Raw genomic sequence first — 57,671 nt, 5'->3', positions numbered from 1 at the left:
AAATGCGCGGCCTCCAGGAACACGTGCCGGGTGGTCTCGGTGACCCGGGTGGCGTGGCCGCCCATCAGCCCGGCCAGCGCCACCGGCCGATCGGCATCGGTGATCAGCAGGAACGCCGGATCCAGCACGGCCTCGCGGCCATCGAGCAGGGTCAGGGTCTCGCCGCCGCGCGCGTGGCGCACGCCGATCGGGCCCTGCAAGGTGTCCAGGTCGAAGGCATGCATCGGCTGGCCCAGTTCCAGCATCACGTACTGGGTGATGTCCACCAGCAGCGACAGCGGACGCACGCCGCTGCGGCGCAGGCGCTCGGCCATCCACAGCGGCGTCTTCGCCGCCGGATCCAGGTCCTCGACCACGCGGCCGCAATAACGCGGCGCATCGGCGCCCGCATCCAGCGTCACCGCCAGCGTGCGCTCGCTGCTCACCGCCGCCGGCGTCACCGCCAGCGGCAGCACGTCGCTGCCGCAGGCCGCGGCCACGTCGTAGGCGATGCCGCGCACGCCGAAGCAGTCGGCTCGGTTGGGCGTGAGCTTGATCTCGATGCTCGCGTCGGGCAGGCCCAGGTACTCGATCAGCGCCTGGCCGATCGGCGCATCGTCGGGCAGTTCGAACAGGCCGGACGCGTCGCTGTCCAGCCCCAGTTCCTTGGCCGAGCACAGCATGCCGTTGGACGCGACGCCGCGCAGCTTGGCCGGCTTGATCGCGATGCCGCCGACCTGCGCACCGACCAGCGCCAGCGGCGCGACCAGACCCGCGCGCGCATTGGGCGCGCCGCAAACGATCTGCAGCAATTCGCCCTGCCCGGCATCGACCAGGCACACCTGCAGCCGGTCGGCCTCGGGATGCGGCGCAGCCTCGACGATCCGCGCCACCACCACCTGCTGCAGGCCGTCGCCAAGCGGCACGACCTCCTCGACCTCCAGGCCGATGGCGGTCAGGGTCGCGGTGAGCTGCTCACGCGTGGCCTGGGTCGGAACGTGGCTGCGCAGCCAGTTTTCGCTGAATTTCATGGAAGGGCCGGGAATCGGGAATGGAGAATGGGGAATCGAAGACGCGGTCTACTAGGAACGGAAACGGAGAGGGGAAACGAGCCTTTGCGTTGCTTTGCCCATTCCCGATTCCCGTTTCCCGACTCCCAGCCTCAAGCAAACTGCCGCAGGAACCGCACGTCGTTCTCGAAGAAGGCGCGCAGGTCGTTGACGCCGTAGCGCAGCATCGCGAAGCGCTCCACCCCCATGCCGAAGGCGAAGCCGGTGTAGCGCTCCGGGTCGATGCCGACGTTGCGCAGCACGTTCGGGTGCACCATGCCGCAGCCGAGCACTTCCAGCCAGCGGGTACTGCCGTCGGGCTGCTGCCAGGCGATGTCGACCTCGGCGCCGGGCTCGACGAAGGGGAAGTAGCTGGGACGGAAGCGCATCTGGAAATCGCGCTCGAAGAACGCGCGCACGAACTCGGCCAGGGTGCCCTTGAGGTCGGCGAAGGTCGCGTGCTCGTCGACCAGCAGGCCTTCGACCTGATGGAACATCGGCGAATGGGTCTGGTCGCTGTCGCTGCGGTAGACCTTGCCGGCGGCGATCATGCGCAGCGGCGGCGCATGCTCCCCCATGTAGCGCACCTGCACGCCCGAGGTGTGGGTGCGCAGCAGGCGGCCGTCGCCGAAATAGAAGGTGTCGTGCATCGCCCGCGCCGGGTGGTGCGGCGGGAAATTCAACGCCTCGAAATTGTGCCAGTCGTCCTCGATCTCGGGGCCGTCGGACAGCTCGTAGCCCAGCCGCGCGAAGATCTCGGTGATGCGCTCCAGGGTACGGGTGACCGGATGCAGCCCGCCGCGTTCGCCGCGCCGGCCCGGCAGGGTCACGTCGATGCGCTCGGCGGCCAGGCGCGCGTCCAGCGCCGCGGTCTCCAGCAGCGTGCGGCGCTCGGCCAGCGCGGCGGACACCGTGTCGCGCGCGCGGTTGATCGCCTCGCCGGCCAGCTTGCGCTGCTCCGGCGCCAGCGCGCCGAGCTGCTTGAGCTGGGCGGTGATGCTGCCGCTCTTGCCGAGCAGCGCGACCCGCAGTTGCTCCAGCGCCTCCGGACTCTGCGCCGCGGCGATGTCCGCCAGCGCCTGCCCGCTCAGGGAATCGATCTCACTCATTGCACTCGCGCCTCACTGCTCCGGCCGAACCCGTGGCCACCGTGTCCCGCCGATGCGGAACCTCCCTACCCGGCAGGCGCCCCGTCGCCGGGGTGCCCAAAAACGCAAAAGGGGAAGGACTTGCGCCCTTCCCCTGCATGCCTGCGATGGCTCCCGCCGAACCCCGCGCTTGTACGCGCGGGTTCCTGCAGGGATTCGCAAACTTATGCCGCCAGCGCGCCCTTCGCCTTCTCCGCCAGGGCGGCAAAGCCCTGCGCGTCGTGCACGGCGATGTCCGCCAGCACCTTGCGGTCGAGGGTGATGCCGGCCTTGAGCAGGCCGTTCATGAAGCGGCTGTAGCTCATGCCGTTGATGCGGGCCGCCGCATTGATGCGGGTGATCCACAGCGAACGGAAATTGCGCTTCTTCTGCTTGCGGCCGATGTAGGCGTACTGCTGCGCCTTGATCACCGCCTGCTTGGCGACGCGGAAGACCTTGCGACGGGCGTTGTAGTAGCCCTTGGCGAGGTTCAGAACTTTCTTGTGACGACGGCGCGCCTGGACGCCACGCTTGACTCGAGCCATGGTTCAGTCCTCAGAGGTAGGGAAGCATACGGTCCAGACGGCCTGCGTCCTCGGCACGGACGTGGTTCGTCTGCCGCAGGTTGCGCTTCCGCTTGGTCGCTTTCTTGGTGAGGATGTGGCTACGGTTGGCGTGGCCGGCCTTGTACTTGCCGGAGGCGGTCTTGCGGAAACGCTTGGCCGCCGCCCGGTTGGTCTTGATCTTGGGCATTGCAATGTCCTTGATGGTGTTTTGTCACTGGTCAGGGCGGTGGCTGCGCCACACTTTCCGTCCGTGCCCTTACCTGCTTGTAAGCCCTTGATCCACTGAGGATCCGGGCGGGTCCTATTGCCGCGCGAGCGGCAAACCCGATGAACTGGGCCGCGCATTATGCCAGGGCTTGGAATGCCTTGCAAATCATGCGGTTCGGGAGGGCGCGCACTGGCGCGCCGGGAATCGAGAATGGGGACTAGGGAATCGAAAACGGCGCGCACGGCGTCGCCACGCAGCCTGCGCCGGGGCAAAATGCGGGGATGACCATGTCGGTGGGCGCCGTTGGCACTCAGGCGGCCGCGCGCCCGCACTGGGCGGGGCGCGATCCTGGACTGGGTCAGCGCTTCTTCGGCGCGATCATCATCACCATCTGCCGGCCTTCCAGGCGCGGACGCGATTCGATGACGATGTCTTCGCCCAGATCGGCCTCGATCCGCGCGGCCATTTCACGACCGAGCTCCTGATGGCTCATCTCGCGACCGCGGAAACGGATGTTGACCTTGACCTTGTCGCCTTCCTCGATGAAGCGGCGCATGTTGCGCAGCTTGATCTGGTAATCGCCTTCGTCGGTGACCGGACGGAACTTGATTTCCTTGATCTCGACCTGCTTGGTCTTCTTCTTGGCTTCGTTGGCCTTCTTCTGCTGCTCGAACTTGAACTTGCCGAAGTCCATGATCTTGCAGACCGGCGGATCGGCCTGCGGCTGGATCTCGACCAGATCGAGTCCATCCTCTTCGGCCAGCGCCAGCGCTTCGTCGCGGGTCAACACGCCGACCATCTCGCCGTCCGCGCCGATCACGCGCACGCGCGGCACGCGGATCTCTTGGTTCTTGCGGTTCTGTTTGTTGTCAGGGGTACTGATGTTGCAATCTCCCAGGGGAATCGGACTGGCGCGGACGGAGGCTCCGTCCGCACCAGGGTGGTGTCACGCCAACTGCTCGGCGCGCAGCCGTTCGGCGAAGGCGGCGACCGACATGGTGCCCAGATCCTCCCCCGATCGCGTACGGACCGCAATCGCGCCGTTTTCCGTCTCGCGGTCGCCCGCGACCAACAGGTACGGCACCCGCTGCAGCGTGTGTTCGCGAATCTTATAACCGATTTTTTCGTTCCGCAAATCGGCCTCGATGCGGAAGCCTTGATTTGCAAGGAGTTTCCGCACGTTGTCTACATAGTCTGCCTGCGCGTCCGTGATGTTCATGACCACGGCCTGCACCGGCGCCAGCCAGGCCGGGAACATGCCGGCGTGATGCTCGATCAGGATACCGATGAACCGCTCCATCGACCCGACGATGGCCCGGTGCAGCATGACCGGATGCTTCTTCTGGCTATGCTCGTCCACGTACTCGGCGCCGAGGCGGCCGGGCATCATGAAATCCACCTGCATGGTGCCGAGCTGCCAGGTGCGGCCGATCGCGTCCTTCAGGTGGTACTCGATCTTCGGGCCGTAGAAGGCGCCCTCGCCCGGCAGTTCCTGCCACTCCACCCCGCAGGCACCGAGCGCGGCGCGTAGCGCGGCCTCGGCCTTGTCCCAGGTGGCGTCGTCGCCGAGGCGCTTTTCCGGGCGCAGGGCGATCTTGATCTGGATGTCGTCGAAACCGAAGTCGCCGTATACCTTCAGCGCCTGCTGGTGGAAGGCGGTGACCTCGGCCTCGATCTGCTGCTCGGTGCAGAAGATGTGGCCGTCGTCCTGAGTGAAGCCGCGCACGCGCAGGATGCCGTGCAGCGCGCCGGAGGGCTCGTTGCGATGGCAGGCGCCGAACTCGCCGTAGCGGATCGGCAGGTCGCGGTAGCTGTGCAGGCCCTGGTTGAACACCTGCACGTGGCCGGGGCAGTTCATCGGCTTGACCGCGTAGGTGCGCTTCTCCGACTCGGTGAAGAACATGTTGTCCTGGTAGTTGTCCCAGTGGCCGGACTTTTGCCACAGCGACACGTCCAGGATCTGCGGGCAGCGCACCTCGCCGTAGCCGCTGTCGCGGTAGACCTTGCGCATGTACTGCTCGACCACCTGCCAGATCGACCAGCCCTTGGGGTGCCAGAACACCAGGCCCGGGCCCTCTTCCTGCAGGTGGAACAGGTCCTGCTGCTTGCCGATCTTGCGATGGTCGCGCTTGTCGGCCTCCTCCATGCGCAGGATGTAGGCCTCGAGCTGCTTCTTGTCGGCCCAGGCGGTGCCGTAGATGCGCTGCAGTTGCTCGTTCTTGGCGTCGCCGCGCCAGTAGGCGCCGGAGATGCGGGTCAGCTTGAAGGCCTTGAGGAAGCGCGTGTTCGGCACGTGCGGGCCGCGGCACATGTCCACGTATTCCTGGTGGTAGTACAGGCCCATCGCGGTGACGTCGTCGGGCATGTCCTCGATCAGGCGCAGCTTGTAGTCCTCGCCGCGCTGCTTGAACAGCTCGATGACCTCGGCGCGCGGGGTGACCTTCTTGATCACGTCGTAGTCCTGCGCGATCAGCTCCTGCATGCGCTTCTCGATCGCCGCCATGTCCTCGGGGGTGAACGGGCGCTCGCTGTAGATGTCGTAGTAGAAGCCTTCGGCGATGACCGGACCGATCACCATCTTGACCTCGGGATACAGCTGCTTGACCGCGTGGCCGACCAGGTGCGCGCAGGAGTGGCGGATGATCTCCACGCCCTCGGCGTCCTTGGCGGTGATCAGGCGCAGGCTGGCGTCGTGGTCGATGAGGTCGCAGGCGTCGACCAGGCGGCCATCGACCTGACCGGCGATGGTCGCCTTGGCCAGGCCGGGGCCGATGGACTGGGCCACGTCCATGGGGCTGACGGGGTGTTCGAATTCGCGGCGGCTGCCGTCGGGGAGCGTGATCGTGATCATGGGAGTCGGCGGAAAGGGAAACGGGGGGATGACGTCCGCGCCACCTCGGCGGCAGGCCAGCCTGGGCGCGGGACAGAAAGAAGGCGCCACAAGGGCGCCTGCTCGGACAGCCTTGGGCGGGAACTCAAGCGAGGGCGGTGGTAGTGCTCATGTCGCACGCTCGGCCGGCGTCGCCGCGGGCCACCCATGTCCGGATCAGGTCGATAGACAAGAATGGTAAACCAGCTTTTACCAAAATGGTAATTGCGGCCGTTTACCAAAACGGTCATTCCTGGTGCGCGCCCGAGGTCTTCGCTGCGCCGCAGCAAGAGCTCCAGCGGGTGCCATGGCATGCTTCGCCGACGTTTTCCCCGCACCCGGACGCGCCGTCATCAAAGGCAAGGCCACATCGCTGGACATCGCCTACCTGGCAGGCGTGTCGCAACCCACGGTCTCGCGCGCGCTGCGCGGCAGTCCCGCGGTCAACGAGCAGACCCGGCGCAAGATCCTGGCGATCGCGCGCGAGCTGAACTACAAGGTCGACAAGCACGCCTCCAGCCTGCGCCTGCGCAACGCCGGCACCCTGGCGCTGCTGTTCTTCGAAGACCCGACCACCGACGACTCGCTGATCAACCCGTTCTTCCACTCGATGCTGGGCTCGATCACCCGCGCCTGCGCCCGCCATGGCTACGACCTGCTGGTGTCGTTCCAGCAGTTGTCGGACAACTGGCGCGCAGACTATGGCGATAGCCAGAAGGCGGACGGGCTGATCCTGCTCGGCTATGGCGACTACCTGCAGGCGCAGCAACGGCTGCAGCACCTGGTCGACCAGGGCACGCACTTCGTGCGTTGGGGCGCGGTGCTGCCCGGGCAGCCGGGGGTGTCGATCGGCAGCGACAACTTCCAGGGCGGGCACGACATCACCGCGCACCTGCTGGCGCAGGGCCGCCGCCGCATCGCCTTCCTCGGCGACGCTTCCAACCATTACCCCGAATTCCTGGAACGCTACCGCGGCCATCTACAGGCGCTGCGCGCGGCCGGCGCCGACGCCACGCCGGCGCTGCAGGTCGATGCGATCACCACCGAGCAATCCGGCTACGAGGCCGCCCTGGCCCTGCTCGGCCGCGGCGAGCGCTTCGATGCACTGTTCGCCGCCAGCGACCTGATCGCCATCGGCGCACTGAAGGCCTTGCGCGAGCATGGCCTGCGCGTGCCCGAGGACGTGGCCCTGGCCGGCTTCGACGATATCCCGGTCGCCGCCAGCGTCGATCCGGCGCTGTCGACGGTGCAGCAGGACACCAAGCTGGCCGGTGCGGTACTGGTGGACACCCTGCTGGCGCAGATCGCCGGGCAGCCGGTGAGCAGCCGCACCCTGCCGGTGACGCTGGCGCTGCGCGGCTCGTCGCTGCTGCGCAACTGAGCCCTGCTCGGGCGCCGACGCGCCGACGGCCGGCGCTGACGCCGACCGGCAGCACCGCGTTTACGGCGTCGGCGCGACGCCGTCCTTGGCCGCCATCAGCCAGCGCAGCCGCGCGCGCAGGTCCGGGCGCACGATCGGCGCATCGGACAGGAACACGCGCACGCCATGTGCCGGCACCTCGGCGCGCAGCGCATCGGTCACCTCGGTGGCGCTGCCGTCGAAGCCGTCGTGCCAGGTGCCGGGCTGCAGATAGCGGCGCACTTCCAGCGTGCGCGGCGCGTCGCTCTTGTTCAGCAGCACCAGCGCGGTCTGAGTGCTGCCCGCATGCTGGAACACCCGGTAGAACACCGCCTCGTCGCCGGACAGCTGCAGGTTGAGCTGCAGGCCGCGCTGCAACGCCGGGCTACGCTGGCGCAGCGTGGCGATGCGCCGTAGCGGCGCGAAGATCGGACTGCTCGGCGCCGCGTTCACCCGCGCCTGGCCGAAGTAGTTGCGGTTGCCGGCATGCTCGGCGCGGCCGCGCATGAAGCCGGTCTCCGAGCCGTAGTAGATCACCGGGATGCCGCGCGCGGTGAACAGCCAGTTGTGCGCGTCGATGAAGCCGGCGTCGCTGGCGTCCAGCCGCGCCATGTCGTGGTTGTCGTAGAAGGTCATCAGCTCGTACGGATTGGCGTACGGGCCGCGTTCCAGGTACAGCGCCGGCTGCAGCGTTTCGTAGCCGCGCTGGGCGTGGCCGAAGGTCGCTGACAGTGCCTGCTTGAGCGGGAAATCCAGCACGCTGACGCCGGCGTTGCTGGCCCAGGTATGGCCGGCGATCTTGTGCGCGTTGTAGTCGAAGTCCTCGCCGAACATGAACATGCCCGGGCGCTGCGCGCGGATGCGGCGCACGAACTCGTGCCAGAAGCTGTCCGGCATCCAACCGATGGTGTCGATCCGGAACGCATCGGCGCCCTGCCCCAGCCACTGCGAATAGGCGCCGACCAGGTACTCCATCACCGCCGGGTTGCGCTCGTTGAAATCGGACAACTGCGCCAGGTTGCCGCCGGTGTTGTAGAACGCGTGCAGCGGGTTGTGCGCCGGGTCCAGCTTGGACGGCGGCAGATTCTGGTGATCGGCGATGAGCTTGCCGTCGCGGTCGAACACCTGGCCGAACATCGGCTGCCGCTTGGGCATGGTCCAGGCCGGCGAGCCGTGATTGCCGACGATGTCCAGCACCACCTTCAACTGCTGCGCGTGCATCGCCTGGGTGAAGCCGGCGAAATCCAGACCGGGGCTCGGCAGATGCTCGTCGAGCTTGTAGAAATTGACGCCCCAGTAGCCGTGGTAACCGGTCTTGCCACGGTCGCTCAGCGAGCTGCCCCAGGTGATCGGCTTGCCGCCGGTGAAGGCCTCGTCCGGGTTGTCGACGATCGGGGTGATCCACACCGCGCCGAAGCCCAGGTCGCGGATGTAGCCGGCGTTGTCGACCACGCCCTTGAAGTCGCCGCCGAGGTAGCCGATGTTGTCGCTCTCGCCCGGCGGCGCCGGGATCGGAATGTCGAAGGTGCGATGCGCACCGCCCTGGTCACGATGATCGTTGCCGGGATCGCCGTTGACGAAGCGATCGGTGACCACGAAGTACACCGCCTCGCTGGCGAACGGCTCCAGCGTGCCGTAGAACTCCTCCTGTGCAGGCGCCTGGGCCTGCGCCGACCCAGCGCAGGCACCCAGCAGGGCCAGCGCCAACAGCGACATCCGATCGATCATGCGTTCGCTCCCGAATCCGACGGCACCCACAGCACGCACAGCGCCGCCACCAGCAGGCTGCCGCCGCCGATCGCCAGCGCGTACAGCGGCCTGCCGCCGAGCCAGTGCGTGAGCACGAAGCCCAGCACGCTGACCGCGACCAACTGCGGGATCACGATGAAGAAATTGAAGATGCCCATGTACACGCCCATCTTCGCCGCCGGCACGCTGTCCGACAGCAAGGCGTAGGGCAACGACAGGATCGAGGCCCAGGCGAAGCCCACCCCGACCATCGACAGCAACAGCCACTGCGGATCGCGGATCCACAGGAACGACAGCAGGCCGGCCGCGCCCAGGCACAGATTCAGCAGATGACTCACGCGCAGCCCGCAGGCGCGCACCAGCAGCGGAATGGCGATCGCGGCCAGTGCGGCGAAGCCGTTGTAGGCGGCGAACAGCACACCGACCCAGTTGGCGCCCTCGTTGTAGGCGGCCGAGGTGACGTCCTGGGTGCCGTAGTGGGTCTGGGTGACCGCAGCGGTGGTGTTGATCCACATCGCGAACAACGCGAACCAGGAGAAGAACTGCACTCCGGCCAGGCGCCGCATCGCCCGCGGCATGGTCTGCAGGTCGCAGACGATCGCCGCCAGCATGTGTCCGCGACGCAGGCGCGGCGCCACGCCCTGCAGCACGCCGTAAGCGATGCACAGGCCGGCCAGCACGTACAGCATGCGGTCGCCGCGGCACCAGGCGATGGCAACCGCGCCGGCAATGCCTACCGCGCACCACAGCGCAGCGGCGCCATCGACACGGCGCGGTTGCGCCGCTGCGTCCGCGGTGACGACGTCGCTGCCGTGCAGATCTTCGGGCGGATACTCGCGGGTGCGCAGCACGGTCCAGCCGATGGACAAGAACAGCACCGCGCCGCCGACATAGAACGCGTAGCGCACCGTCGCCGGCACCTCCCCGGGGCCGGCGGTGTTGCTGACGCCCCAGTGCGCCAGCAGCCACGGCAGCATGCTCGCCACCACCGCGCCGACACCGATGAAGAAGCTCTGCATCGCATAGCCCGTGGCGCGCTGGCGCGTCGGCAACTGGTCGCCGACGAAGGCGCGGAACGGCTCCATCGAGATGTTGATCGAGGCGTCCAGCACCCATAGCGTCCCGGCCGCCACCCACAGCGCCGGCGAGTTCGGCATCACCAGCAGGGCCAACGTGGTGAACAGCGCGCCGACCATGAAGTACGGGCGGCGCCGGCCGAAGCGGTTCCAGGTGCGGTCGGACAGGTAACCGACGATCGGCTGCACGATCAGGCCGGTCAGCGGCGCGGCGATCCACAGTCCGGGCACCTGGTCCATGTCCGCGCCGAGGGTCTGGAAGATGCGGCTGGCATTGGCGTTCTGCAGCGCGAAGCCGAACTGGATGCCGAGGAAGCCGAAGCACATGTTCCAGATCTGCCAGAACGACAGCGCCGGCTTGGCGCGTGGCACGGTGCTCATGGTCGCTCCTCGATCGGGCCGGCCGGCGCGATCAGCAGCGTGGCGACATCGGCGGCATTGACCACGCCATCGGCGCCGCCCTGGCCACCGGTGTAGCGCGCGAAGTGCTGCAATGCGCTCATGTTTGCCGCCGGCAGCAGCCGCGCGACGCAACGTTGCCCGGCCTGCAGCGCGAACAGCGCTGCCGTTGAGGTCTGCTCGCCGACGCTGTGCGGCATCACCAGCGGTTGCGACCGTGCTGGCGCGGCGCCGCACTGCACCTGCAGGCGTCTGACCGCGGCGGTGACGCCGGTGTTGATCGGACCATGCGCGTTGACGTAACGCAGGCTCAGCCGGTAGGCGCCATCGTGCGGCGCGGTCCACGTCCAACCGTCGGCGCCCTCCACGCGAGCGACGTTGCCGACGCAGACAGTGGGGCTGTGCAACGACTCCCAACGCACACCCTTCCGGGTGAGACTCAGGCATTGGACGCGCTCGGCCAGCGGCAGCAGCGCGCCGTCGGCGCTGCCCGTGCGTGCCTGCCCATCGACGTACAACACCGTGTCCGCAGCCGCCTGCACACGCCAGCCCCCGGTCTCGCGCCGCACCTGCGGTGCCGGCGGTGCCAGCGGCGCGAAGGCGTCTTCTGCCGTCAGCATCTGCAAGGGCGCACTTCCGCTGTGGCGTGCCACCAAGTCGATGGTGATGACGCCGTTCTGGCTGTGGGTCTTGCCGGCGACCAGCAGGTCGCCCTGCAGCTGCATCGGCCGGCGCAGCACGATCCGGCGGTCCTTCAGCTGCAACGCAATCTCCTGGCGCTCGCCGAACAGCATGGGCACCAGGCTGGTCGGCAGCTTGGGCAGCACGCGGCCGTCGTCCTCCACGCCGAACACGCCTTCCATCACCATCGCCAGGTAGCCGGCCACCGACCACAACTGCCGCGGTGAATTGACCACCGGGCCGCTGAGCGGGCCGTCGTCCACATGTGCGGCCTGGCTCAGGAACTCGTAGTTCTCCATGTTCGAGCCGGCCAGCGCGGCGCCGCGCAGCAATGAGCGCACTTCCAGGTCGATGCGCGCGCTGTCGTTGGTCTGCCGCGCCGCGCGCAGCGCATAGGCGCTGACGAACGGCCAGATGGCCCGGTTGTGGTAGATGGGCACGTCGCGCTGCTGCGGCCACACCACCGGACTGCCCGCCTCCACCGCGGGATAGCGGGCCAGCGCCTGGCGCGCGCGCGCGGCCGGCAGTACGTCGGCCAGCACCGCCAGCGACAGGCCCAGCAGATCGTAGCGTTCGTAGCGCACCGGGTGTTCGGCGGTGCCGATGTAGCCGACGTAGGTACCGCGGTCCTCGCGCCAGAAACGCTGCGCGATCGCCTGGCGCAGCGCGTCGGCCCAGCCGGCGTAGCGCGCGGCCGCCTGTGCATCACCCTGCTCCCGGGCCAGACGCTCGCCCAGGCGCAGCGCCTGGTAATGCAGCACGTTGGTGGACAGCGCGAAGGAACTGGCGATGAAGCCGACATCCTCGCGGGTCCAGGCCGGATAGGTCTGCTCGCGCCAGTCCAGGAACGAGGTCTCGCCGCGGTACAGGCCGATGCGCGGGTCGAACGCGAACGCGCGATCCTGCGCCAGCGTGGCAGTGAGTGCGGCACGGGTGTCGGCGGCGAAGGCCGGATCGTCCAGCAGGTGGCGCGCAGCCAGGAACCACACCACCCGGTCGCTGCTCACCGGCCAACTGCCGCCGGAGCCGGTGTCCTGCGCCACGAACAGCCCCGGCAGCGCGTCGGTGCCGCGCATCGGCGACAGCTTGAAGCGCAGCGAGCGGCGCGTGCGCTCGGGATCCAGCCGCGCCAGGGCCAGGTCCGCGGCATAGCTGACATCGCGGGTCCACACGTAGGGCCAGCGCTCGCCGGTCTGGTAGCAATCGCACGGCAACGGCTTGCCGTGATCGAACGCCGGGTCGCGGATCGCCTGCACCTGGTCGTCGTGCAGCTCCTGCTGCGCCAGCGCGAACAGCGCATCGAACAACGGACTGTCGGTCTCGCTGCGCAGCGGCTGTGCCGGCACCGTGCGTGTGCCTTGGGCCGCGTGCAGCACGAAACCGCCGTCGGCAGTGACCTCGGCCTGCGCGGTCTGGCCACGCAACTGCAATGACGCCTGTCCAGCAGACGCCGACGCCGCAGCACCCAAGGTGGCGGCCAAGCAAATCATCTTCAGCATCGAAGCGGCAGACCGGCTCGCACCGATCGACCTCCCTCCCTCTTTGCCTGCATGGTGGAAGCGCAGGCCGGCACGCCGGCGCTGCGGTCGCCGCCTCCGCATCGCGGGGGCGCTGCGGACATGGTAGACGGGCGGCACCGTGGCGCGTGCAGTTGCATACGTATTCATCGTATGGGCCTCCAGCGGCCAGGAACCGCCTCGCTATAGTCGTTGCGATGCCACGGTCGCCCTGGGAGGGGAGATGCCGCTGTTTGAGGTCCTGTCGCGCCTGCGTCTACCGTCGTTGCTGGCGAGCGTGTTGTGGTGCGTTGCGCCATGCCTGCACGCCGCGCCGCAGACGGTGGCCCGCGTGGACTCGCCGGGCAAGATCCTGCGCGTCTCCCTGCAACTGGACGAAGGCCGCCCCAGCTATCGCGTGCAGCGACTGGGCGAGGCGGTGATCGGCGAATCGCGGCTTGGCTTTCAGTTGCGCGACGGCGCGCTGGATCGCGACCTGGCGGTGCTGGACCAGCACAGCCGCAGCGTCGACGAGACCTGGGAACAGCCATGGGGCGAGCGCCGCTACGTGCGCAACCACTACAACGAGCTGCGCGTGGAGCTGGGCGAGCGCGGCGGCCGCCAGCGCCGCTTCGCGGTGGTGTTCCGCGTCTACGACGACGGGCTCGGCTTTCGCTACAGCTTTCCGCAGCAGGCGGGAATGCAGGAGGCGATCGTCGACGAGGACTGACCGAGTTCGACATAGTCCCCGAGGCCACCGCCTGGTGGATTCCTGCCGGCGCCCCCATCCACTACGAATACCTGTACCGGCGCACCCCGCTGCGCGAAGTGCCGCTGGCGCACACGCCGTTCACCCTGCGCAGCCAGGACGGCCTGCACCTGGCGATTCACGAGGCCGCCCTGGTCGACTACGCCGGCATGTGGCTGCGCCGCGGCGAAGGCCAGCGCCTGCATGCGCAACTGTCGCCGTCGGCGGAAGGCTGGAAGGTGCGCCGGTCCCCGCCCTTCGACACGCCGTGGCGCACGCTGCAGATCAGCGACACCGCCGGCGGCCTGGTCGATTCCAACCTGATCCTCAATCTCAACGAACCCAACGCGCTGGGCGACGTGAGCTGGGTGCACCCGGCCAAGTACATCGGCGTGTGGTGGTCGATGCACCTGAATCAGGAAACCTGGGCGCGCGGCCCCAGGCATGCCGCCACCACCGCCAACACCCGCCGCTACATCGACTTTGCCGCGGCGCACGGCTTTCGTGGCGTGCTGGTCGAAGGCTGGAACCCCGGCTGGGACGGCAACTGGGTCGGCAACGGCGACGACTTCGACTTCACCCACGCCACCGCGGACTTCGACATCGATGCGCTCAGCGCCTACGCGGCGAAGAAGGGTGTGCACCTGATCGGTCACCACGAGACCGGCTGCGCGGTGGAGCACTACGAAGACCAGCTCGATGCGGCGCTGGATCTATATGCACGACTGGGCGTGGACACCTTCAAGACCGGCTACGTCTGCGACGACGGACAGGTAGACCGGCGCAATCCCGCCGGCGGCCCGCTGTTGCGCGAATGGCACGACGGCCAGTTCATGGCCCGCCACCATCTCAAGGTGGTGGAGGAAGCCGCCAAGCGCCACCTGTCGGTCAACGCCCATGAGCCGATCAAGGACACCGGCCTGCGTCGCACCTACCCTAACTGGCTCTCGCGCGAAGGCGCGCGCGGCATGGAGTACAACGCCTGGGGCGAGCCGCCGAACCCGCCGGAGCACGAAGTGAACCTGGTGTTCACCCGGATGCTGGCCGGACCGATGGACTACACCCCCGGCATTCTCAGCCTGACGGGCCGCGGCGGACGCGCGATTCCGAGCACGCTGGCACGGCAACTGGCGCTGTACGTGACCCTGTACAGCCCGATCCAGATGGCGGCCGACCTGCCCGAGCACTACCTGCAGCACCGCGACGCCTTCCGCTTCATCGAGGACGTGGCGGTGGACTGGGACGACAGCCGCGTGCTCGACGGCGAGATCGGCGACTACGTGACCATCGTGCGCAAGGACCGCCACAGCCGCGACTGGTTCCTGGGCAGCATCACCGACGAACACGGCCGCGTGCTGCCGATCGCGCTCGGCTTCCTCGAACCGGGCATGCGCTATCGCGCCGAGATCTACCGCGACGGCGACGCCGCCGATTACCAGCACAATCCGTTCGACTTCGTGCGCGAGCAGCGCGTGGTCACCAGCCGCGATCAGTTGCAGGTGAAGCTGGCACCCGGCGGCGGGCAGGCGATCCGTTTCGTGCCGCTGGACCCGGCGCCGGCCTCCGCTGGCACGGCGGCATCGCGCTGACGCACCACCATGCGGCACGCGGCACCGCCAGCAGCACAGCGGCGGAGGCATACACTCGCCATGCCGGATCACGGCGCTCGCCTCTGCGGCGCCGCGCCATCGTGCGCGGCAGGTCAGCGGCGCGCGGCGCGCCGCTTCCGCCAAACCATGTCGCGCCATCTGCGAGCTCGCCCGACGTCAGCATGCCGGCGTACTCCCTGGCATCACTCTCAGTGCAGCACCCGAATGTGCATGCAGCACGACGTCAGTTGCATGAAGCACGCGCATGCTCGCCGCGGCACCGGCGTAGCGGCGCGCGCACGACATTGCGATCCTGAAAGCGCTTCCAATGCGATGCAGGCCAGTGAATACGTATGCAGCGGACGTTCGCGACGAAGCCGCGTGTCTACCATACAGCGCAATCGCGACACCGCCCTGCGGCTGCGCGACACGCACATCCGGCCGCCTCGCCGGTTCAGACATTCGCAAGACAACATTGCCTGGGAGGGGAAAATGTTGAACCACAAGCGCAACGCGCTGACGCTGGCGCTGGCCGTCGCGATGACGCCGATGCTGGCTGCTGCACAGTCCGATACCACCGCCACCACATCCAACGATCCGGTCACCGAACTGGACAAGGTCCAGGTGACCGGCATCCGCCGCGGCATCGAGAACGCCATCGCGATCAAACAGGACTCGACGTCCATCGTCGAAGCGATCTCGGCCGAGGACATCGGCAAGCTGCCGGACGTGAGCATCGCCGAATCGCTCGGGCGTCTGCCCGGCCTGGCCGCGCAGCGCGTCGCCGGCCGCGCCCAGGTGATCAGCGTGCGCGGCCTGTCGCCCGACTTCGCCACTACCCTGCTCAACGGCCGCGAAGTGGTCAGCACCGGCGACAACCGCAGCGTCGAGTTCGACCAGTATCCCTCGGAACTGGTCAACGGCGTGACAGTGTACAAGACGCCCGACGCCGGCCTGGTCGGCCAGGGCCTGTCCGGCACCATCGACATGCAGACCGTGCGTCCGCTGAGCTTTCCGGACCGGGTGATCGCCGTCAGCGGCCGCCTGCAGAAGAGCTCGCTCGGCAAGGCCGCCAACGTCGACGCCTTCGGCAACCGCTTCAGCGCCAGCTACATCGACCAGTTCCTGGACAACACCCTGGGCTTCTCGATCGGCTATGCCCACAGCGACATGCCCATCCAGGAAAATCAGGTCGGCCTGTACGAGCCGTGGACGACCGAGAAAACCGACAAGGGCGAGCGCCGCGGCGTTCCGCAAGGCACCTTCTTCTCGGACGGCATCAAGGCATTGCGCCGTACCGGCAACAACAAGCGCGATGGCGTGATGGCGACCGTGCAATTCCGGCCATCCAACACCTGGACCAGCACCTTCGATGCGTTCCATACCGAAGCCGAACAGATCGATACCGCCAATCAGTTCGAGCTGAGTCTCAGCGGCAATGGCGAGGATCCGAACAACCCGGCATCTATCCTCCCGGTGTTCACCAATGTCAGCCGCAACGCCGATGGCACCTTCACCCGCGGCACCATCAACAACGCCTATCCGCTTGTCCGTGGCATGTACAACAAGCGCAAGGACAAAATCGACGCGTTCGGCTGGAACAACGAGTTCAACCTGGGGAGCGTCCGGCTAATGGCCGACCTGAACTACTCCAAGGCCACCCGCGACGAACTGAACCTCGAAAACAACCTGCAGCTGATCCCGCGACCGCAGTTCGATTCGATCGGTATCGCCGTCCATCCAAACGGCTTCTCGCAGATCACACCCGGCCGCGACTACTCCGACCCGAACAACCTGTTCCTGACCAACACCATCTACGGCTCCGGCTACGGCAAGGTGCCGGAGGTCGAAGACCGGCTGAAGGGCGGCCGCCTGGCGGCGACGCTGCCCGCGCCGCAGGCGCTGACCTGGTTCTCGGACATCGACGTGGGCGTGAACTACGCCGACCGCCGCAAGCAGAAGACCCAGGCCGAAGGCAACATCCTGCTCGGCGCGCAAGGCGACACCAGCATCGCCAGCGATCTGCAGTACGACCCGGTCAACCTCGGCTTCGCTGGCATCGGCACCATCCCGGCCTGGAACGTGCCGGCGGCGGTCTCGCGCTACATGACCTTCAACCCGGTCACCAACCTGGACTACCTCATTCCGAAGTCGTGGACGGTGCAGGAGAAGATCACCACGGCCTGGCTCCGCGCCAACATCAATACCGACATCGGCGAGGTCGGCGTGCGCGGCAACATCGGCGTGCAGTTGCAGCACGCCGACCAGAGCTCGCAGTCCAGCTACTTCGACCAGTCCCGTCCGGCCGGCCAGAACGTGCTGCCGATCGACGCCGGCAAGACGTACAACGATTGGCTGCCGAGCCTCAACCTGGCCTTCCTGTTCCCGCACCAGCAGACCCTGCGCTTCGCCGCGGCCAAGCAGGTGGCGCGGCCGCGCGTGGACCAGATGCGTGCCGGCCTGGATTTCGGCGTGGACACCTCCACCGGCAAGCCCGGCGGCAGCGGCGGCAATCCCCTGCTCGACCCGTGGCGTGCCAACGCGCTGGACCTGTCGTACGAGAAGTACTTCGGCGAGAAGGCCTACGTGGCCGCCGCGGTGTTCTACAAGGACCTGAAGAGCTACATCTACACGCAATCGCGCGACGATTACGACTTCTCCGCCCTGCTCGCCAGCTACGTGCGGCCGCCCAACATGACCGTGCCGGTGCAGACCACCGGTACCTTCTCCTCGCCGCAGAACGGCAAGGGCGGCACCCTGCGCGGGCTCGAGCTGACCGCCTCGCTTCCGCTGGACATGTTCACCGACAGCCTGCGCGGCTTCGGCATCCAGGCCAGTGCCACGTTCAACGACAGCGACATCAAGATCGTCGATCCCGAAAGCGCCTCCAGCGTGGGCTCGGCGCCGATCGACCTGCCCGGCCTGTCCAAGCGCGTGTACAACTTCACCGCCTACTACGAGCGCAACGGCTTCGAGGCACGCGTCAGCCAGCGGCGGCGCTCGGACTTCATCGGCGAGATCGGCAACTTCAACGGCAACCGCACGCTGCGCTACGTGGTCGGCGAGAACGTCACCGACGCGCAGGTCAGCTATACCTTCGCCGACGGCAGCAGCCTGGCCGGGCTGAGCCTGCTGCTGCAGGCGAGCAACCTGACCAACTCGCCCTACCGCACCTACGCCGGCACCAAGGATCGCCCGCTGGAGTACGTCGAATGGGGACGCACCTACATGCTGGGCGTGAACTACAAGTTCTGAGTCCCGCGTAGAGGCTGCAGACGACGCCCGCCGGCGCAACCGGCGGGCGTTTTCGTTGGGGCGGTTGCCACGGACGGTTGCGTCAAATGCCGGGGTGACCAGAGAGAAAACGATGAGATCAGGATCGAGCAGCGTTGGCGATCTGGTTTGCCGATCGGGATCAAGACGAGCGGCCTGAAGGGCGCACACCAGCCCTTTCGCCTGCAAGAAGATCTACAGAAAGCGATCGCGCGCGAACTGATGGAGATCTCGCCGCGTCCGCGAAGTTCCCGACAAAAAAGCCGCGAGCGCGCGGAATGGCCGCGTCGCCGAAAAAGATCTGCACTTCAGGAGTGCATGGCCCAAGCCCTCTGCGTGCCAGAAAGCGCCATGCCTGGACATTCATTGCTGAACTCCGAACTGGTCGGCCCGGCCGCGCCACGGACCATGCATCCGCGCCAAATCGATACTGCGGCAGCTGACCGAGGTGAGCAGCACCATCTTCAAAGATGGGTCTCAGCCAGGAGGCCGCAAGATCGAGACCAGGTGGCGTCGCTGGAAAAGCGGCGTTTCAGAACACAAGGGCTGGCGTGCAGACATGGTGACATTGCCGCGATGGACACAAGCGCAGCGATGACGGCGGATTCGTGGCCGCGTCGGCTAGCCGGCAGCAAGAGCGACAGCGACGCAGCAGTCTGTTGTGTGGGCCAGCAAGGCAAGTCTCCGAGCTGGCCTTGGTTCCAGGACGGCGTGATTGTCGGCGACGACGCGTGCCCTGATTACCGGGCACGCCAAACCGCGAAGACGGCGTGGCGTGGTCACCGCAACATGCTTACTACGGACACTGAACTTCCAGAGCGATCCTTGTCGTCCAACAAGCGCCCACGTCGGTGGTATGCATGCGGCCTATCCGACGCAGTGCACGCCGGACTGTCTCTCACAAACACCATCTCGGCAATGCCGTAGCCACACAGCAGGATGCGACGCGGCCGTCGCAGCGATCACTTGGTCCCGCTCACGCGCCCTGCAGGCACACCATCGCATAGCCGGGCAAACGCAAGCGCTCTTCGACCGCACCCGCGACCACGCCCGGCACCTGCAGCGCCTGCCAGCTGCCCTCAGGCAGCGCCACGTCGGCGGCCTCGGCGGACAGATTGAACGCCAGCAGCAAGCGCTGCGCGGCGTGGCGACGCTGGAACATCAGCACGGGCTCGGCCGTCTCGTGGAAGACGATGTCGCCCTCACGCAAGGCCGGATGGCGCTTGCGCCAGGCCAGGAACTGGCGAATCGCATGCAGGACCGACTGCGGGTCGGCCTCCTGTGCCGCCACCGATTGTGCGCGATGCGCTGCCGCGATCGGCAACCAAGGCGTCCCCGTGCTGAAACCGGCTTGCTCGCTGGCATCCCACGGCAACGGCGTCCGGCATCCATCGCGGCCCTTGAAGTTCGGCCAGAACGCGATGCCATAGGGATCCTGCAGCGCCTCGAACGGCACCTCTGCCTCGCCCAGGCCTAGCTCTTCGCCCTGGTAGACGCAGACCGAGCCGCGCAGCGAACACAACATCGCGATCAGCAGCCGCGCGAAGGCCGGCGTCTCGGCACCCTGCCCCCAACGCGTCACCGCGCGTTGCACGTCATGATTGGAAATCGCCCAGCACGGCCAGCCTTCGGTCATCGCCGCTTCCAGACGCGAGACCGTCTCGCGGATGTAGGCCGCGCTGAAATCGTCGGTCAGCAATTCGAAGCTGTAGCCCATGTGCAGGTGCCCGGCGCGGGTGTATTCGGCCGTGGTCGCCAGCGAATCCTCCGACGAGATCTCGCCCAGGCTTACCGTCCCCGGATAGCGGTCGAGCAGGCTGCGCAGCTTCTGCAGGAACGGCAGGTTCTCCGCCTGCGTGTTGTTGTAGTAGTGGTACTGGAAGGCGTACGGATTGTCCGGGCTGAAGCCGCGGCCGACGCGCTTTTCCGGCGGTTTGGGCGGGTTGTCGCGCAGTTGCGGATCATGGAAGCAGAAATTGATCGCGTCCAGGCGGAAGCCGTCGACACCGCGCGCCAGCCAGAACTCCACGTTGTCCAGCGTCGCCTGCTGCACCTGCGGATTGTGGAAGTTCAGATCCGGCTGCGAGGCAAGGAAATTGTGCAGATAGTACTGCCCGCGGCGCGGTTCCCACTGCCACGCCACGCCACCGAAGATCGACAGCCAGTTGTTGGGCGGCGCCCCGTCTTCGCGCGCATCGGCCCACACGTACCAATCCGCCTTCGGATTGTCGCGGCTCTGACGGCTTTCCTTGAACCAGTCGTGCTCCACCGAGGTGTGACTGAGCACCTGGTCGATCATCACCTTCAGGCCCAGCGCATGCGCCTTGGCCAGCAGGGCATCGAAGTCGGCCATGGTGCCGAACAGCGGATCGACCTCACGATAGTCGGCGATGTCATAGCCGAAATCGGCCATCGGCGACTTGAAGAACGGCGAGATCCAGATCGCATCCACGCCCAACGCCGCGATGTAGTCCAGCTTGCGCACGATGCCCGGCAAATCGCCGATACCGTCGCCGTTGGCGTCGAGGAAGCTACGCGGATAGATCTGATAGATGACGGCACCGCGCCACCATGGAGCCTGAGACATGCAACGCCCCCCTTCGGGCAGAAATCGCGCGTGCGACGGGCACGCGAAACGCTGCGCTAGAGTAGCGTTGATGCAGGAATTTCAGCGGTGCCTGCATACGTATTCACACATGGCGAAAGTGATCACTTGAAAAAACGCGTCCACCATGAACAGGACTCGTTAAATCCAACACCGCAAAAAGAAAATCAATATTCCCTGAAGTAGGGCTTAGAGCAATCCGTACCTATGACTGTGCACTCAGAACCTGAAGCCTCTTTACAGCGACGCAGCGCTTCTTTCTTCGCGGCGCTCACGGTCGCGCCACTCACTATTTTCCCCACCCCAGTTCCATCAGGACCTTGGACAACGGCAACACACTGGTTTTTGTAGGTAAAAACAACCTTGCAGTCCGAATTTCCGAGGCCAGCACACCTTTCCAACGCACCGGCCTCAGCATCCGATTCCGAAAACCTTCCAGTGCTGCTTCCGACATCTCCGCTGGACGCACGTGCGATAGCCCCCCACGTCTTGATCCACTCTCCCGTCAACCGCGCAGACCCATCCTCGCCTCCGGGGCTCGGGCCACATTGAGGACTGCCAGGAGCCACTCCCGACGGGCAGGCAGTTTGCGCCAAGGCCATCGGACTGAGCAGTAAGCAAGAAGCAAAGACTATCGCCTTCAAAACATCACCTCCAAACATATTATCAAACGACGTCCTGCGGCCTGTACCTACCGGCACCTGTTTGACCAGAAGCGTCAGAAGAAAACTGAACCTGCCTTGTGGAGTGATTAGGAGTGACGGACTGAGACGAATTGAAATCTCCTCCTCGAAACGCCGATTCGCCACCAGGTGACTGCGGCGCGCGAGGCCTACCAGACGCAGGATCCCGTCCGACCTGACCAAAGCCAGAGTAAGGAGAGAATTGGCCGAGCGTGCCCTGGAAAAATGCAGCCGCCATAGGTGGCGCAGTAATGATTAGGGTACTCAATACCAAACCGATACCACCCTGCTGCAATGACATGCTGCCGACGCCCTCAGTTGCACCACCCGACACAGCCCACTTCGCTAAGAACGCGGCACCTACCACAGCGACGACTTTCGTCGCCAAGCCAACCGTGAAGCTAAGCACCCCCAAGGAGAACACCGTGCCGATCCCATAAGTCAACCACTTTTGGAACAATGACTTTGTGGCATCAAATAGCAGGCAAAGAATGAACAATGGCCCAAAGCCGATGAACAGTGCCATTGCCAACTTGTTCAGCAACAACAACGAGCCGCCCACGATTCCAGGACCAGCCATTCCGATCCCACTGAACAACCTCGCGCGATCCTTCTCCTTCTCGATGTCCGGATTACCAGCACTGTCGATCTGATCGATACTTGTCATGGCGATCTGCATCATCGCCAGATTGTCGTCGATTGCCTCATAGGGACTCTGTGAGCTACCGGTCACCGTGAAAACGATCGCGCTGCTCAGTCCATCGGTCAGCCTCCAATACAGTCCTTTCATTCCTTCAGGCCGAGCCGCAGCCACCATGCTCATGGCCACACCAATGATCAGCGCCGACCGCAACGACTTGACGACCAACTCCATGGCCGACTCGCGCGATTGACCAGTCGCAACTTGGTAGCCCTTGAACAGAATCCAAAGCGTCAACGCGCTCAGCGCGGTCACTGCAACCCAATCGGACATGCGAATGAGCAATGACCACTGGAAGTAGTCGATTTCATCTCGCAGAAAATTGTTGATGGCTTTGAAGAACTCGTAATTAGCGTAATTCTGCAAGAAATTCATGACCGCTCCATAATGCCATGCTCATCACTGAGCCAAACCACCATCAAGCCACTTTTAACCAAGCAGCACTTAACACAGACTAATTCTCAATACTCAAAGACTTATAGTCGCCATCAGGCTTTTTCGACTTAGCCAACTCCAGTGCCCCTTTCATCACTGCTCCAGCGGCGATCGTCTGGGCCAGGTCGCTAAGGCCGGCAAACGCATCGAACAAGCTGCCACCTCCACCAGTATTGGTGGCGGAAGGCGCTTTCTTGCCGCGCATAGCGGCCCAACCACCAGCTGACTGTACTTGGGTCAGGTAGGACAAGCGCTTCTCGTAGGCAAACATCGCTGCTTCCATCTGCTGACGATCGATATCCATCAGCGCCCGCAACGCGATCAGCTTGTTCGTGTTGTCTTCCAGCAAGCCGATCTGGTTCGTGCTGATTTTCGCGCGCTGCTGTTCCAGATCGCGCAGGCGCTGCAACCGCTTTTCGGTGATGTCGTACATCGCCACCATGTAATTGAACTGCGAGTTACGCGTACGCTGGATCAATTCGCAGGTCTGCTGCTGTTCAGTTGACACCGGAGTGCCAGCAGTCTTGCTAGCACAATCGGACACACCGTAGTTGTCGTCGACCTTGACCAGCTTTTCCTTCGGCTTGTCGACCTCATCGCCACTGGACTTCTGTTTCTCGGCCTTGCCGACCTCGTTATCCCCGCGGATCTTGTCCAGCTTCTGATCCAGCGTCTTTGTATTGGCTTTATTCTCGTCAATTTGCGTCTTATCGATCACTTTCCACTGCGCAAAAGCAGTAGCGGGCAACAGCGTGAGCAGCGCAATTGCAGCAACGACACCTGTACGGCTAAAGACTTTCGTCATCTTGTCCATAAACACCTCAACACAGATCTTGTAGAAGATTGCCACGCGTGACTGGGCGAAGCGGTCAGCTGACCGCCGCCGCCCCCCGATTATCCGAAGACACCGACCTCGCAGGACCCGATTTTCCGGAGCCCTTGCGACGTGCGTAGAACTCGTTCAACCACTGCTCGGGCGTCAGATCGTCCGGCGCGACGCCGTGCTCCTTGGCCTTGCGCTCCAGCACCTGGTGCATGATTTCGATATTGTCGGTCGACGCCGAGATGACCGACAGCGCATCGTCCATGCCGCGCAGATTGAGCTGGCACACCGACGATCCATGGCCCTGCTTGACCAGGAAGCAGCGCGAGCGCTCGTCCAGGCTGACCACGACCTGGTACTCGGCCTCGGTGAGCTTGAGGCCGTCCATGTAGTCTTCCTTGCTGGCATTGGGATTGGGCAGCAGGATCATCGTCGCGGTCTGTTCGACCAGCGCCGCGGAAATGTCGCTGGCAAGCGCATCCTCCGGGCTCTGGGTGGCGAAGATACCCAGGCCGTTCTGTTTACGGATGGTCTTCTGCTTGTTCTTGGCGAATTCCTTCAGGCCGCCCTTGCCATCGAGGATCTTCCAGAACTCGTCCATCACGTAGATGAGCGGCCGGCCGTCGATCAGGGCTTCCAGCCGATGCAGCAGATAGTTGATGACCGGAACCCGCACTTCCGGATTGTCGATGACGTCGGTGTAGTCGAAGCCGATGATGCTGGCCTTCTCCAGGTCGATCGTATCGACCGGATTGTCGAACACCCAGCCGTGCGAGTTGCCGGCCGTCCACTTGCGCATGCGCGCGTACAGACCGTCGTCGCCCATGTTGGGCAGGCTCTTGCGGAAGTTGGTCATGCTGCGCAGATGCATGGGCGTGTCGAGCATGCCCTCCACGCCGCGGAAGATGTCCTCCTCCTCGCGCGAGGTGTACTCGATCTTGCCTGCGAGGACCTTGATCAGGTCGGCCAGGAACTGCACGTTCGCCTCGGTGCGCTCGCACTGGAACGGGTTGAAGCCGGTGGGCTTGCCGTTCTCCAGCGCCAGGTAATTGCCACCGCAGGCACGCACGAAGATCTCGGCACCGCGGTCCTTGTCGAAGAAGAAAATGGTGGGAATCGGATCGAACTTCTGCACCTGGCTGAGCAGAAAGTTGATCAACGCGGTCTTACCGGTACCGGACTTGCCGATCACCATGGTATTGGCGATCGCCTTCTCGCCGAGCGAGTTCTCCGCCGGATGCGTCGCGTGGAAATTGAAGTAGTACGGCTGGCCGTTGGTGGTCTGCAAGGTGGTGACGCACTCGCCCCACGGATTGTTCTCGCGCTTGCCCTGGGCGAAGTTGTGCAGCGGCGACAGACCGAGGAAGTTCAGTGAGCTGACATTGGCGATACGCGTGCGGTAGCGCCAGTTGCCAGGCAACTGCGCGTAAAAGGAGGAAGCGACCGCCAGATCCTCCTTGGTCGAGACGAAACCGGCATTGGACAGTTCCGCGCGGGTGGTCGCCACCTGCTGCGAAAGCTTCTCCTGCGTATCGGCGTAGATGGCAATGGTGAAGTGATATTCGCCCAGGACGAAGTTGCCAGACGACAACTGATCCATCGCCAGGTCTAGCTCGTGGATCTGGCTGACCGCCTTGTCGCCGGAGGACACCATCATGCCCTTGGTGCGATCGAGCACCTTCAACGCATCGTGCCGTCCCATCGGGCTGAAGGAGTGGGTCACCACATACTCGAAGTCGAGATACTTCAGGCCATTGAGGATGCCGGGATAGGTTCCGTCGGTGTATTCCTTGATGTTCAGAATGGCACCGAAATGATTGACACCCTCCGGGGTCTTGATCACGAAGTCGCCGGTCTTGTTGGCGAACATGTGCTTGCTGACCGGCAGATAGGCGGGCACCGGCGCCTGCAGCACCGGTACCGGCTCGTCGATGCGATTGATCAGATAACCGAAGAACTCCAGCGTCTCGGAGAACACCACGCCATTGGTGGCCTCGTACATGCTAAGCCGGTACGGCGAATAATCCTTCAGCACGGCTTCGACGTTGCCTGCCAGTTCGAGAACCTTGGCGATCGCCTGGTCCTGCTCGGACTGCAACTGCGGAATGCTCGACGACTTGTCCATGAGACGCTTACCTGTCACCACCGGGCGATAGATCATGGTCATGTACAACTCGTTCTGCATGATCTTCTGCGACGACAAGGCGCCGTAATACTGGTCCGACAAATCCTGGTTGAAGGCCTGCTGGAACTTGCCCTCGTTCTTGATGCGACGACGGCGGCGCACATCGTGCACCCAGAACGCCACATTGGCGAAATCCGGGGCACGCAGCGTCTGCAGCATGCGATTGAAGGTGTTGTGACGGTGTTCGATCTCCCACTCTTCGCGGCCCACGAACGGAAGCCCGCCCAAGTGCCAGACCAGCATGAAATCTCCTCCCGTCGTCTTCAGCACGGACGGCGCCACATGCGTGGAGATGGAAATGAACTCGCTGATCGAAGTATCCGGGATGAACATAATGAAGTGACTCAGAATCCGTTTCGTCTTGCCAAGGCCCGGCGCGCATACCCCGGGAACTGCCGACCTCGCTCAGACAAGCCATCGCGCGTCGACACGAAAAACCGAACAACCCCATGCACGACACAGGCGTCGTGCATGGGGCCGAGACCCGATGCCGGATTCCAAGCTAGCGCTTGGCGCCCGGCACCTCTTTCCTGTACTCATTCGGCGAGAACACCCACATGCCGGAATAGCGCTGCAGGTTGCGCACGCGCATCCGCATCATCCAGCGTAACCCGAGCATGCGGAAGATCATCTCGTCTCGCTTGGTCATCTGCTGCATGACGAAGACGATGACCGGAATGAGCAGCAGCAGCCACATATCGAAATAGATACCCATCAGGAAGCCGCCACCCGCGCCGATGAAAAACGGGATGTACGGCACCCCGAAAAACATCGCCGGTCGGGTGCAACCCCGGAAAAGCACGTTCTTATGCATAGTGCAGAACGTGCTGGATCATATCGATCGCCGCAGTGGCCGTGCACTGCTTCTGGCCGGTGTCGCCGATCAGCATCTTGGCCAACTGGCCGGCCGCGCCGATCAGCACGCCACCTAGCAGCACCGGCGCCACTTCGGAAACGCGCTTATGCGCAAACGCGATCTGGTAGCCGGCGAAGACGACCGCGATCGTCACCACCACGATGGACGCCATGTTCAGGATATTGTTGGTCTTGCCGAGGAAGTTGCAGACCTTGGTATCGGCACCGGCATAGTCCTGCGCCATCGCGAAGCTGGACGCGAGCAGGGCCACGGTGAACACCGCCGCCTGCAACGCCGCCGTGCCGATGACCTTGGCGTTCGACTTCATCTGATTGTTCTTGAACATCGTGAGTATCTCCTTGACTGGAAAACAGGGGGTGATCAAAAAGCCATTTGCATGGCCGCGCTACTGCATCTGGCTAGAATACGAAGGCCCCGTCGCCAGGCGTCGGCGGCGGCGTACTTGCGCCAGGAACGGTCGCTCCCGCCACGGCCTGAGGCGCGTGTGCGGCAACGTGCGGAGCTGGGGACGCTCCGCCACCTGCAGGAACCGCCACTCCTTTGCCGGCGCCTGTAGGTCGTATTACGTAGAGATCGGAATCTGCAGCGGACAGTTGCGCCGCCGGTGCGGCCGCAACTGTCCCAGCGGTCTGCTGCGTTGGCGCCGCGACGGCAGCCTGAGGGCGCAGAGATGGCTGACCTTGCACGGCCAGGCCGCTGGCAAGCTGGTTCGCCGCCGAGTCGATGCGCCGCGACACGATCGAATCGACTTCGCGCACCGCCGCGGCCTTCACCGAGTCGTTGACCGCACGACGCACGCTTCCGGCCGGGATCACCGGGATCGCACCCGCGGTGGACGCGGCGAGCGCCCTGCCCTGGTTGATCGACGCGTAGACCTTCTGCACGTAACCGTGGCGGTACCCGGTCTCGAAGTTTCCGGAGTAGTAACAGCTGAACGACTTGCCCCAGTTACCGCCGGAGCGGCTATAGCACTCGGCCAGGATCTTCGAGGCGGCCTGCAGATTGGGACAGGTCTTGAATGCTTTTTCGTAGGTATCCAGGCCGTACTTGATCAGGTTGTAGCGGTTAACCTGCCCGAGACCGAGGGAGAAATTGTAGCCCTTCTCTTCCAGCATCCGCGCCGTGGCCACCGCTTCGGACAGGTTCTGCGGCTGGCGCACCAGGCGACCACCGACCACACCGATCGCAAACGGATTGTGCGACGACTCGACGCGCACAACGTGCTGCATGACTTCAGCCGGAACCGCCATTTCGGGACAGCTGAGTAGTTCCATGCCTGGCAACATGCCGTGGTTACTCCCTATGCATCGGCGTCGTGGCAAATCGCCCAGAACGCCGCAGATGTCGCAAATCAATCGTGTTGGAAGAAAAATTCAAAGTCAATCGGCGCCGCTTCGCCCTATCACCTTAATGAACATATTCATCCCCCGCCCGACTGCATGCGTTCCGGATCGAAATCGATACCGGTGATATAGCGCCGGCCCGCGTGCGATTTGATGTGGACAACGATGTCGATGGTCATCATCAACAACCGCTTGATGACCGCGAACTCCAGGCCCGACCCTTCGGCCGACGCCTTGACCATCAGCGCCAACTGATCCCAGGTCTGCCCGATGCTGCCAGCATGACAGCTGGTGATGGAACCGGGATGACCGGAAGCGCAGTTGCGGATGAAGTAGAACGACTCGTCACCGCGCAACTCCGCAAGAATGATGCGGTCGGGCTTCATGCGCAGGCATGCTTCCATGCAGCTCTTCGCGGTGACGTTGCTCGTGCTTTGTCCGCCTTTCGAGTAGAGCAAATGCACGGAATTGGGCTGGCTGATGAAGAGCTCGCGCGCGTCCTCGATCGTCACCAGCCGCTCTTCGTGCGGGATGTGATTCACCAGCGACTTCATGAAGGTGGTCTTGCCGCTACCGGTGGCGCCGGCAACGACGACGTTCTTCTTGAACAGCACCGCCTTCTTGAAGAACTCGGCGTAATCGCGCTGCCGCCGCAGCTCGAGAAGCTCGCGATCCTGCTCGCTCAGACCCGACTGCACCTCCAGGATCTCCTGGAAGAAGCCGTCTTCCTTGTACTGCTCCAGGGTCTTGGTGTGCTTGGACGGCAGACGGATGGTGATCGACACCTTGCCGGCGTCGCAGGCCGGCGGGATCACGAACTGCGCGCGCTGTCCGGTGGGAAAGGTCAACGACACCACCGGATCGGCATCGGTGATGCGCTGGCCGGTATTGCTCTCGTTGACCACCGCCGTACAGAACTGCCGCGCGCGATCGAACGTCAGCGACGGGATATCCATCCGCTGCCAGCCACGCAGGGTCTCCAGGTACAGCTCGCCAGGACGGTTGATGCAGATTTCCGTCACGTCCGGCGAGTTGAGGTAATCCAGGATGCCCAGTACCGAGTACTGGTAATCCAGGAAATCCGTGGAGATCTGCGCGGTCGGGGAGTCGTCGAACGTCACGTCGCTGTCTCGATCTCTGTCAACGCGGCAGCACGGCCGTGAAGTCGACGTCCTTGGCGACGTAGACGTTCACGATGGTGCCCTGGTTGATGGTCACGGTGGCGGGACGGCGGCGATCCAGGGCCTGGTCGGCCAGACGCTGGATGGACTGCGCCGTGTTGCTCTCGTACGGCTGCTCGGTGACGATGCCGGAATTGAGGCCGGTCGTCGTGGTCTTCGGGCCATGCTCGGCCGCCGCCCACTTGAAGGCGTCGCTGAGCAAGCTGATCATCAGCGCGGACGAGATGCGGCTCGCCCAATGCGCACTGTATTGACCCGGGTGGCCGGCGCTGCCGAGGTTGTCGACGCCGGGACCAACCAGGGTCACATCGATGCCGGTAGGGGTGGTGATGCGATCCCAGACGACCTGCATGCGCGGGCCGGTCGGTTCCCCGGGACCGTACTGGCCGAGGATCTTCGATCCCTTCGGCAGCAACAGGCGGCGGCCGTTGATGGAGTACACCGGCTCGGTGATGATGCAGGAGGTGAAGCCGGGGAAATCGGTGATGATCCGCGTTTCCAGCACGCAGCGGATGTAGGTGCCGCGCACCAGCAGACCGTCCGGGTTGGCGATCGGCTTGGCAGAGGTCTCCTGCTCCTGCTGCATCGGCGCGCCACCCTGCTCCTGTCCCGGCATCATGCCACCCAGGCCCTGGCCACCGGCGTCCTGTTGCAGGCCGGCCATGCGCCGCTCCAGCAAGGACGGCCCACGCTCCTGTCGCGGAGCCGACTGCGTCTGCGTGTCGGTATCGGTGGGCATCGGCGGCAACGGCGGCAGACTCGGTTGCTCGGCCAGTGGCACCGGCTCGGCCGGCTGCACCGGTGGAGGCGCCGCGGTCTGCGGCAACGCAGGCGCCACCACCGCTTCCTGGCGCGGCTTCGGTGCCGGCTCAGGCGTGCTGCTGCCGCTCACCAGCCAGAAGATCGCAAGGATCAACAGCGCGGCGATGCCGCCCAGGAACACCAGCGCCTTGCGATTGAGCTTCTTCAGATCGCTGGAGCGGAGCACCGGCTCATTGGCGTCCAGATCCGGGTCAGCGGTCTGCTGCTGGCGAGCGAAATAGGGATTCTCGCGCGGCGCATCGTCCGCATGCGGGGAACGCGGCTGACCGTGGTCGTTGCCGTAGTTTTCGTCAGACGGGGGTAGATTCGAGTTCACTTTTGCTTGTTCCTACGCAAGCCGACAACATTCTTGCCGTGGCGGATGACCAGGAAGGGATAGGTCCCATGGACAATCAGGGTGTTGCCCTCGACTGTCGTATTGACCAGGAAATCCTCATCGCTCTCCTTCTCGCGACCGAACACGGCCGGGAAGTTGCCAGTGGGGAAACGCGTCAGATCCATTTTGATGTAGGTGAACTTGCCATCGTCGTAGACGCTGCTCGGCACGATCCACATTTGCTTGGAACGCGTGGAATAGTCGTAGTCGAAGTAGTAATGACGATCCTTGGTCAAGCGCGTGTCGAGCTGCGACTCGTCCTTCACCTCGTCGCTGGCGGCGGCAAAGCTGGTGTCCTTCGGATAGGTGAAGGTCACTTTGTATTGCACGCCGGCCTGCTTGGCCTGCTCCAGCCGCTGCCAATCCGTCGCTACCACCTTCAATTCGAGGATGTAGGAGTGGGTGGCGGTGCGGATCATCATGTTGGTATCGACGTCGACGTTCTTCGGCTTCAGGTAGAAGACGTTCTCGCGACGGCTGAGTTCCCAGCCACTGGTGAAACCGGTGCTGTAATCGAGGATCTTCTCGTTCGGGCTCAGTTCGATCTGGGTGGTGATGCCCAGGCCGGTACGCACCTGATAGATCTTGTCAGGCTCGTACTCGTACTGCTGAACCACCTGGGCCGATGCAATCGGCGCGAACAGACCCAGAGCCAGCAACGCAAGATGCGCCGAACCGGTTTTCGTCAGGAAACTCATCGAACGTTCGCTCCATTACCGTTGTGCTGAGGTGCAACGTTGGGTGCAGGGGCTGCCGCAGCCGGCTGCGCCCCTGGATAGACAGGCGCACTCGCCGGATTGGCCATCGGCGCCGGCTGCGTGGCCGGCACCGTACCGTTCGCGCCAGGTGCCGTCGGCTGACCTGGCATCCGCTGCATCGGCACTTCGCCCGCCGCTCCCGGCATCTGCGCGGCCGCAGGCTGCTGAACCGCGCCGGTCTCAGGAGCCTGCACGGCCGACGAAGGTGGCACTGGCATGGCCGAGTAGTCGTTGTCGACCCGGTAATCGGTCACCTGGAACCCCAACGGATTCTGCACCCGCAGTTCGTCGTCCATGGCCAGATTGCTGTTGTACTTGAAGCCGATAATGGCGAACTTGTTGTCGAGGAACGTGGATTGCCCCGTCTTCTTGTCATAAATGCTGCGCTGGAAGCGCACGTTCGCGCCTGTATACGGTTTATTGCCCCCGCCGAGCAGGTTCATGCTCAGAATCTTGACCCGAATCGACCGCGCCTTGCCATAGGTGTAATACGGGGCCGAGGGATTGTTGGGTGCGTGCAGATTGAAGTACTCGGCACCCACCGCGGTGTCCCGCGGCGCCATCGAGAACACCGTATTCCAGTCGTTGAGCCCCATCATCTCCGAATCGTAGGACTCACGTGCGGTGATGAAGCGCGCCACGTTGCTCTTGGCCAGCGCTTCGCTGTTGGTGACACTCTGTACATCGCCGCTGTTGCGCAATACCGTCACCGAGGAATTGCCGGTATACGCATCGGCCATCACCAGATACGGCACCTTCTCCTTCAACGGCAGCATGTAGTAGTACCCGCCGCCCAGCAGCAGGCACATGATGATGGCCCCGAACGCGACCCACCACGCACGGCGCTCGCTGCGGCGAGCCAGATCAGCAATGCTGATTTCGTAGTTGACCGCCTTCGCGACCGCTTTGTTGACGTTTTCGCTTTCGACCGGCTTTTTACCGAACATCAGACTTCACCAGGTTTCGTAATGTGGCTGTCGGCGCGCAGCGTGCAGGCCGACGGTGACGTCACTTCGCGCTGCCGCTGGCTGCCGGCGCGCCGCTCAGCGACGACGACGGCTGCACCAGGATGCGATTGCCCGCCGCGGTCACGCTCAGCCCTTCCTGCGCATAGACCACGCTCAGCTCGGCGACCGCCTGCTGGATGCTGGTGGTGTTGATCTTGGCGACCGGGGCATACAGCGTGTAATCGGACTGGATGCCGTAGGACAGCTGCATGTTCGAATCCTTGGCCCAGCGCTCGAGCATCGTCTTGAGCGTGCCGTCCATCGGGATCGCCTGATACACGTACGACGAGTACAGCGGGATCTCCATGGTCGACTCGGAGAAACGGTTGACCGGCTTCCACTTGCCGCGGAAGTCGGGTGCCGGCCTGGTTGCACAGGCGCTCAGCAGCGCGACGGCACTCAACGTAGCGATCAGCCGAAACATATGCGTTCTTTTCACGCGAGCCTCTGAATTGCGGAAACGTATAGAGAGCGGGCGGCGCGCAGGCGGCCCACTGCTGGATGGCGAAGTTCGACGCGACGGCACGACATGCGCGTCGCGGCAAGGAAGGCGCCGGGAACGGCGCGGGCACGGATCTGCTGCAGACAACCGGACGGATCCGAGGCCGCGCGATCAGCGCCGAAGAAAACGGAATTTGACAGCAAACCTTCCATGTCACCCCTTACGTGCGCCGTTCGGCCCACGCCCCTGTTCCTGTTTCTGTTACCAACGCACCGCCATACTCGCGAGAATGTGCCGCAGGGGCATGCCCACGTCAAGCATTTGGCAAAAAAACGTTCAAATGATAAATACGCCCAAAAAATAGGTGTTTTTCGTCACACTTTCATATCGAGAGTGTCGGAATATCGACTTTGGGACGCAGCCGCGCGGTGAAGTAGCGATCCTTGTAGTACTTGATCTTGTCGCACTTCACCGGATGCGGAATGCCCTCGTACAAGAACACCTCTTGATCGTTGCCCATCGCCTTCAACTCTTGCGGCAGCATCAGCGCCCGCTTCTCCTCCGACACGCTTCGGGTCACATCCTTGCCGCGGGTGACGTTCTTCTTGCGGAAGGTGGTGTAGCCGAGCATCTCGGAGTAGTCGTTGGCATCCTGCTGCTCGCGCGGAGCGTAGAGAATCTGCAGTGCATGATTCGTGATGATGGTCCGCGAGATGTCCTTGCCATAGGTGGCATCGAGCTGCGCCATGCTCTGGATGATCGGCAGAAGGCGGACATTGTAGCCAGCCATATATGACACTGCCGAGGCGATGATGTCGACCTTGCCGATCGCGGTGAACTCGTCCATCAGCAGCAGGCACTGATACTTCAACGCCGGATTGCTCTTGGGCAGTTCCTTGGTGTTGAGGTTGATGATCTGGCTGAAGAACAGGTTGATGATCAGGCGGCTCTCGGCCAGCTTGTTGGGCTGGATGCCGATGTAGATGGTCATCTTCTTCTTGCGCAGGTCGGTGAGCAGGAAGTCGTTGTCGCTGGTGGCCGCATCCAGCACCGGGTTGATCCAGGCGTTGAGCGGCTCCTTGAGCGTGCCCATGATCGAGGCGAAGGTCTCGTCCGCCTGCGACAGCAGGTTGGAGAACGCCGACTTGGCGTTGCCGCTGAGGAAGCGCCGCTCCGACAGCGACTTCAGGTACTTCTTCAGGTCGGTGCCGTCGCCGGACGACAGGCGGTAGATCGCGCCCAGCGTCGGCGTGCCGAGACCGCCGGGGAAGCCGATGTTGCGCTCGTCGTCCCAGTTCTCGAACAGGTACAGCGAGAACGCCATGAACGCATTGCGCGCCTGGCTGACCCAGAACTTCTGGTCGTCGGAGCCATCCGGATACAACATGGCGGCGATGCTCATCAGGTCCGAGACGCGGAACGCCGGATCGTCGGAGACATAGCTGAGCGGATTCCAGCGATGGGTGCGACGGTCCTCGGCGAACGGATTGAACAGGAACACCTCCTGGCCCTGGCTGGCGCGCCAGCCGCTGGTCAGATCGAAGTTCTCCTGCTTGATGTCCAGGACGACCACCGATTCCTGGTACTCCAGCAGGTTCGGAATGACCACGCCGACGCCCTTGCCCGACCGGGTCGGGGCCGCCAGGATCACGAACTGCTGGCCACTGAGGCGCACCAGCTTGCCGCGGAACTTGCCGACAACGATGCCATCGCCGCTGGTCTTGAACAGCCCATGCTTGGACAGGTCGGCCGCGCCGGCGAAGCGCGCGTCGCCATGCAGGCTGCGCTTGGGCGGCCTGAACATCAGCACCAGGATCAGCAGGGCCACCAGGCCGGGCAAGCCGAAGCCGAGGTAGCCGGCCCATTTGATCTTGCCGACGTACGGAGCCACCTCCGGCAAGCCGATGGCGTGAACGTACTGATAGTAGGTGCCAAGCCCGAACATCCGCGTGTCCAGCTTCAGCAGCAGCAGGACCAGGTAGCCGGACAGGAAATAGCCGCAGACGGCCGTGAGCACGACGACGAGCGCCGCCGCAACGAGTTTACGATTCGACAAGCCCTATCCTCCCTGATCCATCCTGGCCGACATTCTAGAGCGAGTTCCGCGCTTTGAGAGGAGTTGCGTCGGTGGTGTGCGCGTCGGGGGGACCTGCAAGCACGGCATCGACCGGAAACGGCGCTTGGCCAGGGAGGTCGACCGTCACAAGCGCCAGGCCCCAGATGGCGCCTGCGCAATGCCCGGGACTCCGGCACGTCCTGCCCGGCGAGTACTGCTGGTGGGCTTGCGACCGCCCAGACGTGCAGACGCGCTAGCGACGCTGCCGCGTGCTCGGCTTGTTACGCGAGGGCTTCTTTTCCGCGCTGACCGCGTCCCGATCGCGCTCGACCAGAGTGTCCAGGAAGACACGCGCCTCGTCCCAGGACATGTCGTGCGGATCCACCCGCGCACCGCCGTCGGTGGTGACCGTATAGCCCACCACGTTGGCCGGGCTGTAGTCCGGCTCCCGGGTCAACGCCACGAGCTGGTAGCGTCCCTTGACTTGCACCGTATGATGGTATTCCACCATGCGCCTGGCCTCCTCGCCTGATCGTCCGCTCGGATGCTAAAGCAAGCCCGGCCGCGCGGCCAGCATACGAGCGCACCCGGTGGCGTGAGCGCAGACACAAAAAAGCCGGCGTCTGCCGGCTTTGTCGTTTCCACGTTCGCTTTTTCGCGTCGTGGTGGGCGGTACAGGGTTCGAACCTGTGACCCCTACCATGTCAAGGTAGTGCTCTACCGCTGAGCTAACCGCCCTTCTCTGCCGCGGCGCACCGCTGCAGGGGCGCGAATCTTAGCCCACCTGGCGGACAAGAACAATACCCACCTTCCGATCAGGCACCGCTGCGGCCCGCCTAGCCGACCAGACTGGCGTCGCGCAGCTTCTTGATCTGGTCGCGCACCCGCGCCGCATCCTCGAACTCCAGGTCCCGCGCGTGCTGGTACATCTCCTGCTCCAGCGCCTTGAGCCGCGCGACGATCTCCGCCGGGGCCAGCGCCCGGTAGTCGGCCGGCTCTTCCGCGACCCGGCGCGCCTTGCTCTTGCCTTTGCCCTTGCCCGACTTGGCCTCGGTCGCGTCCTCGCGCGCGCCCTCCAGGATGTCCACGATCGGGCGCGCCACCGACTTCGGGACGATTCCGTGTTCCAGGTTGTACTCCACCTGCTTCTCGCGGCGGCGCCCGGTTTCGTCGATCGCGGCCTGCATCGAACGCGTCATCTTGTCCGCGTAGAGGATCGCCTTGCCGCGCAGGTTGCGCGCGGCACGGCCGATGGTCTGGATCAGCGAGCCGGTGGAGCGCAGGAAGCCTTCCTTGTCGGCATCCAGGATCGCGACCAAAGAGACCTCCGGCATGTCCAGGCCCTCGCGCAGCAGGTTGATGCCGACCAGCACGTCGAACTTGCCCAGGCGCAGGTCGCGGATGATCTCCACGCGCTCGACCGTGTCGATGTCCGAGTGCAGGTAGCGCACCTTCACCCCGTGCTCGCCCAAGTACTCGGTGAGGTTCTCGGCCATGCGTTTGGTCAGCGTGGTGACCAGGACACGGTCGCCATCGGCCACGCGCAGGTTGATCTCCGACAGCAGATCGTCGACCTGGGTCGCCACCGGCCGGATCTCCACTTCCGGATCGATCAGCCCGGTCGGGCGCACCACCAGTTCGGTGATCTCGCCGGCCGATTCGCGCAATTCGTAGGGGCCCGGCGTGGCCGAGACGTAGATGCTGCGCGGCGAGCGCGCCTCCCATTCCTCGAAGCGCAGCGGCCGGTTGTCCAGCGCCGACGGCAGGCGGAAACCGAATTCCACCAGGGTTTCCTTGCGCGAGCGGTCGCCTTTGTACATCGCGCCGATCTGCGGCACGGTGACGTGCGACTCGTCCACCACCAGCAAGGCGTCCGGCGGCAGGTAGTCGAACAGGGTCGGCGGCGGTTCGCCCGGCGCCTTGCCGGTCAGATGCCGCGAGTAGTTCTCGATGCCGTTGCAGAAGCCGACCTCGGCCATCATTTCCAGGTCGAACTGGGTACGCTGCGCCAGCCGCTGCGCCTCCACCAGCTTGTTCTGCGCGTACAGTTGCTCAAGCCGATCCTTCAGCTCCAGCTTGATCGTGTCCACCGCGCTGAGCGTGCGCTCGCGGGTGGTGGCGTAGTGGGTCTTGGGGTAGATCGTGTAGCGCTGCAGCTTGCGCAGCGTCTCGCCTGTCAGCGGATCGAACAGGGTCAGCTGCTCCACGTCGCCGTCGAACAGTTCGATGCGCAAGGCCTCGCTGTCGGATTCGGCCGGGAACACATCGATGACCTCGCCGCGTACGCGGAAACTGCCGCGGTGCAATTCGTACTCGTTGCGGGTGTACTGCAGATCGGTCAGGTGGCGGATCAACTGGCGCTGCTCCAAGTGCTCGCCGATCGACAGGATCAGCCGCAGCGACAGGTAGTCCTCCGGCGCACCCAGGCCGTAGATCGCCGAGACCGTCGCCACCACCAGCGCATCGCGCCGCGACAGCAGGGTCTTGGTCGCGGCCAGGCGCATCTGCTCGATGTGCTCGTTGATCGAACTGTCCTTCTCGATGAAGGTGTCCGAGGACGGCACGTAGGCCTCGGGCTGGTAGTAGTCGTAGTAGCTGACGAAGTACTCGACCGCGTTGTTGGGGAAGAACGCCTTGAATTCGCCGTACAGCTGCGCCGCCAGCGTCTTGTTCGGCGCCATCACCAGGGTCGGCTTCTGGATCGCCTGGACCACGTTGGCGATGGTGTAGGTCTTGCCCGACCCGGTCACGCCGAGCAGGGTCTGCTTGGCCAGGCCGGCCTCGAAGCCGGCCACCAGCTTCTCGATCGCCTGCGGCTGGTCGCCGGCCGGCGAATACGGCGATACGAGTTGGAAACGGTCGGACATGCACAAGCCTCAAGGTGAAGAGCGAGGCCGACAGTGTCGGCCGACCCCGCGCCGGGGAGATTTCCTACATGGGAACGCACAACCCCCTCATTCAAGCCCTGCCGCCCGGCCGCGAGACTGGCGACCTCGCACCGGGAGACGACGGACATGCGGAACGCTGCAGCCAAAGGCTACACATTGCTCGAGGCCATGATCGTGATGGCGGTGATCTGCCTGCTCGCCGGCATCGGCCTGCCGGCATTCCGGGAGCTGCTGGCGAACCAGCGCTTGACGGCGGCCACGCACCAGCTGAGCGCGCACTTCGCCATGGCACGCAGCAGCGCGATCAGCCTCGGCGTCCCGGTCAGCGCCTGCCCGTCCAACGGTGACGGCAGTTGCCGCGGCGACAGCGACTGGAGCCAGGGCTGGCTGGTGTTCCGCGACCCGGAACGGCAAGGCCAGCCGATCGCGCCGGACAGCATCCTCAGCGAAGGCAGCGCGCCGGGCGTCGGCGAACTGGTACTGCGCTCCAACCAAGGCCGCCCCTCGATCCGCTTCCTGCCCGATGGACGCAGCGCCGGCAGCAACCTGACCGTCAACATCTGCGAGCGCGGCCGGTTACGCGCAGCGGTGGTGGTCAACAACACCGGACGCATCCGCACGCGAAAAGCGACCGAATCGATGCCCTGCCGGACGCCGGACTGACGCGCAAAAGCAAAGGCCGCGATCGCTCGCGGCCTTTGCGGATTTGGCGCCCGAAGTTGGACTCGAACCAACGACCCCCTGATTAACAGTCAAGTGCTCTAACCGGCTGAGCTATTCGGGCGGGGAGGCGCATTGTATAGAGGCCTCATGCCGACCGCAAGGGGTGAACCCGTGCTTTCCTGACTGCAACTGCGCCCTACCGGCCCAGCTTCACCAGCAGGTACCCTCGCCAGCGCCAGTGGACGTTGTACGCGCCCCCTTCTGATCGATGCTGAGCGCGCCGCACTGGGTGTCGTTGGCCAACTGCGGACCGGTCGGCGTCGCCGTCAACTTGAACGTGTTGGCATTCGGCGTACCTGTGAAATCGACGTTGTAGAACTGCACGGCATCGCTTTCGCACTGAGGCTTGGGAACACGCTCATACGTCAGCTTGGTGGTGTAGTAGCGCTCGATGAGCTGCGCCCCTTGCTGCAAGCACACGGACGCCGCCGAGCGACGGGCCTTGACCACGTGCGACTGATAGCTGGCGAACGCGATCGCCGCCAGAACACCCACGATCGCGACCACGATCATCAGTTCGATCAGGGTGAAGCCGCGCTGCCGGCGGGACGGAAAGGAAGAAAGTCGCATCAATTGTTCCTCAGAAGTTCGCGCCAGGACACGCGCTTCATGCTGAGCGCGCTGCTGTTGGTACCGAGCGTGGTCGTACTCGCGTTATCCAATGCGATCTGCATCTGGTTGCCGATGAAGATCGGACTGTTGGGGCTGCTGTTCAGGCCGATGCCGGAGACAGGGGTGCCATTGAGTGTATCGCCGGTGCTGGATCCGCCGCTGCCGTCCAGGTCGAAGAAGGATTGCGACAGCCGGCCGCCGGTGAACGGGTTGATCGCCATCACGAAGCCCTTGCCGCTGGGGCTGCACACATCGCCCGAATCCGGAATACGCGTGGTCCCGATCAGCGCCGTGCCCTGGAAGAAGTTGGACACCACCATGCGCTCGCCCTGCGGCGTGCCGGGAGGCGACAGCAGGTCCATGTACCAGCCGTCCTGCCCGGCGTTGGGCTTGTCCTCGATCACGCGCACGGCAAAGCCGTTGACGGTGCCTTCCTGCAGGATGTTGACCTTGTTCAGGGTGGAACGATTGGAGGGGATGGTGCTGCCGCGGTCGATCAGGCCATACCAACTCTGCACGTCCTTGTTGCCCAGATCGCCGCTGGACAGGTACTTGCCGGTCCCGAAGAACACCCAGGTCAGGCCCGTCGCCGGATCCTTCGCCGCCGTGGGTGCAGCGGTGATCGGTTGCGCCTTGGACGCATAGCTGGCGGAGAACAGCCTGCGCGCGGTACCGCGGACGCCGGACATGTCGAACGCCCACAGATTGCCTGCGAGATCGCCGGCATACAGGCGATCGACGATGAAATTGTTGTTGGATGACCAAGCCAGCACGCCCGACAGGCCATTACTGGTACCGGTTCCCGCGGCAATCTGCGTGGCGGCTCCACCAGAGATATTGACGAGGATGAGGTAGGCAGAATCGCTGGTGCTGTTGGGACCATTGCCGAGCATCGCGTACCACTGACCGTCGGCGAGCTGCCCGATGATCGGCTTGCCGAGATTGTTGCCCAGTCCGACGAGGTCGGTGGTCGTGGAGGTCTTGTCCCACAGCAGAGTGATGTTGTTGGGATCGGTGACATCCAGCGCGAACATGCCCTTTCCGCCCCGCCCCATGGTGCCGATCAGCACCGAGCGCCAGCTGCCCCCGGAGTAGACGTCCGACACGGTGAGTTCGCCATCCACGTAATACCGGTGCTGGTAGTTCGGATCGGTGTAGTCCAGCAACCCGGTCATCGCCGCTTTCGGCACGAAGGCGAACTTCTCCGCACCGGTGCTGGCATCGAACCCATGCAGCATGCCGTCATTGGCACCGACATAGATCATCGGCGCGCGCGTGGACTTGGCCGCAGCGAAGGAGGCATAAGCGCTGGCGCCGTTGAACGTCGCCGTCGTGTACAGCCGTGGGTTGGGTGCTCCCACATAGACCGGCTGCGAGTTGACGATGTCGCCAAGGATGCCGCTACGGGTACGCAGGACGCCACCGTTGGCCTTCTCCTGCGAGCGATCGCCACGCAGATAGTCGATCTGGTTCTGCGTCGCGGACGACAACGGCGTTCCGGCGAGCTTGCCGTAGGCGAAATTGTCCAGATTCCCGTTCGAGTTGGCGAACTTGATCGTCCGGGTATCCCAGGCCGGGAGCTGCGCGCCCGCGCTCCACGCCTGGGTCAGCGCGCCGGTGGTCTGGTTGACGTCGTACGCCACCACATCGCCACGCCAGGTGCCGCTGTAGAACACGGACTGGTACGTCCGCGCGCCCGCTTCAAGCTTGGTCGTATTGCTGGCGAGGGAAGCTGCAGACCCCTTCATCTCCTCCAGGATGCGCTCGAACGCCTGGCGCAGGCTCGCCACCATCTTTTCCGCGTCGGCGGCAAGGTAGTAATTGTCCGGCTTCTTGTAATTGGCATTGCCATTGACGTAGGAGCTGCCGTCCCACCAGGTGGAGTCCGCCAAGGCGCTGATATTGGTCTCCGGATCGTAGCCTTCCGGCACACGGAAACCGCCGTACTTCGTGGTCAGCCAATACTGGTTGGTGCTCGGCGACTTGTAATCGCCATATTCCACAACGTCGACCCAGTGTGTGGAGAGGGTCTGCTTGCCAGGCAAGCCATCGCTGGCGGTGTCGGGACGCAGATCCTTGGTGTGCGCGTCGTAGGCGAGCGCCGCGATGTAGGCGGAGTTCTTGTCGCTGTTGAACTGCGACGTGACCGCGCTGGAGGCGGCGTCGTTGGCAGACTTGCCTTCCTTACGCCAGATCTGCGTCATACGGTCGATAACGCTGACCGAGGTATCGCGGGTCACTTCCGGAGGTGTGGCCGGCTCGCCACTCAGGTTGGTGGTGTTGCCTGGCAGATTCTTGTCCAAATGCGTGTTGGTGTCGCCGATGCCCAAGATCACATTGATCTGGCAGCGATAGGAAATGGGATCGTTCCACTGGGTGATGACCGGGAAACCATCGGCTTGCTGGTATCGCTGCTGCGCGTTTCCGCTCAACGAAGAGTAGGCCGCGATATTACCCTGGTGTTTGAAATAGCGGATTGCGGCGTAATAGAGCTCACTGACATCGTCGTACGACTTGACGTTCTTGCCGGTATTGAGTTGACCGAACTTGTTCAGATAATTGATGACGCCGCTGTTGACGACCTGATACTGAGGGTCTGTCCCGCCAATCGCCGCGGTCGTTGCTGCAGCGTCGGAAACATCGGGATTTTGATAGATGACGCCAGTCTGCGGATCCCACTCTCGCGCCGCATTCGCAAGCGCTCCCTGATCGGGGTTGTAAGTATATGGCCCGACGAACTTCTGGTTTGCGCGCAAAATACCGCTATCCACGGAAGGATCGTCAGTGTTCTTGTAACCGAAGACACTGTAGCGAATGCGCTTGGAATACTGCTGAATCAACCCCTCCGGCTTATAGCCTCCATTGGGATAGGCGACGCAGTTGTCCTCGAGATACGAGGCACCCAGACTGGCATCGCAGACCTTGACCCGAACAGACACCTGGAACGTCAGGCTCGTATCCTGGACACAGCCAATGTTCTGAGGGGACGTACAAGGCGAACCGTCAAGCATAAGGTAGCTGCCATCCAGGGCATGCTTGCTCGGGTCGTAGGCGATCGCAGTTCGTGGCGCATTTCCGAGGTTGCTTGCGGCGAAATTCATCTTGTTGCCGAGACCATCGATGCGCATCCCGAAGCTTTGCCAGCTGGCCGCCGTTCCACCGGAGATGAGCACCTGGTTGTTGCTTATGAAGCGCCGCGGAAAATTGCCCGTACTGTCGCGATCGGCGATCGCCTTCTCGAGAATGGTCTCAGTCGCGGTATCGCGTACGCGATACCCTCCCGTCAACGCCGAACGAAAAGGATCGATCGTCTGAGTGGCCGCCCAATTCAGGAAATTCCCCGCCCATACGCCGGCCCCGCCACAGGAATAGCTGCCCGGGTTTTTGCCCAGCAGTCCGACCGGATAAAAATAGCGATCAGTTTCTGTATCGCTGTAGTGGTATCTGTAGCACTTGCTGGAATCGAAATAGCCCACGAATTTGGTCGTCGCCGAATAGGTATCGGACAAATTCGCCTTGCTGATCACCGTCGGAAACTCCACCGACGGCACGAATGCCAGGTTGCCCGGCACGTCGCTGCCCACATACAGCGGCGACTGCGAGACATCCACATCCGCACCGGCGCCGCCGACGGTACCGATGAATAGACCGGCCACCACGGCAAGGAGCCAGTCCCGGTACGTCGTCTTCTTCGCTCGACTGGTCATAGTGGGATCCTTACTTGACGGTGACGTTGGTCTGCAGCACGACGATGGCCCGGCCATTGGACGCGGCCGGGTTGCCGCTGCGCGCGATGACGCGGTAGTAGTGCTCCAGCGAGGTGCCGCCGGTGCCGCCGTACTGGTTCTGATTGATGCTCGACCCCAGGCCCAGCTGATCCTCGCTGGTGCGCTGGCCCAGATACTGGATGTAGTACTGCGCGGGGACGGCCTGGCCCGTCGGGGTCACCGTGCCGTCCACCCAGCACTCCTGGGTGCCGAGCGCACAACCGCTGGAGGCATTGCCGGTATAAGTGTTGCTGGGAACCGCAGGGCATACGGTGCCGGGGACCTTCACGCAGTTGAAGCCGACGGTGTTGCCCTTGCCAGCCTCTGTCTGAATCAGTTTCTCCGCATCGCGCAAGGCGCCTTCGGCGGCCTGGAACCCCAGGCTGCGGTCGTACATGTTGGAGGACATGCGCTCCTGCAGCAGCGTGCCGCGCAAGACGGCGAGGCCCCAGCAGGGTCATCACCAGCAACAGCAGCAGGACGACGATGAGCGAAATGCCGGCCTGCCGGCGGAGCGATGGCGACGTGTTCACGGGTTCCGGTTCCTGATGCTCACGATCGTGCTGAAGGTCCGCGTCACCGGCTGCTTGTTGGCGCCGGCCGACGTATCGGCGCTGACGGTCATGTCGATCTTCACCGCGATCACGTTGGCCCAGTTGCCCACGCCGCTGGCATCGGCATAGGCGGTGCCGCCGGTGGACAGATACTTGAACTGCAGGCCGGTGACGCCATCGGCGATTTCGTTCTTCTGGCTCGTGCCGCCCGGCAAGGCCACTTGCTGATACAAGGAGGTGCCGCCCGTTCCTCCGCTGCTGGCCGCGACATACCAGCGCACCGCCCGCACTTCGGTCAGGATGGAGTTGATCTCGTAGGTGTAATTGTTCGAGCCGGCGACGCACACGCCCGGCAGGCGCCCGAGCCGTGTGCAGGCATTGAGGCCGCCGCTCGCGTAACTGGCCGTGGTGCCGGAAACGCTGTTCACCTGCAGCACCGCCAGTTGCTGGCGATCGCACAGCAGCATGATCGCGTTGCTGTGCAGGTCCGGTGCTGCCGCGTTGAGCGTCAGCGTCTGGTTCGCCGGGTTGTGCGCGGTCACGGTGGCGCCGCCGGTACCCGCGGAGAGGATCTGGATCGCGTCGGTCCCTGCCGTGACGGTGAGACCGGACGGGTTGCTGTTTTTGTAGCCGGTCAGCGGCAGCGTCCAATTCATCCACCAGCTCGCCGTGGGATTGTTCAGCACGTTCGCGACCGGCAATCCGGAATCGCAAGGATTGCCGCCGGCCTCGCGGATATCCTGCGCCATCATCTCGAAACCGGTCCGGGCCGACTCCTGGAGCCGGCTGAGGCCCTCGGTCGCCGCATAGGTCTGGCGGTTGGATAGAAAGATGCCGATCGCCGCACCGACCACCAGCAGGCCGAGCAGCATCGAGATCATCAGCTCGATCAGGTTGAAGCCGGATTGGCGCCGTGGCAGCGCCCGCGCGATCAGTGTGTTCACAGTTGGGCCGCCGTGCTCAGGGTCTGGGTCGCGCTGCCGCTGGTGTTGCCGCCAGTACTGGAGTTCACGCCGCGGCTGTCGTCCCATTGCACGGTGATCGTGCAATTGCCGTCGTTGCAGGCGATGGAGCCGCACGTGGTGGCCGGGTCGCCCCCGATCGCCGCCTTCAACCCGCTGAGCCAGACCGCCTTGTCGTTCGCCACCAGGTCGCCCGCCGCCGGCGCCGTGCAGAGCATGCTGCCGGTGTTGTAGGCCCCCAGCATCGCCGCGCTGCGGTTGGCCCGCATCGCATCGAGGATGGTGTAGGTCTGCATGACGATCTGGCTGCGCTGCAGCGCGCTCTGGTTGTTGCGCAACGCCGTGGTCTGCATCGCCGCCACGCCCAGCATCCCCACCCCCAGGATCAGCACCGAGATCATCACCTCGATCAGGGTGACGCCCGCCATGTGTCTACCGTTCTCGAACCGCTTCATGGTGTCTCCGCTTGCCGGAACCGGCTCAGCCGGTGGTGGTGCAGCTGCCGCCGTCGGATGTCGATGTGACCTGGGCGCGGCTGCCGCCCATCAGTTTGACGCTCCGGACATTGTTGGATGGGTTGGTAACCGCCATGCAGACGACGATGCCACCCGTCACCGGCGTACCGCTGCTGTTGCGCGCGATGCCGTCCGCTCCGAAGGTCAGCTTGTCGCCCATCGCATCCAGGGTCGTACTGGTGACGACCAGGCCAGTGCGCAGGGTCGTGCTGCGCAGCACGGTGCCGTCGCGGGCCACGGTCAGGTAGCGGGTCCAGTTGCCGCCGCTGGCGCAGGTCGCACCGTCGTCGCTGCGGCACAGGCTGACGCCACCGTTCAGGCGCACCGCCTCCGAGCGCGTCAACTGCACCGCGGCGATCAGTTCGTTGGCGGCGCCGGTCAAGCGGTTGCTGCGGATCAGACCGGTGAAACTGGGCACCGCCAGTGCCATGATGATCGCCAGCACCGCCACGGTGACCATCAATTCCACCAGCGTGAAACCACGCTGCGTCCGTTCGGCAAGGCCACGCGCGCAAGGAACAGCCATATCCTTCCCCAGATTCTCCCGGCGGCCACGCTAGCGGCCGGACCGCGACCGCGCCAGCCGTTGCCGACGGATGGCGGATATGGGGGAGTGGACGGACCGTGCGCGACAGGGCGCCAGCCGGCATGATGCAGCTCGGCCCTGCCCCACCGCCTTCCGCCCCGATGCCCGCCTCCGCCTACTCCAAGGACCAGCTCCAGGTCCTCAAGCAACCCTCGACCCTGATCTGGATCGTGATGGCCGGCGAGTGCATCGCGGCCATCCTGGCCCTGACCCCGGTCCCGGGCACGGGCATGGCAGGGAGCCGCTGGGTCTACTTCGGGCTGGCGTCGCTGGGCATCCAGTGGGTCGCGCTGCTGACCCTGGCGAGCCTGCTGCTGTTGCGCCGGGCGCTGGCCGGATGCGGCTTCCTGTCCATCACCGTGGCCACACTGGGCCTGATGCAGGCGCTGACCTGGCTGATCAGCGGCGTGATTCTCTATGCCTTCGGCGACTACTGGCAGCTCTCCGACCGCGCATGGCTGACGCTGTCGCTGCAGTTGTCCGGCATCGCCCTGCTGATCGGCCTGCTCGGCATGGCCGCGCTGCACAACCACGTGCGCATCAAGCAACTGGTCGAACGCGCCAAGCAGGCCGAGATCGACGCACTGACCGCGCGCGTGCAGCCGCACTTCCTGTTCAACACGCTCAACACCGCGGTGATGCTGGTGCACCGGCAACCGCAACAGGTGGAACAACTGCTGATGGATCTGTCGGATCTGTTCCGCGCCGCGCTGGCCGCGCCGGACCTGGTCGATCTGCAGGACGAGATCGACCTGGCCAGGCGTTACCTGGACATCGAGGCGATCCGCTTCGGGCCACGCCTGCGCGTCCATTGGGAGGTGCCGGAGGCGCCGGCACCGGTTCGGATTCCGCGGCTGTCGCTGCAACCGCTACTGGAGAACGCCGTGCACCACGGCATCGAATGCAGTGCCGAGGGCGGCGAGATCGGCATCGCCATCGGCGAACGCGACGGCGCCCTGGAGATCAGCGTGCGCAACCCGGTGCCGATAGGCGGCCTTTCGCCACATATCGGCCGCGGTCACCGCGTCGGCCTGTCGGCGCTGCGCACGCGCCTGGACAGCCTGGAAGGCGCCTCGCTGCACACTGCCAGCGATGGCGCCTGGTTCGTCGCGACGATCCGGATCGGACTCAGGCCATGACCCGGTAGCAGGGCCGATACTCGCCGGAGATCTTCATGCGGCGCTGTTCGACGAAGGCGCGCAGCAACTCGTCCAGGGCCTGCATCATGTCCGCATCGCCGTGGATCTCGAACGGGCCATGCTGCTCGATGCGGCGCATGCCGTCTTCCTTGACGTTGCCGGCGACGATGCCGGAGAAGGCGCGACGCAGGTCCGCGGCCAGCGCATGCGGCGGACGGCCATGGTGCAGATCCAGCGCGGCCATCGCCTCATGGGTCGGCTCGAACGGACGTTGATACTCCAGCGGGATGTCGACCGACCAGTTGAAGTAGAACGCGTCCTTCTGCTCCTTGCGGTGCGTGCGCACGTGCTGGATGCCGGCAGCCATCTTGCGCGCCACCGCCACCGGATCGCCGACCACGATCTCGTAGCGCGAGGTGGCCACCTCGCCCAGGGTCAGGCGCAGGAAGCGGTCGATCTGCTCGAAATACGGCGCGGCGATGGTCGGGCCGGTGAGGATCAGCGGGAACGGCAGGTCGCGGTTCTCCTCGCGCAGCAGGATGCCGAGCAGATACAGGATCTCCTCGGCGGTGCCGACACCGCCGGGGAACACGATGATGCCGTGGCCGATGCGGACGAAGGCCTCCAGGCGCTTCTCGATGTCCGGCATGATCACCAGGTGGTTGACGATCGGGTTCGGCGACTCGGCGGCGATGATGCCCGGCTCGGTCACGCCGATGTAGCGGTTGTCGTGCTTGCGCTGCTTGGCATGGGCGATGGTGGCGCCCTTCATCGGCCCCTTCATCGCGCCCGGGCCGCAACCGGTGCAGATGTCCAGCCCGCGCAGGCCCAGCTCGTACCCGACCTGCTTGGTGTACAGGTACTCGTCGCGCGAGATCGAATGGCCGCCCCAGCACACCACCAGCTTGGGATCGGTCGGCTGCAGGATGCGCGCATTGCGCAACTGGCCGAACACCGCATTGGTGATGCCTTCGCTGGACTGCAGGTCGGTGCTGGATTCGGGGCCCAACTCGATGGCCATGTAGGCCAGGTCGCGGACCACGGCGAACAGCAGCTCGGCCACGCCATTGATGATCTCGCCGTCGACGAAGGCCATCGCGGGCGCGTTGAGCAGGTCGATGCGCACGCCACGGTCGCGCTGCACCACCTGGATGTCGAAGTCGGGATACAGATCGCGCGCCGCGCGCGGATCGTCCGAGGCACTGCCGCTGGTCAGCACCGCCAGCGCGCAGCGCCGCAGCAGTTCGTGCAGACCGCCGCTGGAGGCATCGCGCAAGCGCGCCACTTCCACGCGCGAGAGGATGTCCAGGCCGCCGCGCGGGTAGATCCGCGCATCCACTACCGGCAGCGCGCGCGCCGCCGTATTGCTGGTCGTCATATCGAATGTCTTGTCGGTGTCGTCAGCCGGCGACTTTAACGTCAGCCCCCACAAAAAGAAAACGGCCGGGTCGCCCCGGCCGTTTCCAACGCTTCAGCTAGCGTGCGCCGCGATCAGAACTGATAGCGGAAGCCCAGCTGCAGCGACCACTGCGACACGCCGGTGTTGAAGCCGTCGGCGTCGGCATTGGCAGCCGTCGGCTGGTCGGTGTACAGGGTGTTGTACACGTACTTGCCCTGGTAGATGCCCTGCAGGTTGGCGACGCGGGCGTCGGCGTAGAAGCCGTAGTCGTAGATCCGGCCCCACTTCTTGTTCAGCAGGTTGCCCACGTTCTGGATGTCCAGCCAGACCTCGGACTTGTGGCCCTTGAAGAAGCCCGGCAGCTGCTGGGTGATGCGCACGTCGAAGGTGTTGATCCAGCCGGAACGGAAGCCGTTGGCCGGGGCGTAGCTGCCGGCGTACTTGGCCAGCTGCGGGTTCTTGGCCAGCCAGTCGAAGAACTGCTGCTGCAGCGCCGGGTTGGCGGTGAACGCACCGGTGTTGCTCAGCGTGCCGAACAGCACGTCGCCCGGGCCCTTCGGCACGTAGAACAGGTCGTTGGTCGAACGACCGTCGCCGTTGGCGTCGCCGTTGAACACGTAGCTGTACGGACGGCCGCTGCGGCCTTCGTAGACCAGGCCCACGCGGGTCTCGTAGTCGCCGAAGAACATGTGCTTCCAGTCCAGCGAGCCGGAGATCCGGTCCTTGATCTCGTAGCGCGAGGTGTTCTCGGTTTCCGAATTGGCGTTGAAGGCGTACTGGTAGCCCCAGCCCGAGCTGGCGGTGGAGCTGGTCAGCGAACCGACTTCGGTGGCGTGGGTGTAGGTGTAACCCAGGGTCCAGGACCAGTCGCCGCCTTCGCTGAACGGCTTGGACAGCGACACGGTGAACTGCTGGGTCTTGCCCTTGTCGGTGTTGTCGATCAGGTAGACGTCGCTATACGCCGGATTGCGGTTGTAGCGGTTGTTGCCAGCGGCCCACGGACGACCGGTCTGCGCCGGGTTCCAGTACAGCGCGCGGCCATCCGGACCGTAGTAGGCCGGGCTCGGATCCTGCCCCGGGGTGACACGACCGATGTTCAGGCTCTTGTAGTACAGGCCGTTGTTGACCTTGGTCACCAGCAACTCGGCCGAGGCGACGATGCCGTACCACGGCAATTCGTGGTCCAGGGCCAGGTTGGCCTTGTACAGCGACGGCAGCTTGAAGTCCTTGCCGACGAAGCTCACGCCCTGGGTCGCGGAACCCGGCGTGGTCGGCACCGGCTGGGTGTCCTTGTTGGCGCTGAACCGCAGACGGGGATCGTAGGTGGTGAAGCTGTAGGCGTTGTAGTTGAAGCCGGTATTGGAGTAGCTGTTGCCGATCCACACCTGCGGCGCATCGCCCTGGAACAGGCCCACGCCACCGCGCAACTGGGTCGGACGGTCGGTGTCGAAGGTGTAGTTGAAGCCGACGCGCGGCTGGATCAGGAAATCGCCATTGAAGATCTTGCTGTTGTCGTAGCCGAACACCGCCTGCGCACCGGCGTTGTAGGTCGGATCCGGGCTCACCTTCGCGCGATCGCCACGCAGGCCCAGGGTCAGGGTCAGGTTGTTGTTGACGTACCAGGTGTCCTGCACGAACAGGCCGAGGTTGCTGTTCTTGTAATCGGCCGCGATCGAACCCGGGCTACGCTCCTGGTTGAGCTGGTACGAGCTCCAGCGGCCGCTGGCGAAGTTGTCCAGGCCGAAGAAGGTGTACACGCCCCAGGTGTTGCGGCCGTACAGGTTGTAGATGTCGTTGGTGCTGTAGTCGACGCCGAACTTCAGGTTGTGGTTGTCCAGGGTCAGGGTGCCCGCACCGTAGTAGTTCCAGGTCTTGGTGGTGAGGATGTTGCCCTGCGAGTTGGTCTCGGTACCCAGGAACAGCACGTCGCCGGACGGCTGGGCGACCGTACCGTCGAAGTACACGGCGATGCTCGGCGCATTGGTCGGCACCACGCGGATCGCGGAGTAGTCGCGGTAGGACACCTTGAACTCGGTGGAGAAGTTCTCGGACCAGTCGCTGAACAGCTGGCCGACGTAGCTCTCGACGGACTTCTCGTGCTGGTACCAGTACGAGCTCAGCGAGGCCTGGCTGGAGTTGCCGGCACCATTGATGCGCAGCTTGCTCTGGTCGAGCTTGCTGTAGCGGAAGCTGGCGCGGTGGTTGTCGCTGATGTTCCAGTCCAGCTTGAGCGCGTATTCCTTCAGGTCGGTGTTGCCGTCGCTGTCCAGGGTGCCGGCGTCGAAGCCGTAGTTCTTGGCGATCTGCTGGGCGCGGGTCACGTCGGCCATGCCGTACTTGGCGTTGGCCTTGCCCAGCGCGGTGCTGCCCAGGTCGAGGCCCGGCGCATCCTGCTGGAACTTCTCGTAGTTGGCGAAGAAGAACAGCTTGTCCTTGACGATCGGGCCGCCGAAGGTCGCGCCGTAGGTCTTCTCCTTGGTGAAGCCGTTGAACTTGCTGCCGTCCGGGTTGTCGCCGAACCAGTCGCCATCGCGATAGCTGCCGTACACCGAACCGTGGAACTCGTTGGTACCGGACTTGGTCACCGCGTTGACGGTGGCGCCGGCGGCGCTGGCGATGCTGACGTCGTAGTTGGACAGGTTGACGTCGATGGCTTCGATCGCTTCCATCGACACCGGCTGACGCCGGGTGGTCATGTTGTTGCCTTCCAGGCCGAAGGTGTCGCTGGCCGAGACGCCGTCGATGTTGATCGAGTTGTAGCGCGGGTTCAGGCCGCCGGCGCTGATCGTGCCCGAGGCGCGATCGACGAAGGCCACGCGCGGATCCAGGCGCATGTAGTCCTGGATGTTGCCGTTGATCGACGGCAGCGCTTCGATCTGCTCGCGGCCGACGTTGGTGCCCGAGCCCATCTTGGTGGCGCTGAACACTTCCGAGCCGGCGGCGATGGCGACCGCGTTGACCGTCTCCAGCGTGGTCGGCGCAGCCATGTCGCCGGTCAGGTCGGCGTTGATGGTGGCGTTCTGGTTGACGCTCAGGTACACGCCGTCTTCGGTCTTGGTGCCGTCACCCGGCTTGGTGATGGTGATGCTGTACGGACCGCCGACGCGCAGGCCGCGCGCGTTGTAGCGACCGGCGGCATCGGTGGTGGCGCGGCTGACCGTGCCCGACTCGACGTGGGTGATGGTCACCTCGGCGCCGGCGACCGGCTGGCCGCCGTGGGTCACCACACCGCCGACACCGGCGGAGGTGCTCTGGGCGAACACCGGCGCCGCGGCCAGCGCCGCAACGAGGCCCAGAGTGAGCTTGGACATCCGCAGACGGGGTTGAATCATTGCAATAGCCTCGATGGAGTTTGACGAAATGCGCATGGCAGGCCGTGCGGGGTACGGACGCACGACCGCGGAATGAGGGGGCTGGTCACCCTTGCCGATTCCCCGCAAGGGTTAACATGAGTTTAACACCATAGGGCCAATTTGTTGCCAAACCGTGACAGTGCAGCACAAGCGGACATCAGAAGACGTCGATCCCAGTCCTGGCGGGCTTCGGCGACAACGCCGGGACAGGCACGGAAGGCCGCCCGGGACCGCCGCCGGCCACGCCCCCCCCCCTCCCCTTGCCGCCTGAAGGGGCCGCAGCAAGCAGCCTGGCGTGCTCGAAGCGAGGCCCGCCCAGGGCCAGCGCCGTCCCCACGGCGCCCCCGACTCGGCCGCGATGCAACCTCAGCCGGCGACCGGCAGCTTCAGATAGGCGCTGAGCCCGTCCAGGAACATCTGCACCGAGATCGCCACCAGCAGCATGCCCATCAGCCGTTCGACCGCGGTCAGCACGCGCATGCCGAGCAGCTTGTACAGCAGCGTGCCGGAGAACAGCAGGGCCGAGGTCGCCAGCCAGGCCAGGATCAGCGCCAGGCTCCACTCGCCCAGCCGGGTCGGCTCGTTGCTGCCCATCAGCATCACCGCGGCCATGCCGGAGGGGCCGGCGACCAGTGGGATGGCCAGCGGCACGATGAAGGGCTCGCCGTCGGGAATCTCGCCCATCAGCCCTTCCGGGCGCGGGAAGATCATGCGGATGCCGATCAGGAACAGCACGATGCCGCCGGCGATCGCCACCGACTCCTGGCGCAGGTGCATCACTTCCAGGGCGTACTTGCCGCCCCACAGGAAGCCCATCAGCACGCCCAGTGCGATCAGCAGTTCGCGCGCCAGCACGATGCGCTGACGCCGCGCCGGCAACGGCTTGAGCACGCTGAGGAATACCGGGATGTTGCCCAGCGGGTCGAGGATCAGGAACAGCAGCAGCGCTGCCGACAGGATGGTCATGCCAGGGGATTCCAGATTGCGCCGCGGTGCGCGGAGCCGGCGGGCGACAGCAGGTCGACGCAGGCGTCGGCGTAGCGCGCCGGATCGACCGCGTCGCGGTCTTCTTGATGGGTGTAGGCGCGGGCGCGCAAGGCGGTGCGCATCGGCCCCGGCTGCAGGCCGGACACGCGCACGCGCGATGCGGCCAGCTCGCCGTGCAGGCTCGCCAGCAGGCCGCGGCGGCCGTGCTGGGCCGCGCCGTAGCCGCCCCAGTAGGCCTGGCCGACCCGCGCCGGATCGTCCACCGCGAACACGATCGCGGCATCCTCGGCCTGTCGCAGCAACGGCAGGCAGGCCTGGGTCAGCCAGGCCGCGGCGGTCAGGTTGACGTGGATCGCGCGCGCGAACTGGGCCGGATCGGCATGCTCGAACGGGGTCAGCCCGGCGAAGTCGGCGGCGCAGTGCAGCAGCCCGTCCAGGCGGCCGAGCTCGCCCTGCAGGCGCTCGGCCAGGGTCGCGTAGTCCGGCGGAGTGGCGCCGAGCAGGTCCAGCGGGTACAGCAGCGGCGCGGCGCCGACCGCGGCGATCGCGTCGTAGACGCGGTTCAAGCGTGCCGGCTTGTGCCCGAGCAGGACCACGGTGGCCCCCGCCTGGGCGCACGCCAGCGCCGCAGCGCTGCCGAGCCCGCCGGCGGCGCCGCTCACCAGGATCACCCGCTGCGCCAGCGCGCCGGCCTGCGGCGACGCAGGCGTACTCACGACTGGTAAGCCTCGGTCACGATGCGCTGCAACTCGCCGGACTCGAACAGCTCCATGGTGATGTCGCAGCCACCGATCAGCTCGCCATGGATGAACAGCTGCGGGAACGTCGGCCAGTTCGAATAGCGCGGCAGATTGGCCCGGATCTCCGGCTCGTCGAGCACGTTGACGGTGTGCAGGCGGTCGGCGCCGGCGGCCAGCAACGCCTGCAACGCGCGGCTGGAAAAGCCGCACATCGGGTACTGCGGCGTGCCCTTCATGAACAACACGATGGGATGGCGTTCGACGTCGGCCTGGATGCGCTCCATCACCTGCATGCGGGTTCTCTCCTGCTGGGGCGAAAGAACGACCTTGGCGGTCGGCTAGACTCTCGCGTAGCCGCATAGTGTAAGCCCTGCGCGCGGCAGTACCGCGACGCGCGCCCGAAACCGCCAGAGGATCCATGCCCATCGAACTCGCTCCCCTGCCCTACGCCGCTGCGGCGCTGGCCCCGCACCTGTCCGCCGCCGCGGTGGAACAGCACCACGGCCAGCACCAGCGCGCGTTGGTGGAACGGCTCAATGCGCGGCTCGTCGGCAGCGACCTGGCCGAGCTGGCGCTGCCGGACCTGCTGCGGCGCGCGCAGGGCCGGCTGTTCCAGGAAGCGGCCGAGGTCTGGAATCACGAGTTCTACTGGCGCGGCCTGCGCCCGCGCGGCGGCGGCGAACCGGGCGGCGCGCTCGGCGAGCGCCTGACCAGGAGTTTCGGCGACGTGGCGCGGTTCAAGGCCGAGTTCGAGCGCATGGCCCTGGCGCTGTTCGGTTCGGGCTGGGTGTGGCTGGTGCAGCGTCCGGACGGCAACCTGGCCGTGGTCAGCACCGCCAACGCCGGCACCCCGCTGACCGGCGACGACACGCCGCTGCTCGGCTGCGACGTCTGGGAACACGCTTACTACATCGACCATCCCGGCGACCGCGCGCGCTATCTGCAGGCGTTCTGGAAACTGGTCAATTGGGAGTTCGCGGCGTCCAATCTGCGGTGAGCGGTGAGCGGGGATTGGGGAGTCGGGATTGGAGATTCGCAGGAGCGGCGGCCGTGGCTGCCGGTTCCTTGCCCAGGCGTGGCCTGGGCGCTCCTGCTGCTGGTTCAGCGCTCGCCGCGCAACGCGGCGATCACCGGGGCGACCTGGGTCTCGCGCTGCAGTTGCGCGCCCACGGTCTGCAGGGCCAGCGCCAGCGCCTCCGGCGTGTCCTCGCGCAGGGTGGCGTGGCCGACCTTGCGGCCTTCGCGCGGCTCCTTGCCGTAGTCGTGCCAATGCCCGCCGGGCTGCGCCAGGACCGGTGCGGCGTCGGGCATCGCGCCGATCCAGTTGAGCATGCAGGCATGGCCACACATGCGCGTGGAGCCCAGCGGCAGCCCTAGCACCGCGCGCAGGTGGTTCTCGAACTGCGAGGTCTCCGCACCTTCGATGGTCCAGTGGCCGGAGTTGTGCACGCGCGGGGCCATCTCGTTGGCCAGCAGTTCGCCGTCGCGGCAGAACAGTTCCAGCGCGAACACACCGACGTACTGCAGGCGTTCGGCCAGGGCACGCGCATGCGCCACCGCCGCCTGCTCCAGCGCGGCATCGGCCTGCGCCGGCGCCAGGCTGGCCGACAGCACGCCGTGCACATGCCAGTTCTCGGTCAGCGGCCAGGTGCGGAACTCGCCGTCGCGGCCGCGCACCGCCACCACGCTGACCTCGCGCTGGAACGGTACGAACGCCTCGGCGATCAGGCCGACGCTGGCCGCCTGCGCGCCCAGCACCGCCCAGGCCGCATCGGCGTCGGCGGCGGAGGCGATGCGGAACTGGCCCTTGCCGTCGTAGCCGAGCCGGCGGGTCTTGAGGATGCACGGCGTGCCGACCTGCGCCAGCGCCGCGTCCAGATCGGCGCGGGTGTCGATCGCGGCGAACGCCGGCACGGGAATGCCGAGCTCGCGGAACAAGGTCTTCTCGGCCAGGCGATCCTGCGCCACGGCCAGCGCATCCGGGCTCGGGAACACCGGCACCTGCCCGGCCAGGGCGGCGGCGCTATCCGCGGGCACGTTCTCGAAATCGAAGGTCGCCACGTCGACCGCGTCCGCGAACGCGGCCAGCGCGGCTCGGTCGGCATAGTCGCCGACCCGCAGCGGCGCCACCTGTCCGGCGCAGGCATCGGCTGCCGGATCCAGCAGCGCGAAGCGCAGGCCCAGCGGCACGCCGGCCACCGCCATCATCCGTGCCAACTGCCCCGCCCCCAGAATGCCGACGGTGGTCATTGGCGCGGATCGTCCTTGGCCATCACGTCGTCGGTCTGGCGCTGACGGAACTCGCCCAGCGCGGCACCGATCTCAGCGTGGTCGTGGGCCAGCATCGCCGCGGCGAACAGCGCGGCGTTGGCCGCGCCGGCATTGCCGATCGCGAAGGTGGCCACCGGGATGCCGGCCGGCATCTGCACGATCGACAGCAGCGAGTCCATGCCGTTGAGCGCCTTGGACTGCACCGGCACGCCCAGCACCGGCACTGCGGTCTTGGCCGCGAGCATGCCCGGCAGGTGCGCGGCGCCGCCAGCGCCGGCCACGATCGCGCGCAGGCCGCGCCCAGCCGCCTGCTCGGCGTAGGAGAACAACACGTCGGGCGTGCGGTGCGCCGACACCACCTTCACTTCATAGGGCACACCCAGCGCATCGAGTTTCTGCGCCGCATGCTGCATGGTCTCCCAGTCGGAGCGGGAACCCATCACGATGCCGACGAGCGGCGCGGTTTGCTTGGAGGTCATGGCCGTCCCCTGCCTTAAAGACGTATTCTAGCCGTCTTCCACGCAAGACGAAGACCGGATGGACCGCAAACTGCTCGACCTGCTGTGCTCGCCCGACACCCGCCAACCGCTGGCGCTGCTGGAGGCGCGCGGCCTGGAGGCGTTGAACCGCGCCATCGCCGCCGGCGGCGTGCAGCGCGCCGACGGCAGTGCGCAGGCGCAACCGCTGCGCGAAGCCCTGATCACCCGCGACCGCAAGCAGGTGTTCCGCGTCGACGACGGCATTCCGGTGCTGCTGGCCGAAGAGGCCATCGGCACCGCCCAGCTCGCCGATTTCCCGGCCAAATGAGCCGCGACATGGCGCCGCCGCAGGCGCCCGCCGCGGAGCTGATCGCCGCCGATGTCGCGCGTGCGCTGGCCGAGGATCTCGGCAGCGGCGACGTCACCGCCGCGCTGCTGCCCGACCGCGCCGACAGCGCCTACCTGCTGTGCAAGCAAGACGCGGTGATCGCCGGCCGCCCCTGGTTCGACGCCTGCCACCAGGCGCTGGATCCGCAGGTCCGCATCGACTGGCATGTGAGCGAAGGCCAGCGCGTGGCCGCCGGCACGGTGCTGGCGTTGCTGCACGGGCGCAGTCGCGCCCTGGTCAGCGCCGAGCGCGCCTCGCTGAACTTCCTGCAGACCCTGTCGGCCACCGCCACCGCCACCGCCGCCTACGTGGCCGCGGTCGCCGGCACCGGCGCGCGCATCCTGGACACGCGCAAGACCCTGCCCGGCCTGCGCCTGGCGCAGAAGTACGCGGTGCGCTGCGGCGGCGGCAGCAACCACCGCATCGGTCTGTACGACACGGTGATGCTCAAGGAGAACCACATCCACGCCGCCGGTTCGCTGCCTGCGGCGGTGGCCGCCGCGCGCGCGCAATGGCCGGCGCTGCCGCTGGTGGTCGAGGTAGAAACTCTGGAGCAACTGCGCGAAGCGCTGGAAGCCGGCTGCGATCGCATCCTGATCGACGACTTCGCTGCGGAACAGCGCCGCGACGCGGTGGCGATCGCCGCGGCCGCACCGTTCAATCGCGCGATTCCGCTGGAAGTCTCCGGCGGCGTCGACCTGGAGGCGGTGCGCGCGATCGCGCAGGACGGCGTCGACTGCATCTCCATCGGCGCACTCACCAAGCATGTGCAGGCCGTGGATCTGTCGCTGAAACTCGGAACGCCGCCGCAGTAGGCGGCCAGATCGCCCGACGAGGCGACCGCGCGCCCTTTCCACACCCGCGGCGAATGCGGATACATCCCATGCGTGCATGTCCGCACGCATGGCCCAGTCGCGACGTTGCTCGTTTCCACCCCGCTGGGTGAGTCCCACCACCCCAAGGGTAACCGCCAAGCGCCTTGATCCGCCGGGAACGCGCCAGCCAGCACGGCGCGATCTGCCCGGATCGCGCCGCACGCCCTACACTTCACGGCCTCGCCGACGCCGCTCTGCGACGCTGCGCGCTTCCCCGTCCCCACCGAGTTCGCCGATGTTCCGCCCCTGGTTCGCGCTGCTGTGTGTCGCCGCCCTGTTTCCCGCCGGCCGCGCCGCGGCCGCGGAAGTCTGCGATCTGCCGCCGCGCTTCGGCCTGACCCCGGCGGCGGTGGCGATCGTGCGCACCGCCTGCAACGAGCACCGGCTGTGGTGGCGCCCGTTCATCGATCGCGACGGCCGCCTGGCCGGCCTGCGCGTCACCGAGGCCGAGCGCGCCGACCTTGCCGACGACGGCATCGAAGCCTGGCAGCGCGTCGCCGCCTACTGGCGCGACAGCGGCACGCTGGGCGCGATGGGCCGCTTCGACGGTGCCGAGAGCTGCCAGCAGCTGGACGGGTCGCGCTACCGCGAAAACGACTGCCGCGCCTTCATCGTCGACAACCCGTGGTCGGCAGCCTTCGTGTCCTACGTGATGGTGCGCGCCGGCGTGGCCGGCTTCCACACCTCGATCCGGCATATCGACTACATCCGCGCCGCCTACCAGGCCGGCGCCGACGGCCTGCCCTATCGCTTTGCCGACCCGCAGCAGGAAAAGCCTGCCCCCGGCGATCTGCTGTGCTTCCTGCGCGGACGCCGGCAGCCGGTCGGCACCGCTGGCCTGCGCGAGGCGCTGGCGCGCGGCCGCCCGCTGCCGTGGGAATCGCATTGCGACATCGTGGTCGCAGCCAATGTCGGCGGCGACCAGACCCTGG

At 65.3% G+C, this 57,671-nt stretch carries 46 protein-coding genes, 2 tRNA genes and 2 pseudogenes (1 of these 50 running past the window's edge); 10 read left to right on the top strand and 40 right to left on the bottom strand.

What is annotated here, in order from left to right:
- The 6 genes from pheT to thrS all read right to left on the bottom strand — a co-directional run.
- A protein-coding gene (gene pheT, locus CEK69_RS05655) for a phenylalanine--tRNA ligase subunit beta (RefSeq protein WP_152244339.1) crosses the window boundary here: on the bottom strand, positions 1–1,010 show its 5' portion. It extends 1,369 nt beyond the left edge of the window; the window shows 1,010 of its 2,379 coding nt (coding positions 1–1,010); it begins with the start codon at positions 1,008–1,010; its stop codon lies beyond the left edge, outside the window.
- A gap of 131 nt (positions 1,011–1,141) precedes the next feature.
- A complete protein-coding gene (gene pheS / locus CEK69_RS05650) occupies positions 1,142–2,137 on the bottom strand; it encodes a phenylalanine--tRNA ligase subunit alpha (RefSeq protein WP_010342858.1) in 996 nt (331 codons plus the stop codon).
- 203 nt (positions 2,138–2,340) lie between these two features.
- A complete protein-coding gene (gene rplT / locus CEK69_RS05645) occupies positions 2,341–2,700 on the bottom strand; it encodes a 50S ribosomal protein L20 (RefSeq protein ID WP_010342859.1) in 360 nt (119 codons plus the stop codon).
- A gap of 10 nt (positions 2,701–2,710) precedes the next feature.
- Positions 2,711–2,908, bottom strand: coding sequence for a 50S ribosomal protein L35 (gene rpmI, locus CEK69_RS05640; RefSeq protein ID WP_010342861.1), 198 nt, complete (start codon positions 2,906–2,908; stop codon positions 2,711–2,713).
- A 379-nt stretch (positions 2,909–3,287) separates the two neighbouring features.
- A complete protein-coding gene (gene infC, locus CEK69_RS05635) occupies positions 3,288–3,812 on the bottom strand; it encodes a translation initiation factor IF-3 (RefSeq protein WP_304412340.1) in 525 nt (174 codons plus the stop codon).
- Positions 3,813–3,875: 63 nt separating this feature from the next.
- Positions 3,876–5,780 (bottom strand): threonine--tRNA ligase, encoded by a 1,905-nt coding sequence (gene thrS / locus CEK69_RS05630; RefSeq protein WP_017911219.1) that lies wholly within the window; start codon positions 5,778–5,780, stop codon positions 3,876–3,878.
- A gap of 325 nt (positions 5,781–6,105) precedes the next feature.
- Here thrS and CEK69_RS05625 point away from each other — a divergent pair, with 325 nt between their 5' ends.
- The gene (locus CEK69_RS05625) at positions 6,106–7,179 is read left to right on the top strand and encodes a LacI family DNA-binding transcriptional regulator (protein WP_017916114.1); all 1,074 of its coding nucleotides are present in this window, start codon (positions 6,106–6,108) and stop codon (positions 7,177–7,179) included.
- A 60-nt stretch (positions 7,180–7,239) separates the two neighbouring features.
- Here CEK69_RS05625 and CEK69_RS05620 read toward each other — a convergent pair whose 3' ends face one another.
- From CEK69_RS05620 to CEK69_RS05610, 3 genes are read right to left on the bottom strand one after another with little or no spacing between them, the layout of a single operon-like run.
- Positions 7,240–8,913, bottom strand: coding sequence for an alpha-amylase family glycosyl hydrolase (locus CEK69_RS05620; RefSeq protein WP_193313913.1), 1,674 nt, complete (start codon positions 8,911–8,913; stop codon positions 7,240–7,242).
- An 8-nt stretch (positions 8,914–8,921) separates the two neighbouring features.
- A complete protein-coding gene (locus CEK69_RS05615; protein WP_152244335.1) occupies positions 8,922–10,403 on the bottom strand; it encodes an MFS transporter in 1,482 nt (493 codons plus the stop codon).
- Entirely contained in the window at positions 10,400–12,592 is a 2,193-nt protein-coding gene (locus CEK69_RS05610) for a Six-hairpin glycosidase-like protein (protein WP_226975053.1), read from the bottom strand. The genes CEK69_RS05615 and CEK69_RS05610 overlap by 4 nt, the downstream gene beginning before the upstream one ends.
- A gap of 250 nt (positions 12,593–12,842) precedes the next feature.
- On the opposite strand from CEK69_RS05610, the pseudogene CEK69_RS05605 reads away from it, so the two are divergent.
- Positions 12,843–14,935: pseudogene (locus CEK69_RS05605) on the top strand (glycoside hydrolase family 97 protein).
- A 492-nt stretch (positions 14,936–15,427) separates the two neighbouring features.
- Positions 15,428–18,190, top strand: coding sequence for a TonB-dependent receptor (locus CEK69_RS05600; protein WP_193313911.1), 2,763 nt, complete (start codon positions 15,428–15,430; stop codon positions 18,188–18,190).
- A gap of 994 nt (positions 18,191–19,184) precedes the next feature.
- Here the strand turns inward: CEK69_RS05600 and CEK69_RS05595 are convergent.
- The 13 genes from CEK69_RS05595 to CEK69_RS05535 form a co-directional block, all read right to left on the bottom strand.
- The gene (locus CEK69_RS05595) at positions 19,185–20,795 is read right to left on the bottom strand and encodes an alpha-amylase family glycosyl hydrolase (protein ID WP_017916120.1); all 1,611 of its coding nucleotides are present in this window, start codon (positions 20,793–20,795) and stop codon (positions 19,185–19,187) included.
- A gap of 185 nt (positions 20,796–20,980) precedes the next feature.
- On the bottom strand, positions 20,981–21,415 hold the full coding sequence (locus CEK69_RS05590) for a DUF4189 domain-containing protein (protein ID WP_081613217.1): 435 nt from the start codon (positions 21,413–21,415) through the stop codon (positions 20,981–20,983).
- Positions 21,416–21,479: 64 nt separating this feature from the next.
- Entirely contained in the window at positions 21,480–22,571 is a 1,092-nt protein-coding gene (locus CEK69_RS05585) for a type IV secretion system protein (RefSeq protein ID WP_017911227.1), read from the bottom strand.
- A gap of 79 nt (positions 22,572–22,650) precedes the next feature.
- Positions 22,651–23,436 carry a hypothetical protein gene (locus tag CEK69_RS05580; RefSeq protein WP_051064752.1) on the bottom strand — a complete coding sequence of 262 codons (786 nt, stop codon included), beginning with the start codon at positions 23,434–23,436 and terminating at the stop codon, positions 22,651–22,653.
- A 64-nt stretch (positions 23,437–23,500) separates the two neighbouring features.
- Entirely contained in the window at positions 23,501–25,972 is a 2,472-nt protein-coding gene (locus CEK69_RS05575; protein ID WP_017911229.1) for a VirB4 family type IV secretion/conjugal transfer ATPase, read from the bottom strand.
- A 169-nt stretch (positions 25,973–26,141) separates the two neighbouring features.
- Positions 26,142–26,453, bottom strand: coding sequence for a VirB3 family type IV secretion system protein (locus tag CEK69_RS05570; RefSeq protein ID WP_010340363.1), 312 nt, complete (start codon positions 26,451–26,453; stop codon positions 26,142–26,144).
- Entirely contained in the window at positions 26,446–26,841 is a 396-nt protein-coding gene (locus CEK69_RS05565) for a TrbC/VirB2 family protein (protein ID WP_017911231.1), read from the bottom strand. The genes CEK69_RS05570 and CEK69_RS05565 overlap by 8 nt, the downstream gene beginning before the upstream one ends.
- A 73-nt stretch (positions 26,842–26,914) precedes the next feature.
- Positions 26,915–27,790, bottom strand: a complete 876-nt coding sequence (locus tag CEK69_RS05560) for a lytic transglycosylase domain-containing protein (RefSeq protein WP_193313910.1) — start codon at positions 27,788–27,790, stop codon at positions 26,915–26,917.
- 146 nt (positions 27,791–27,936) lie between these two features.
- Entirely contained in the window at positions 27,937–28,980 is a 1,044-nt protein-coding gene (gene virB11 / locus CEK69_RS05555) for a P-type DNA transfer ATPase VirB11 (RefSeq protein ID WP_017907223.1), read from the bottom strand.
- Between the two features lie 19 nt (positions 28,981–28,999).
- Positions 29,000–30,178: a TrbI/VirB10 family protein gene (locus tag CEK69_RS05550; RefSeq protein ID WP_152235965.1), complete on the bottom strand. Its 1,179-nt coding sequence runs from the start codon at positions 30,176–30,178 to the stop codon at positions 29,000–29,002.
- On the bottom strand, positions 30,175–30,936 hold the full coding sequence (locus CEK69_RS05545) for a TrbG/VirB9 family P-type conjugative transfer protein (RefSeq protein ID WP_017911235.1): 762 nt from the start codon (positions 30,934–30,936) through the stop codon (positions 30,175–30,177). Before CEK69_RS05545 ends, CEK69_RS05550 begins: the two co-directional genes overlap by 4 nt.
- A complete protein-coding gene (locus tag CEK69_RS05540) occupies positions 30,933–31,943 on the bottom strand; it encodes a VirB8/TrbF family protein (protein WP_152235964.1) in 1,011 nt (336 codons plus the stop codon). The genes CEK69_RS05545 and CEK69_RS05540 overlap by 4 nt, the downstream gene beginning before the upstream one ends.
- 61 nt (positions 31,944–32,004) lie before the next feature.
- Entirely contained in the window at positions 32,005–32,427 is a 423-nt protein-coding gene (locus CEK69_RS05535; RefSeq protein WP_017916128.1) for a hypothetical protein, read from the bottom strand.
- Positions 32,428–32,504: 77 nt separating this feature from the next.
- On the opposite strand from CEK69_RS05535, the gene CEK69_RS21005 reads away from it, so the two are divergent.
- The gene (locus tag CEK69_RS21005) at positions 32,505–32,642 is read left to right on the top strand and encodes a hypothetical protein (protein WP_193312563.1); all 138 of its coding nucleotides are present in this window, start codon (positions 32,505–32,507) and stop codon (positions 32,640–32,642) included.
- A 185-nt stretch (positions 32,643–32,827) separates the two neighbouring features.
- Here the strand turns inward: CEK69_RS21005 and CEK69_RS05530 are convergent, their stop codons facing one another.
- The 4 genes from CEK69_RS05530 to uvrB all read right to left on the bottom strand — a co-directional run bounded on the left by CEK69_RS05530 (position 32,828) and on the right by uvrB (position 37,368).
- Positions 32,828–34,501, bottom strand: a complete 1,674-nt coding sequence (locus CEK69_RS05530; RefSeq protein ID WP_026143628.1) for a type IV secretory system conjugative DNA transfer family protein — start codon at positions 34,499–34,501, stop codon at positions 32,828–32,830.
- Positions 34,502–34,754: 253 nt separating this feature from the next.
- Entirely contained in the window at positions 34,755–35,012 is a 258-nt protein-coding gene (locus CEK69_RS05525) for a hypothetical protein (RefSeq protein WP_017907229.1), read from the bottom strand.
- A 152-nt stretch (positions 35,013–35,164) separates the two neighbouring features.
- A tRNA-Val gene (locus CEK69_RS05520) sits at positions 35,165–35,239 on the bottom strand.
- Positions 35,240–35,337: 98 nt separating this feature from the next.
- The gene (gene uvrB, locus CEK69_RS05515) at positions 35,338–37,368 is read right to left on the bottom strand and encodes an excinuclease ABC subunit UvrB (RefSeq protein WP_152244333.1); all 2,031 of its coding nucleotides are present in this window, start codon (positions 37,366–37,368) and stop codon (positions 35,338–35,340) included.
- A 147-nt stretch (positions 37,369–37,515) separates the two neighbouring features.
- Between uvrB and CEK69_RS05510 the strand changes: the two genes are divergently transcribed.
- On the top strand, positions 37,516–38,052 hold the full coding sequence (locus tag CEK69_RS05510) for a Tfp pilus assembly protein FimT/FimU (RefSeq protein ID WP_152244331.1): 537 nt from the start codon (positions 37,516–37,518) through the stop codon (positions 38,050–38,052).
- Between the two features lie 44 nt (positions 38,053–38,096).
- Here the strand turns inward: CEK69_RS05510 and CEK69_RS05505 are convergent.
- The 7 genes and pseudogenes from CEK69_RS05505 to CEK69_RS05475 form a co-directional block, all read right to left on the bottom strand.
- Positions 38,097–38,173 (bottom strand) — tRNA-Asn (locus tag CEK69_RS05505).
- Between the two features lie 89 nt (positions 38,174–38,262).
- Positions 38,263–38,682 carry a type IV pilin protein gene (locus tag CEK69_RS05500; RefSeq protein ID WP_152244329.1) on the bottom strand — a complete coding sequence of 140 codons (420 nt, stop codon included), beginning with the start codon at positions 38,680–38,682 and terminating at the stop codon, positions 38,263–38,265.
- Positions 38,682–42,431, bottom strand: coding sequence for a pilus assembly protein (locus CEK69_RS05495; protein ID WP_152244327.1), 3,750 nt, complete (start codon positions 42,429–42,431; stop codon positions 38,682–38,684). Before CEK69_RS05495 ends, CEK69_RS05500 begins: the two co-directional genes overlap by 1 nt.
- 10 nt (positions 42,432–42,441) lie before the next feature.
- Positions 42,442–43,024 (bottom strand): annotated as a pseudogene (locus CEK69_RS05490) (PilX N-terminal domain-containing pilus assembly protein).
- Complete coding sequence (locus tag CEK69_RS05485) at positions 43,021–43,989, bottom strand: PilW family protein (RefSeq protein WP_152244325.1); 969 nt, start codon at positions 43,987–43,989, stop codon at positions 43,021–43,023. The pseudogene CEK69_RS05490 and the gene CEK69_RS05485 overlap by 4 nt, the downstream one beginning before the upstream one ends.
- On the bottom strand, positions 43,986–44,462 hold the full coding sequence (gene pilV / locus CEK69_RS05480; RefSeq protein WP_017907236.1) for a type IV pilus modification protein PilV: 477 nt from the start codon (positions 44,460–44,462) through the stop codon (positions 43,986–43,988). Before pilV ends, CEK69_RS05485 begins: the two co-directional genes overlap by 4 nt.
- 25 nt (positions 44,463–44,487) lie before the next feature.
- Entirely contained in the window at positions 44,488–44,982 is a 495-nt protein-coding gene (locus CEK69_RS05475; protein ID WP_017911245.1) for a GspH/FimT family pseudopilin, read from the bottom strand.
- A 227-nt stretch (positions 44,983–45,209) separates the two neighbouring features.
- On the opposite strand from CEK69_RS05475, the gene CEK69_RS05470 reads away from it, so the two are divergent.
- Positions 45,210–46,247 (top strand): histidine kinase, encoded by a 1,038-nt coding sequence (locus CEK69_RS05470; RefSeq protein ID WP_017911246.1) that lies wholly within the window; start codon positions 45,210–45,212, stop codon positions 46,245–46,247.
- On the opposite strand, the gene ppnN is transcribed toward CEK69_RS05470, so the two are convergent.
- The 5 genes from ppnN to grxD form a co-directional block, all read right to left on the bottom strand.
- Positions 46,237–47,625, bottom strand: coding sequence for a nucleotide 5'-monophosphate nucleosidase PpnN (gene ppnN, locus CEK69_RS05465; RefSeq protein WP_017907239.1), 1,389 nt, complete (start codon positions 47,623–47,625; stop codon positions 46,237–46,239). The two genes, CEK69_RS05470 and ppnN, sit on opposite strands and share 11 nt — an antisense overlap.
- Positions 47,626–47,738: 113 nt before the next feature.
- Positions 47,739–50,957: a TonB-dependent receptor gene (locus CEK69_RS05460; protein WP_152244387.1), complete on the bottom strand. Its 3,219-nt coding sequence runs from the start codon at positions 50,955–50,957 to the stop codon at positions 47,739–47,741.
- Between the two features lie 408 nt (positions 50,958–51,365).
- Positions 51,366–51,965 carry a MarC family protein gene (locus CEK69_RS05455; RefSeq protein WP_048489899.1) on the bottom strand — a complete coding sequence of 200 codons (600 nt, stop codon included), beginning with the start codon at positions 51,963–51,965 and terminating at the stop codon, positions 51,366–51,368.
- On the bottom strand, positions 51,962–52,702 hold the full coding sequence (locus CEK69_RS05450) for an SDR family NAD(P)-dependent oxidoreductase (protein ID WP_152244323.1): 741 nt from the start codon (positions 52,700–52,702) through the stop codon (positions 51,962–51,964). The genes CEK69_RS05455 and CEK69_RS05450 overlap by 4 nt, the downstream gene beginning before the upstream one ends.
- Positions 52,699–53,019: a Grx4 family monothiol glutaredoxin gene (gene grxD / locus CEK69_RS05445; protein WP_010342114.1), complete on the bottom strand. Its 321-nt coding sequence runs from the start codon at positions 53,017–53,019 to the stop codon at positions 52,699–52,701. Before grxD ends, CEK69_RS05450 begins: the two co-directional genes overlap by 4 nt.
- Before the next feature lie 125 nt (positions 53,020–53,144).
- Here grxD and CEK69_RS05440 point away from each other — a divergent pair, with 125 nt between their 5' ends.
- Positions 53,145–53,723: a Fe-Mn family superoxide dismutase gene (locus tag CEK69_RS05440; protein ID WP_148829294.1), complete on the top strand. Its 579-nt coding sequence runs from the start codon at positions 53,145–53,147 to the stop codon at positions 53,721–53,723.
- Between the two features lie 104 nt (positions 53,724–53,827).
- On the opposite strand, the gene CEK69_RS05435 is transcribed toward CEK69_RS05440, so the two are convergent.
- Both CEK69_RS05435 and purE read right to left on the bottom strand, forming a co-directional pair.
- On the bottom strand, positions 53,828–54,976 hold the full coding sequence (locus CEK69_RS05435) for a 5-(carboxyamino)imidazole ribonucleotide synthase (protein ID WP_152244321.1): 1,149 nt from the start codon (positions 54,974–54,976) through the stop codon (positions 53,828–53,830).
- Entirely contained in the window at positions 54,973–55,476 is a 504-nt protein-coding gene (gene purE, locus CEK69_RS05430; RefSeq protein WP_017909417.1) for a 5-(carboxyamino)imidazole ribonucleotide mutase, read from the bottom strand. The genes CEK69_RS05435 and purE overlap by 4 nt, the downstream gene beginning before the upstream one ends.
- A gap of 58 nt (positions 55,477–55,534) precedes the next feature.
- Here purE and CEK69_RS05425 point away from each other — a divergent pair, with 58 nt between their 5' ends.
- The 3 genes from CEK69_RS05425 to CEK69_RS05415 form a co-directional block, all read left to right on the top strand.
- The gene (locus CEK69_RS05425; RefSeq protein ID WP_010342118.1) at positions 55,535–55,804 is read left to right on the top strand and encodes a Trm112 family protein; all 270 of its coding nucleotides are present in this window, start codon (positions 55,535–55,537) and stop codon (positions 55,802–55,804) included.
- Positions 55,801–56,679, top strand: a complete 879-nt coding sequence (gene nadC, locus CEK69_RS05420; RefSeq protein WP_152244319.1) for a carboxylating nicotinate-nucleotide diphosphorylase — start codon at positions 55,801–55,803, stop codon at positions 56,677–56,679. The genes CEK69_RS05425 and nadC overlap by 4 nt, the downstream gene beginning before the upstream one ends.
- Positions 56,680–56,974: 295 nt before the next feature.
- Positions 56,975–57,671, top strand: a 697-nt coding sequence (locus tag CEK69_RS05415) for a DUF2272 domain-containing protein (RefSeq protein WP_152244317.1), incomplete at its 3' end; no start/stop codon positions are given.

The sequence above is a fragment of the Xanthomonas sp. LMG 12462 genome (genome assembly GCF_009192885.1).
Classification (GTDB): Bacteria; Pseudomonadota; Gammaproteobacteria; order Xanthomonadales; family Xanthomonadaceae; genus Xanthomonas_A; species Xanthomonas_A sontii.
Note: the sequence above shows the minus strand (reverse complement) of the source record. Positions and strands in the feature narration are given on the sequence as shown.

What these genes read in the sequence shown, in the direction of transcription:
- pheS (WP_010342858.1), bottom strand. Translation starts at nt 2,137, where the DNA reads ATGAGTGAGATCGATTCCCTGAGCGGGCAGGCGCTGGCGGACATCGCC.
- rplT (WP_010342859.1), bottom strand. Translation starts at nt 2,700, where the DNA reads ATGGCTCGAGTCAAGCGTGGCGTCCAGGCGCGCCGTCGTCACAAGAAA.
- rpmI (WP_010342861.1), bottom strand. Translation starts at nt 2,908, where the DNA reads ATGCCCAAGATCAAGACCAACCGGGCGGCGGCCAAGCGTTTCCGCAAG.
- thrS (WP_017911219.1), bottom strand. Translation starts at nt 5,780, where the DNA reads ATGATCACGATCACGCTCCCCGACGGCAGCCGCCGCGAATTCGAACAC.
- CEK69_RS05625 (WP_017916114.1), top strand. Translation starts at nt 6,106, where the DNA reads ATGGCATGCTTCGCCGACGTTTTCCCCGCACCCGGACGCGCCGTCATC.
- CEK69_RS05620 (WP_193313913.1), bottom strand. Translation starts at nt 8,913, where the DNA reads ATGTCGCTGTTGGCGCTGGCCCTGCTGGGTGCCTGCGCTGGGTCGGCG.
- CEK69_RS05615 (WP_152244335.1), bottom strand. Translation starts at nt 10,403, where the DNA reads ATGAGCACCGTGCCACGCGCCAAGCCGGCGCTGTCGTTCTGGCAGATC.
- CEK69_RS05610 (WP_226975053.1), bottom strand. Translation starts at nt 12,592, where the DNA reads ATGATTTGCTTGGCCGCCACCTTGGGTGCTGCGGCGTCGGCGTCTGCT.
- CEK69_RS05600 (WP_193313911.1), top strand. Translation starts at nt 15,428, where the DNA reads ATGTTGAACCACAAGCGCAACGCGCTGACGCTGGCGCTGGCCGTCGCG.
- CEK69_RS05595 (WP_017916120.1), bottom strand. Translation starts at nt 20,795, where the DNA reads ATGTCTCAGGCTCCATGGTGGCGCGGTGCCGTCATCTATCAGATCTAT.
- CEK69_RS05590 (WP_081613217.1), bottom strand. Translation starts at nt 21,415, where the DNA reads ATGGCCTTGGCGCAAACTGCCTGCCCGTCGGGAGTGGCTCCTGGCAGT.
- CEK69_RS05585 (WP_017911227.1), bottom strand. Translation starts at nt 22,571, where the DNA reads ATGAATTTCTTGCAGAATTACGCTAATTACGAGTTCTTCAAAGCCATC.
- CEK69_RS05580 (WP_051064752.1), bottom strand. Translation starts at nt 23,436, where the DNA reads ATGACGAAAGTCTTTAGCCGTACAGGTGTCGTTGCTGCAATTGCGCTG.
- CEK69_RS05575 (WP_017911229.1), bottom strand. Translation starts at nt 25,972, where the DNA reads ATGTTCATCCCGGATACTTCGATCAGCGAGTTCATTTCCATCTCCACG.
- CEK69_RS05570 (WP_010340363.1), bottom strand. Translation starts at nt 26,453, where the DNA reads ATGCATAAGAACGTGCTTTTCCGGGGTTGCACCCGACCGGCGATGTTT.
- CEK69_RS05565 (WP_017911231.1), bottom strand. Translation starts at nt 26,841, where the DNA reads ATGTTCAAGAACAATCAGATGAAGTCGAACGCCAAGGTCATCGGCACG.
- CEK69_RS05560 (WP_193313910.1), bottom strand. Translation starts at nt 27,790, where the DNA reads ATGGAACTACTCAGCTGTCCCGAAATGGCGGTTCCGGCTGAAGTCATG.
- CEK69_RS05545 (WP_017911235.1), bottom strand. Translation starts at nt 30,936, where the DNA reads ATGAGTTTCCTGACGAAAACCGGTTCGGCGCATCTTGCGTTGCTGGCT.
- CEK69_RS05540 (WP_152235964.1), bottom strand. Translation starts at nt 31,943, where the DNA reads ATGTTCGGTAAAAAGCCGGTCGAAAGCGAAAACGTCAACAAAGCGGTC.
- CEK69_RS05535 (WP_017916128.1), bottom strand. Translation starts at nt 32,427, where the DNA reads ATGTTTCGGCTGATCGCTACGTTGAGTGCCGTCGCGCTGCTGAGCGCC.
- CEK69_RS21005 (WP_193312563.1), top strand. Translation starts at nt 32,505, where the DNA reads ATGGCGAAGTTCGACGCGACGGCACGACATGCGCGTCGCGGCAAGGAA.
- CEK69_RS05525 (WP_017907229.1), bottom strand. Translation starts at nt 35,012, where the DNA reads ATGGTGGAATACCATCATACGGTGCAAGTCAAGGGACGCTACCAGCTC.
- uvrB (WP_152244333.1), bottom strand. Translation starts at nt 37,368, where the DNA reads ATGTCCGACCGTTTCCAACTCGTATCGCCGTATTCGCCGGCCGGCGAC.
- CEK69_RS05510 (WP_152244331.1), top strand. Translation starts at nt 37,516, where the DNA reads ATGCGGAACGCTGCAGCCAAAGGCTACACATTGCTCGAGGCCATGATC.
- CEK69_RS05500 (WP_152244329.1), bottom strand. Translation starts at nt 38,682, where the DNA reads ATGCGACTTTCTTCCTTTCCGTCCCGCCGGCAGCGCGGCTTCACCCTG.
- CEK69_RS05495 (WP_152244327.1), bottom strand. Translation starts at nt 42,431, where the DNA reads ATGACCAGTCGAGCGAAGAAGACGACGTACCGGGACTGGCTCCTTGCC.
- pilV (WP_017907236.1), bottom strand. Translation starts at nt 44,462, where the DNA reads ATGAAGCGGTTCGAGAACGGTAGACACATGGCGGGCGTCACCCTGATC.
- CEK69_RS05475 (WP_017911245.1), bottom strand. Translation starts at nt 44,982, where the DNA reads ATGGTCACCGTGGCGGTGCTGGCGATCATCATGGCACTGGCGGTGCCC.
- CEK69_RS05470 (WP_017911246.1), top strand. Translation starts at nt 45,210, where the DNA reads ATGCCCGCCTCCGCCTACTCCAAGGACCAGCTCCAGGTCCTCAAGCAA.
- ppnN (WP_017907239.1), bottom strand. Translation starts at nt 47,625, where the DNA reads ATGACGACCAGCAATACGGCGGCGCGCGCGCTGCCGGTAGTGGATGCG.
- CEK69_RS05460 (WP_152244387.1), bottom strand. Translation starts at nt 50,957, where the DNA reads ATGTCCAAGCTCACTCTGGGCCTCGTTGCGGCGCTGGCCGCGGCGCCG.
- CEK69_RS05455 (WP_048489899.1), bottom strand. Translation starts at nt 51,965, where the DNA reads ATGACCATCCTGTCGGCAGCGCTGCTGCTGTTCCTGATCCTCGACCCG.
- grxD (WP_010342114.1), bottom strand. Translation starts at nt 53,019, where the DNA reads ATGCAGGTGATGGAGCGCATCCAGGCCGACGTCGAACGCCATCCCATC.
- CEK69_RS05440 (WP_148829294.1), top strand. Translation starts at nt 53,145, where the DNA reads ATGCCCATCGAACTCGCTCCCCTGCCCTACGCCGCTGCGGCGCTGGCC.
- CEK69_RS05435 (WP_152244321.1), bottom strand. Translation starts at nt 54,976, where the DNA reads ATGACCACCGTCGGCATTCTGGGGGCGGGGCAGTTGGCACGGATGATG.
- purE (WP_017909417.1), bottom strand. Translation starts at nt 55,476, where the DNA reads ATGACCTCCAAGCAAACCGCGCCGCTCGTCGGCATCGTGATGGGTTCC.
- CEK69_RS05425 (WP_010342118.1), top strand. Translation starts at nt 55,535, where the DNA reads ATGGACCGCAAACTGCTCGACCTGCTGTGCTCGCCCGACACCCGCCAA.
- nadC (WP_152244319.1), top strand. Translation starts at nt 55,801, where the DNA reads ATGAGCCGCGACATGGCGCCGCCGCAGGCGCCCGCCGCGGAGCTGATC.